This window comes from Streptomyces xantholiticus, from assembly GCF_014651015.1.
GTDB lineage: Bacteria > Actinomycetota > Actinomycetes > Streptomycetales > Streptomycetaceae > Streptomyces > Streptomyces xantholiticus.
The window spans coordinates 411,184-463,289 of sequence record NZ_BMWB01000003.1 but is presented as its reverse complement, the minus strand read 5'-3'; the positions used below and the strand labels follow the sequence as shown (position 1 = coordinate 463,289).

Below are 52,106 nucleotides of genomic sequence, written 5' to 3'. Positions count from 1 at the left end.
ACAAGGAACGCGGCTTCTGCTGCGGCGCCGGCGGCGCCCGGATGTGGATGGAGGAGCGGATCGGCAAACGCATCAACACCGAGCGCGTCGACGAAGCCCTCTCCCTCAACCCGGACATCGTCTCCACCGCCTGCCCGTTCTGCCTCGTGATGCTCACCGACTCCGTCAACGGCAAGAAGAACGACGGCAAGGCCAAGGAGTCCCTCCAGGTCGTCGACGTCGCCCAGCTGCTGCTCGACTCGGTCAAGACCCCACCGGCCGACCCCGCGCCCGAGACGCAGCCCGAGGGCGCGCCGGAACCGGAACCGGTGAAGTAACCGTCCCCACAGAAGAACAACTCCACGGGAGAGACGCGCCTCCACGGGAGAACAGCGAGCGGCCGGACCTGCCTCGGGGGCAGGACCGGCCACTCGCGCATACGGCGCGGCGAGTCAGCGGCCGCGCAGCGTGCGGTACTTGCCGGCCAGGGTCGCCGTCGAGCTGTCGAGCTGCTCGCTGCCCTTCCCCTCGGTCAGCACCGGTTCGATCCTCTTCGCGAGGACCTTGCCGAGCTCGACCCCCCACTGGTCGAAGGAGTCGATGTTCCAGACGGCGCCCTGGACGAAGACCTTGTGCTCGTACAGGGCGATCAACTGGCCCAGGACGGACGGTGTGAGCTCCTCGGCGAGGATCGTCGTCGTCGGGTGGTTCCCCTTGAACGTCTTGTGCGCCACGAGCTCCTCCGCGACACCTTCGGCCCGCACGTCCTCCGGCGTCTTGCCGAAGGCGAGGGCCTGCGTCTGTGCGAAGAAGTTGGCCATCAGCAGGTCGTGCTGCGGGACGAGACCGGCGAGCAGGTCGGGCACCGGCTTGGCGAAGCCGATGAAGTCGGCGGGGATGACCTTGGTGCCCTGGTGGATCAGCTGGTAGTAGGCGTGCTGCCCGTTGGTTCCGGGGGTGCCCCATACCACCGGCCCGGTCTGCCAGTCGACCGGATTGCCGTCGCGGTCCACGGACTTGCCGTTGGACTCCATGTCGAGCTGCTGGAGGTAGGCGGTGAACTTGGACAGGTAGTGCGAGTACGGCAGCACCGCATGCGACTGGGCGTCGAAGAACGCCCCGTACCAGACGCCCAGCAGGCCCAGCAGCAGCGGCGCGTTGGCCTCGGCGGGTGCGGTGCGGAAGTGCTCGTCGACGAGGTGGAAACCGTCGAGCATCTCCCGGAACCGGTCCGGTCCGATCGCGATCATCAGGGAGAGACCGATCGCGGAGTCGTACGAGTAGCGGCCGCCGACCCAGTCCCAGAACTCGAACATGTTGGCCGTGTCGATACCGAATTCCGAGACTTTCTCCGCATTTGTCGACAGGGCGACGAAGTGCTTGGCGACGGCGTCGGGCCCGACCCGGAGGTTGCTGAGCAGCCAGTCGCGCGCCGAGGTGGCGTTGGTGATGGTCTCGATCGTGGTGAAGGTCTTCGAGGCGATGATGAACAGGGTCTCCGCCGGGTCGAGGTCCCGTACGGCCTCGTGCAGGTCGGCCCCGTCGACGTTGGAGACGAAACGGACCGTCAGGTCCCGCTGGGTGTAGGAGCGGAGCACCTCGTACGCCATCGCGGGCCCGAGGTCGGAGCCGCCGATGCCGACGTTGACGATGTTCTTGATGCGCTTGCCGGTGTGGCCGGTCCACTCGCCGGAGCGGATCTTCTCGGAGAAGGCGGCCATCTTGTCGAGCACCGCGTGGACGCCCGGCACCACGTTCTGACCGTCGACCTCGATGACGGCGTCCCGTGGGGCACGCAGCGCCGTGTGCAGGACGGCGCGGTCCTCGGTGGTGTTGATCTTCTCGCCGCGGAACATTGCGTCCCGCAGCCCGGCGACCTCGGTCGCGGCGGCCAGCTCCCGCAGCAGCGCAAGTGTCTCGTCGGTCACCAGGTGCTTGGAGTAGTCGAGATACAGATCGCCGACCTGGAGCGTGTACCTGTTGCCGCGCTCCGCATCCGCCGCAAACAGCCCCCGCAGATGCGTATGGCCCAACTGCTCGCGGTGCTTGCCGAGAGCGGTCCATTCGGGCGTCTGGTTGAGCCTGGTCTTGCCTGCGTTCATCTCGGACATCAGCCCACTTCTTCTCGTACCTGCCTGCATGCCCCGCTGCGGTTCCAACCTAATTGATCAGACCGGTCGACGGGACCTCGGCAGGGCGGCAGACGAGAAGCGGCCCAGGGACGAGAAAGTCCGGCCGGCACCCGATGAATGGTGCCGGCCGGACCCAGGAACTAGATCTCGCCCCGCAGTTTGGCGAGCGCCTCAGCGAGAATCGCCTCGCCGTCCGCGTCGCTGCGCCGCTCTCGTACGTACGCGAGGTGCGTCTTGTACGGCTCGGTGCGCGGCGGGTCCGGCGGATTGTCCCGGTCCTGACCGGCCGGGAACCCGCACCGCGGGCAGTCCCAGGTGTCGGGGACCTGTGCGTCACTGGCGAAGCTCGGCTGCGTCTCGTGCCCGTTCGAGCACCAGAAGGAGATGCGGAGGCGCGGCGCGGACTCGCCTCGCTCCGCCTCGCCCATCGGCCCCGCTCCGACCCGGCTTCCCCGGATCGCGTTGCCACTTGCCACGGTCGTAACTCCCTGCGTGATGGTGCTGCACAGCGTTCACAGCGGCTGCGCCGCGAGTGCCCCAGTCTACGTAAGGCCCAACGCTCGTCCAGTGATTGGAGTTACACACCGGATCCGGACGCGGAATCGGTGGGTCAGCTGTCCAGCTTCATCAGCAGGCCGAGCACGACAATGCATGCGAACCACAGCAGCCCGACGACGACGGTGATGCGGTCGAGGTTGCGCTCGGCCACCGAGGAGCCGCCGACGGAGGACTGCATTCCGCCACCGAACATGTCGGAAAGACCGCCGCCCTTCCCCTTGTGCATCAGCACGAGCAACATCAGCAGCCCGCTGAAAATGATCAGGGCGATCGAGAATCCCATAACCACGGCTGGACCCTACTTCCTGGCAATTCTCTTGGACTCAATACGGACGACGGGGGCCCGGGCTCCGTCTGTGAGCCACAGGCCCCCGCAAGGGTACGCCGGATCGGCGCTAGCGCATACTCACCGGTTACTCACTGGTCGCGGAACCGGACGATCTTGACGAACTCGTCCGCGTCCAGCGCCGCACCGCCCACCAGGGCGCCGTCCACGTCGGGCTGCGCCATGATCGCGGCGACGTTGCCCGCCTTCACCGAGCCGCCGTACTGGATGCGGACCTTGTCGGCCAGCTCCTGGGAGTACAGCTCGGCGAGGCGGCCGCGGATCGCACCGCAGACCTGCTGCGCGTCCTCGGGCGTGGCGACCTCGCCGGTGCCGATGGCCCACACCGGCTCGTAGGCGATCACGACGGACTCGGCCTGTTCGGCCGGGACGTCCTTCAGACCACCGTCGAGCTGGGCCAGCGTGTACTCGACCTGGTTGCCGGCCTTGCGGATGTCCAGGCCCTCGCCGACGCACAGGATCGGGGTCAGGCCGTGCTTGTAGGCAGCCTTCACCTTGGCGTTGCAGACCTCGTCGGTCTCGGCGTGGTACTGGCGGCGCTCGGAGTGGCCCACGGCGACGTAGGTGCACTTCAGCTTGGCCAGCATGGGGCCCGAGATCTCACCGGTGTAGGCGCCGGAGTCGTGCGCCGAGATGTCCTGGGCGCCGTACTTGATCTTCAGCTTGTCGCCGTCGACCAGGGTCTGGACGGACCGCAGGTCGGTGAAGGGCGCCAGCACGGCGACCTCCACGGCGTCGTAGTCCTTGTCGGCCAGCGCGAAGGCGAGCTTCTGGACGTGGGCGATGGCCTCGAGGTGGTTGAGGTTCATCTTCCAGTTGCCCGCCATCAGCGGAATACGCGTGGTCAAGGTGTTCAGTCCTCCAGTGCGGCAAGGCCGGGGAGCGTCTTGTCCTCGAGGTATTCGAGGCTCGCGCCGCCACCGGTCGAGATGTGGCCGAATGCCTTCTCGTCGAAGCCCAGGATCCGCACGGCCGCGGCGGAGTCCCCGCCGCCGACGACGGAGAAGGCCGGGGAATCGACGAGCGCCTGGGCCACGGCCTTGGTGCCCTCGGCGTAGTCGGGGTGCTCGAAGACGCCCATCGGCCCGTTCCAGAAGACGGTGGCCGCGTCGGCGAGCTTCGAGGCGTACAGCTTGCGGGTCTCGGGACCGATGTCCAGACCCTCCTGGTCGGCGGGGATCGCATCCGCGGCGACGGCGGTCGGGTTGGCCGGGGCCTTGGTCTTCAGGTCCGGGAACTCGTGGGAGACCAGCACGTCGACGGGGAGCACGAACTCCACGCCCTTGGCCTTGGCGCGCTCCAGGTACTCGAGCACCGCCGGGACCTGGTCCTCCTGGAGGAGGGACATGCCCACCTCGTGGCCCTGGGCCTTGAGGAAGGTGTAGGCCATGCCGCCGCCGATGAGGATGCGGTCGGCCTTCTCCAGCAGGTGGTCGATCACGCCGAGCTTGTCGGAGACCTTCGCGCCGCCGAGCACGACGGCGTAAGGGCGCCGGACGTCGTCGGTGAGCTTCCTGAGGACGCCGACTTCGGTCTCGATCAGGAAACCGGCCGCGTGCGGCAGCCTGGCCGGGAGGTCGTACACCGAGGCGTGCTTGCGGTGCACGGCGCCGAAACCGTCACCGACGTAGACGTCCGCGAGGGCGGCGAGCTGGTCCGCGAAGACGCCGCGCTCGGCGTCGTCCTTGGAGGTCTCCCCGGCGTTGAAGCGGAGGTTCTCGAGGACGGCGACCTGGCCGTCCTCGAGGTTCGCGACGGCGACGGTGGCGGACTCGCCGACCGTGTCGGTCGCGAACTCGACGTGGGCACCGAGCAGTTCACCGAGCCGCTTGGCGGCGGGGGCCAGCGAGAACGCCGGGTCCGGGGCGCCCTTGGGGCGGCCCAGGTGCGAGGCGACGACGACACGCGCCCCGGCCTCTGCGAGCTTGGCGATGGTCGGCTGGACCGCCCGGATGCGGCCGTCGTCGGTGATGGTGGTGCCGTCGAGCGGCACATTGAGGTCGGCGCGGACGAATACCCGCTTGCCGGCGACCCCGTCGGCCAGCAGCTGGTCGATGGTCTTCATATTTTGCGGCTCCTCGGAGGGCTGGACGCACGGCAGGGCCCGAACAGCGCCGCATTGCGCTGCCCGAGCCCTGCCGCTCACATCGTGGTGCTCTCGTGGTGGATCAGGCGGTGCAGGTCAGAGCTGGTTACCAACGAAGACCGTGAGGTCGACGAGGCGGTTGGAGTAACCCCACTCATTGTCGTACCAGCCGAGGATCTTCACCGACTTGCCCTCCTGGACCATGGTCAGCGAAGAGTCGAAGGTGCAGGACGCCGGGTCGCTGACGATGTCCGAGGACACGATCGGGTCCTCGGTGTAGAAGAGGATGCCCTTGAGGTCGCCGTCGTCGGCGGCCTTCTTGAACGCGGCGTTGACCTCGTCCTTCGTCACCTCGCGCTCCAGCTCCACGACCAGGTCGGTGGCCGAACCGGTCGGCACCGGGACGCGCATGGCGATGCCGTCCAGCTTGCCCTTCAGCTTCGGCAGGACCAGGGCGGTGGCCTTGGCGGCACCGGTGGTCGTCGGGATGATGTTCTCCGCGGCGGCGCGGGCACGACGCAGGTCGGAGTGCGGGAAGTCCAGGATCCGCTGGTCGTTGGTGTACGCGTGGACCGTCGTCATCAGACCCTTGACGATGCCGAAGTTCTCGTCCAGAACCTTGGCCATCGGCGCCACACAGTTGGTGGTGCAGGAGGCGTTGGAGATGACGTGATGGTTGGCGGCGTCGTACTTGTCCTGGTTGACGCCCATCACGATGGTGATGTCCTCACCCTTGGCCGGAGCCGAGATGAGGACCTTCTTGGCGCCGCCGGCGATGTGCTTCTCGGCGTCCGCCTTCTTGGTGAAGATGCCGGTCGACTCGATGACGATGTCGACGCCCAGCTCGCCCCACGGGATGTCGGCGGGGTTGCGCTCGGAGAGCACCTTGATGGTGTGACCGTCGACGGTGATCGTGTCGGCGGTGTGGCTCACCTCGGCCTTCAGACGGCCGAGGATGGTGTCGTACTTCAGCAGGTGGGCCGTGGTCGCAGTGTCACCCAGGTCGTTGACAGCCACGATCTCGATGTCTGCACCCTGCTCCAGCAGCGCGCGGAAGTAGTTACGACCGATGCGGCCAAAGCCGTTGATGCCTACGCGGATCGTCACGAAACCGATCTCCTCGTTGGTACGCCGGTTTTCGACGCCGGCGAGTTTTATGGGATGTCCCCGACCGCCTACGACCCTACCCCTCTGAAGCCCCAGCAGTGACATCCAGATGCCCGGTTCGCGAGACGGTGGCCCGTACTCGCCAGTAGGAAAACGGCCACCGTTTTCGCCTGTCGGGGCGCGGAGCGAGCGTGCCGCCGCCCCGCGCCCCGGAGACCTCGGTCGTCAGCTCCGCAGAGCCCTCAGCGCCGCCGCGACGATCCGTTCACGCGCGGACGCGGTCCGAACGTGCTCGAGGCCGAAACCGAGCAGCACACTGTTGCGGGCTGTCACCGCGGACGCGGACGGGAACAGGTCCTGACTGCGCTCCCAGTTCCCCCGCAGGGCCGGGCTGCCCTGCGGGGGCCCGGTGGCCTGCCAGGGCCCCAGAGACGACTCGAAGCCCTCCACGGACTGCTCGGCCCCACCGGTGACGACGCCCGCCCGGTCGACGAAGACTCCGCGGCCGCCGGCGCTCGGGTCGGTGACGTAGGAGACGGAGACCTCGATCTGTCTGCCCGCGTAGGCACTCAGGTCGAAGGACGCCGTCCGCCAGCCGTCGGAGGCTCCGGTGAAGGAGTTCCAGCTGCCGGTGGTGCCACTCGCCGTGCAGCCGTCCTGCCCGGGCGTGAGGTAGTGCCGCAGGAACGGGTGCTGGTCGATGTAGAAGCCGCCGCCGCACTCTGCGGGCACGGTGGTGGACGTGCCGCCGCCCGCGTCCGGGAGCGTCGTCCAGTCGTCCTGGCCGACGGTGTGCACCTCCACCACGGCGTTGTCGTAGCCGGGCTCGGTGTTGAAGCTGAGCCGCATGTCGAGCGTGGGCCGGTCGTCTGCGGCCGTGCCGGTCAGGTCGACGGTGCGGGACAGCCGCATCCATGACGAGTTGTGGTGGGCGGCTGCCGCGTACCACTCGCCCTCGTACGGTGAGAACGGCATCCGCGCGCCCGGGTAGTCTCCGGCGGCGGCGCTGCGGAACTGCGGGAACTCGCCGGACGGCAGCGTGTCGGAGGTGATCGTGTACGCGCCGGCCGCGTCCAGGGGGTTGCCCGGGGCGTCGCCGAGGGCGCCGGAGGCACCCGAGAGGCGTCCGGTGCCGAGGAAGCCGTTCACCCCGGCGAGTGAGGCACGCCCGAAGGCCCCGAGGTAGTACTGCGAGAAGTCGTCGCTCAGCGCCCCGCCGAGGTCGGCGTCGCCGCCGGCGCGTTCGCCGGTGGTGACGAGCTTTCCGCCCTCGTTGAGGTAGGCGCGCACGGCCTGCGTGGTGGACCAGGAGGGTTCCGCCGCCCCCGAGTACCACAGGACGGTGCCGAAGTGGCTCAGCACACCGAGCGGGTGCGGGGTGCCCTGCGTGGCGACGTCCCAGACGGCGCTGCGCCTGCCGTTCGCCGCGAGGGCGCGGGTGTACGCGGCGGTGTGCCGGGCGGCAGCCGTGCCGCCCTCCTCGGCGATCACCAGCGTGTCACCGCGCGGGCGCTCCGCGACGGTGTAGGTGAAGTGCTCGCTGGAGGTGCGGCCGTCCTCGGTGCGTCCGCTGAACCACACCTCGACCCGGTCGCCCGGATCGGCGTCCTCGATCGTTGCGCGGTACTCGTCGAAGTGGAGGTTGTCCTCGCCGCCGTAGCGCTCGCCGCCCTTCCAGGCGCGCAGCTTCTCGTCGTGCGCAGCTCCCCCGTTGATCCGGTAGTTGAGCTCCTTGTCGCGCACCGATCTGCGGGCGGTGACGGAAACTTCCTGGTCGCCGCCGCGGGCGTAGGAGGTGGTGAAGGTGTCCGGGGTGAAGTCCGAGGCCTTCAGACCGATCGACGACGACGGCCGGTCGGGGCGGGCGGCGCTCTCTGCCACGGACAGCGCGAACGGGATGTTCTTGGCGAACTCCTGCTGGATGAGTTCCTCGTCGTCGGGGAAGGTGAAGATGGACGCGCAGTCCGCTGCGTTCCACTCGTCGTCGGGGTCGACGCGGGAGGCGGTGCCGCAGGTCGACATCTCGGGGGTGAACATCATCATCCCGTTGACGTTGGCCGCGTGGCCGTCGGCCTCGCCGTTGGTGGTGTAGAGCTCGGACGAGATCTGCGGCCGGTATCCGGGGATCGCGGAGTGGTCGGGCGTGCCTGCCAGAGCCTCGTAGAGCACGTCGTCCGGCGTCGGAGTGGCCACCTGCCAGCCCACCCCGTAGAGCAGCAGCTGGGCGGCGGAGTGGTAGTTGATGCCGTACTGGAAGCCGATGCGCTTCTGGAAGCCGTCGAGGGCCCGGGTCTCCGGTTCGGAGCCGGGACCGGGTCCGCGGTAGGTCTCGTCGAACGGGTCGGGCGAGGAACCTTCGTTGTCGTAGCCCCACTTGTACGCGAAGTTGCGGTTGAGGTCGACGCCGTCACCGGCGGTGGTCTTCCCGTCGCCGTTGTTGTCACGGAGGTTCTTGCGCCACTGGCGCTCTGCGGTGCCGGTGAAGGTGTAGTCGTAACCGTCGGGGTTGGCGGAGAGCACGAACCACAGCTCGGTGGCGTCCACGACCTCGGTGATCCGCGGGTCCTTGCCGTAGTTGTCCAGGTAGTGGTGCATCAGCCGCCGGGTCATCTCCGGGGTGATCCACTCGCGGGCGTGCTGGTTGGACAGGTACAGGGTGGCCGGCTTGGAGCCGTCGCGGTGCCGGTCGGCGCCCTTGGAGACCTTGAGGGCGAGGATGTCCTGGCCCTTGACGGTCTTTCCGATGCTCACGACCTTGGTGAGGTCCGGATGGGCCTTCGCGGTGTCGAGGATCTCGCTCTTGAGGCCGCCTTCGCCGCTGTACGGGCGGAAGACCCCGTCCCCGGCGGCGGCCACGCGCCGCTCGGTCCGTTCGGGGACGGTGTACTCGGTGATGCCGACGCCCTGCTCGCGCAGTTCGGCGGCCTGTCGCTGGGTGAGGTGGAGCTCGATCGTGGCGGTGCCCTTGTCGGGGATCTGCTCGCCGAGCTCATGTCCGTCGGTGCCCGCCGCGAGAATCAGCGGCACCTGTTCCCTGCCGACCTCCGCGTGCCATACGGCGAGTTCCTCGCCGTTCCCGCCCCCGGAGTCGGCCTGCGCGATCGGCGCTGCCGACACTCCTGCGATCAGGAGTGAGGCCGCCGCGAGGATCGATCTCGCTCTGCGTCTCATAAGCCCCCCTTGCCGTTGTCTGCCAGGAAAGTGCTCGTGTCCGCCGTGAAGACGGGCATGCGACAGGCTCATGACTCTCCATGATCATGTCAATAGGGCCACATCGGCCCAAGCGGGCTGGGAAACGACACTGCCGACGCCTCAAGAGGCGTCGGCAGTAAAGCTGTTGAGCTACATGCCAGAAGGTGGTGTCAGCCGATCGGGTCGTCGGCCCAGGTCAGCCGACCAGGCCGTCGGCCATCTCCTCCGTCAGGTTCGACTCCGTACCCGGGATGCCCAGGTCCTGCGCACGCTTGTCCGCCATCGCCAGCAGCCGGCGGATACGGCCGGCGACCGCGTCCTTGGTCAGCGGCGGGTCGGCGAGCGCGCCCAGCTCCTCAAGGGAGGCCTGCTTGTGCTCCATGCGCAGCCTGCCCGCGGCGGCGAGGTGCTCGGGCACCTCCTCGCCGAGGATCTCCAGGGCCCGCTGCACCCGCGCCCCGGCCGCCACCGCGGCTCGTGCGGAGCGGCGCAGATTGGCGTCGTCGAAGTTGGCCAGCCGGTTGGCGGTGGCGCGCACCTCGCGCCGCATCCGCCGCTCCTCCCAGGCCAGCACCGACTCGTGCGCGCCGAGACGGGTCAACAGCGCGCCGATCGCGTCACCGTCACGGACGACCACCCGGTCGACGCCGCGCACTTCGCGCGCCTTCGCCGCGATGGAGAGCCGACGGGCCGCCCCGACGAGGGCGAGGGCCGCCTCCGGTCCCGGGCAGGTCACCTCCAGCGAGGAGGACCGGCCCGGCTCGGTCAGCGAACCGTGCGCCAGGAACGCGCCCCGCCAGGCTGCCTCCGCGTCGCACGTCGCGCCGGAGACGACCTGCGGCGGCAAGCCGCGGATCGGACGGCCCCGGCCGTCGACGAGGCCCGTCTGGCGCGCCAGCTGGTCGCCGCCCGCCACCACCCGTACGACGAAGCGGGAACCACGGCGCAGTCCGCCGGGAGCCATGACCATCAGCTCCGAGCTGTGACCGAAGATCTCCAGGATGTCGCGCTTGAGCCGGCGCGCGGCGATGCCGGTATCCAGCTCCGCCTCGATCACGATGCGGCCGCTCACCAGGTGCAGACCGCCCGCGAACCGCAGGATGGCCGAGACCTCCGCTTTTCTGCAGCAGGTCCGGGTGACGGGAAGCCGGGAGATCTCGTCCTTCACCGCTGCCGTCATCGCCATGGGCCGATCCTTCCATGCATCCGAAAAATACGGTCGTACGCGGCGGCCAACAGTTCCGGATCATGCTTCGAAACGCTGTCAGGAGAGGCCACCGGAGCCAGCTCGACCGCGGCCCCCAGCCGCTCGGCGGCGTCGGCGAGGGACTCGCGGTCGGGCACTGCGGCCTCGTCGGCCAGCACCACGTCCAGGGTGAGTTTAGGCGCGTGTCGTCCCAAAACCTCCAAATGACGCTGCGGGGAGAAGCCTTCTGTTTCACCGGGCTGCGGCGCGAGGTTGAGCGAGAGCACCCGCCGCGCCTTGGTCTCCACCAGGGCTTCCAGCAACTCGGGCACCAGCAGGTGCGGAATGACGGAGGAGAACCAGGAGCCGGGACCCAGGACCACCCAGTCGGCGTCCAGTACGGCAGCCACGGCCTCCGGGACGGCCGGCGGGTCGTTCGGTACGAGATGCACCGACTGGACCTCACCGGGGGTGAGCGCCACAGTCGCCTGACCGCGCACCGTGTCCACCTCGTCCGGGCGCGCCGGGTCGTGCCCTCGTACCAGCGCCTGGAGCTCGAGCGGGACGGCCGACATGGGCAGCACCCGGCCGTGCGCGCCGAGCAGCTTGCCCACCAGGTCCAGGGCCTGCACGTGATCGCCGAACTGCTCCCACAGCGCCACGATCAGCAGATTCCCGACCGCGTGTTCGTGGAGGTCGCCCTTGGACTGGAAGCGGTGCTGGATGACGCGCGCCCAGGTCTGGCCCCAGTCGTCGTCGCCGCACAGCGCCGCCAGGGCTTTGCGCAGGTCACCGGGCGGCAGGACACCGAGCTCCTCGCGGAGCCGGCCGCTGGAGCCGCCGTCGTCGGCGACCGTGACGACCGCGGTGAGGTCGCCGGTGATACGGCGCAGGGCCGCGAGCGACGCCGACAGACCCATGCCGCCACCGAGGGCGACGACCTTGGGCTGTGCGCCGCGTTTTCGCGGCGACAGTGAGTGCGCGGACCTGCGCAGCCGCCGCAGACGGAGGTTGCGTCCGGTCACTCGCGCCCCAGGTCCCGGTGGACGACGACGGTCTCCACACCGGCGGAGGTCAGACGGGCGGCCAGCTTCTCGGAGGTGGCGACGGAACGGTGCTTTCCGCCGGTGCAACCCACCGCGACGGTCACGTACCGCTTGCCCTCGCGGCGGTATCCGGCGGCGATCAGTTGGAGCAGCTCGGTGTAGCGGTCGAGGAACTCCTTGGCACCGGGCTGGTTGAAGACGTAGTTGGACACCTCTTCGTTCAGACCGGTGAAGGGGCGCAGCTCCGGCACCCAGTGCGGGTTCGGCAGGAAACGCATGTCGACGACGAGGTCCGCGTCGACGGGCAGGCCGTACTTGAAGCCGAACGACATCACCGTGGCCCGCAGCTCCGGCTTCTCATCGCCCGCGAACTGGGCGTCCATCTTGGCGCGCAGCTCGTGGACGTTGAGACCGGAGGTGTCGATCACCAGGTCGGCGTCGCCGCGCAGCTCGCGCAGCAGGTCGCGCTCGGCGGCGATGCCGTCGACGATCCGGCCGTCGCCCTGCAGCGGGTGCGGGCGGCGGACCGACTCGAAGCGGCGCACCAGCGCGTCGTCCGACGACTCGAGGAACACGATCCGGCGGGTGACCTGCTTGACGTCGAGGTCTGCCAGGGACTCGCGGAGGTTGTCGAAGAAGCGCCGGCCGCGCACGTCGACGACGACGGCGATGCGCGCGACGTTGCCCTGCGAGCGGGCGCCGAGCTCAACCATCGTGGGGATCAGCGCGGGCGGCAGGTTGTCGACCACGAACCAGCCGAGGTCCTCCAGACACTTGGCCGCCGTGCTGCGGCCGGCGCCGGACATGCCGGAGATGATCACCAGCTCGGGGGTGGCCACGTCCCCCGTGGCCTCGCCGCCGGGCTCGGTGCCGTTGCCCGTACTCACGTCTGCTGCTCCGTCTCCGTCGTGCTCAGTCATGCCGTGCTGCCCCCGTCGGTCTCTTCAATGATCTCTCCTGTCGCGGTGTTCACGGCAGGTGCGGACGGCGCCGTCCGCGCCAGGGCCACGACGACGGACTCGGCCGTCTTGCGCCCCATCCCGGGAACCTCGCAGATCTGCTCGATTGTCGCCTGCCGCAGACGCTTGACCGAGCCGAAATGCTTGATCAGGGCCTGCTTTCTGGTCTCGCCGAGACCCGGGACGGCGTCCAGTGGGCTGGTCCTGATGCGCTTGGAACGCTTGGAACGCTGATAGCGGATGGCGAAGTCGTGAGCCGTGTCACGCACCCGCTGGAGGAGATACAGGCCCTCGCTCGAACGCGGCAGCACCACAGGGTCGTCCTCGTGGGGCAGCCAGACCTCCTCGAGGCGCTTGGCCAGGCCGCAGACCGCGACGTCGTCGATGCCGAGTTCGTCGAGGGCCCGCTTGGCCGCGGCTACCTGGGGCTGCCCGCCGTCGACGACGACGAGCTGCGGCGGGTAGGCGAACTTCCTCGGGCGGCCTTCCTCGTCCTTTGCCTCGTGCCCGGGGTCGTCGCCGCCGATCCACTCCCCCGTACGATCCTTCTCCGCGAGGTAGCGCTTGAAGCGGCGGGTGATCACCTCATGCATGGAGCGGACGTCGTCCTGCCCCTCGAAGCCCTTGATCTGGAAGCGGCGGTACTCGCTCTTGCGGGCGAGTCCGTCCTCGAAGACGACCATGGAGGCCACCACGTCCTCGCCCTGCAGGTGCGAGATGTCGAAGCACTCGACGCGCAGCGGCGCCGAGTCCAGCCCGAGGGCCTCCGCGATCTCCTCAAGGGCGCGGGAGCGGGTGGTCAGATCGCTGGCGCGCTTGGTCTTGTGCAGCCCGAGGGCCTGCAGCGCGTTGCGCTCGACCGTCTCCATCAGCGCCTTCTTGTCGCCCCGCTGCGGAACCCGCAGGGAGACGGCGGATCCGCGGCGGCTGCTCAGCCACTGGGTGACCGCGTCCGTGTCCTCCGGCAGGGCGGGGACGAGGACCTCCTTGGGAACGGCGTCGCCGCTCTCCTCTCCGTACAGCTGCTGGAGCGCGTGCTCGACCAGGCCGGCCGTGTCGACGTTCTCCACCTTGTCGGTGACCCAGCCGCGCTGACCGCGGACGCGGCCGCCGCGGACGTGGAAGATCTGCACCGCGGCCTCCAGCTCGTCCTGCGCCACGGCGATCAGGTCGGCGTCGGTCGCGTCGGCCAGCACCACCGCGTTCTTCTCGAGGGCGCGCCGCAGGGCCTCTATGTCGTCGCGGAGGCGGGCCGCCTTCTCGTACTCCATCTCCTCGGCGGCGGCCATCATCTGCTTCTCGAGGCGGCGGATGTAGGTGCCGGTCCGGCCGGCCATGAAGTCGCAGAACTCCTCGGCCAGTTCGCGGTGCTCCTCCGGGGTGACCCGGCCCACGCAGGGCGCGGAGCACTTTCCGATGTAACCGAGCAGACAGGGGCGGCCCTTCTGCACATGGTTGCGGAAGACGCCGGCGGAGCAGGTGCGCACGGGGAAGACCCGCAGCATCAGATCGACGGTCTCGCGAATGGCCCAGGCGTGCCCGTACGGACCGAAGTAGCGCACGCCCTTGCGCTTGGCGCCGCGCATGACCTGGACCCTCGGGAACTCCTCGTTGAGCGTCACCGCGAGATAGGGATAGCTCTTGTCGTCGCGGTACTTGACGTTGAACCGGGGGTCGAACTCCTTGATCCAGGAGTACTCCAGCTGAAGCGCCTCCACCTCGGTCGAGACGACCGTCCACTCCACGGAGGCCGCGGTGGTGACCATGGTCCGGGTGCGCGGGTGCAGGTTCGCCAGGTCCTGGAAGTAGCTGGCGAGGCGCTGGCGCAGGCTCTTCGCCTTGCCGACGTAGATCACCCGGCGGTGCTCGTCGCGGAACCGGTAGACCCCCGGCGAGTCGGGGATCTGTCCCGGCTTGGGGCGGTAGCTGGAGGGGTCGGCCATGCCGTCCACCCTACTGGCGGCCGGTGACAGCGCGAGTACTTCCCGCCAGGTACATGACCACTCGACCCGGTACGGGGCCGGCGCGGGACGCGGAGGCTGTCCGAGCCTTGTCGAGGGCAGGCCGACCCGCTTCAATTCGGGGACACGCGGCGCTGTGCACGGCCCCTGACGGACTCCTTCCGTCCGTCCCGGCGTCCCCTCGTTCCCCGGAGGAATCCATGGGCCACGCCGAGGCCGACCTGGCACAGGTGCTGGACACCGGCCCCTTCCACCTGGCGCTGCGCACCGCCCTCGCCGTACGCGGCCTGCCGCTGCAGCGCGTCCAGCACCATCTCGCCCACCGCGGGATCAAAGTGGGAGTCACCAGCCTCAGTTACTGGCAGCAGGGCGCCCGTCGCCCCCAGCGCCCCGAGTCGCTGCGGGCGGTCCGCGCCCTGGAGGACGTCCTCTGCCTGCCGGGGAACTCGCTGGTCCGGCTGCTTCGCACGGACGACGTGGGCGACGGCTGCGCGCAGAGGGAGCGCTCCTCCGGACGAGCGCACCGGTCCAGGGCGGTGGAACGGCTCGTCGCCGGCCTCGGGTACCCGGCGGACGGCGGTCTGCACACCGTCGGCCACCACGAACGGGTCCGTGTCGGGGCGCAACGGCAGTTGCTGGGACGTGACTCGCATCATGTCGTACGCGCCCACGGCAACGGCGTCGACCGTTACCTCGCCGTCCACCACGGCGCCCCGGGTTGCGACCCGGCGGCCGTGCAGGTGAACGCCCTGGAGGACTGCCGCACCGGGCGGGTACGACGGGACCGGGCGAGCGGCATCGTCGTCGCCGAGATGCTCTTCGACAGACGGCTCGGGGCAGGCGAGACCTACGTCTTCGGCTACGGCTTCGAGGACGGGACCGGTGGCCCGAGCACCGAGTACGTCCAAGCCTTCGACTTCGCCGGCGGTCAGTACACGCTGCAGGTGCGCTTCGACGACGGGACACCGCTGCCGGTGCGCTGCCACAGCTTCTCCGAGGGGACGACGGGAGCGCCGCGGGGTCCCCGCACGGCGCTCACGCTCAGCCGGCGGCACCGCACGGTGCATATCGTCGAGCAGCGGGTGCGGCCGGGGGTCCTGGGAATCGGATGGGACTGGGGCTGACGCCGCGAGCGGCTTGCCCTATGCCTGCGGACCGGCCACCAGCTTGCCGCCCTCGGCCTTGATCGGAACCTCCGGCAGCGGCACGGTGGCCGGCCCCTGCAGCGCCTTGCCGGTCGTCACATCGAAGCGGCTGCCGTGGCAGGGGCAGTTGCCCTCGGTGCCCTCCACCTTGTCCAGGACGCAGCCGGCGTGGGTGCACTGGGCGCTGAACGCCTTGTACTCGCCCTGCGCCGGACAGTGCACGACCAGGCGCTGTTCCCGGTACAGCTTGGCCCCGCCGACGGGCACGGCGTCCGCGGCGCCGAGGTGTACGGGTGCGGTGGGGGTCGGCACCTCCGCATGGCCGAGCTTGGACTCGGTGGAACACGCGGCGACCCCCAGCCCGGCTGCCCCGGCGAGGGCCGCGCCCTTCAGGACGGTACGGCGGGCGGTCGGGGCCATCGGAACTCCCTGGTTCGGGTCGTCGCGGGTGCGGCGTGTCTCCTGTACTGACAGAAGCGACGATACCGGCGGAGATCCCCCCGCCCCCGCGCGGGTCCGCGGGGCGACGTCGGCGCCTGCGGGCCCGTCCCCCACCCGCCCCTTCCCGGACCGGGGCAAGCCCCGGACTCCGGTCCTCGGGCTTGCGGCAGGGAGACCCGTGGAACGAGGCCCGAGGCGGAGCCCGCCACACCGGAGCCGCACATCGGGACAGCGGAAAGGGACGGGCAGGAGGAAACGGCTCCGCGCAGCGGCCACGCCGGCCACCCCGCGGAGCCGCTCGTCACACCTTCCGCGCCCGCGCCGACCGCACCACCCCTGCCTTCTTGGCCGGCTTCGCCGGCTTCCGCGCCGCCGGCACCGGAGCCGCGGCCGCTGCCGCATCGCTGATCCGGTCCGCGTCGAGGATGTCCCGCAGGAACTTGCCGGTGTGGCTGGCCGGCACACTCGCGACCTGCTCCGGCGTGCCCTCTGCGATCACCAGACCACCGCCGCTGCCTCCCTCGGGGCCCATGTCGACGACCCAGTCCGCCGTCTTGACGACGTCGAGGTTGTGCTCGATGACGATCACCGAGTTCCCCTTGTCGACCAGTCCCGACAGCACCTTGATCAGCTTGCTGATGTCCTCGAAGTGCAGACCGGTGGTCGGCTCGTCCAGGACGTAGACCGTCCGGCCCGTCGAGCGCTTCTGCAGCTCCGACGCCAGCTTCACGCGCTGGGCCTCACCGCCCGACAGCGTCGGCGCGGGCTGGCCCAGCCTGACGTACCCGAGGCCGACCTCGTTGAGGGTGCGCAGATGGCGGGAGATGGACGGGACGGCCTCGAAGAAGTGCAGCGCCTCCTCGATCGGCATGTCCAGCACTTCGGCGATGGACTTGCCCTTGTAGTGGACCTCCAGGGTCTCGCGGTTGTACCGCGCTCCGTGGCAGACCTCGCACGGGACGTACACGTCCGGCAGGAAGTTCATCTCGATCTTGATCGTGCCGTCGCCGGAGCAGTTCTCGCAGCGGCCGCCCTTGACGTTGAAGGAGAACCGGCCGGGCAGATAGCCGCGGACCTTGGCCTCCATCGTCTCCGCGAAGAGCTTGCGGACGTGGTCGAAGACCCCGGTGTACGTCGCCGGGTTGGACCGCGGGGTGCGGCCGATGGGCGACTGGTCGACGTGGACCACCTTGTCGACGAGGTCGTCGCCATCGACCCGGGTGTGACGGCCCGGCACCGACTTGGCGCCGTTCAGCTCCCGGGCGAGGTGGGTGTAGAGGATGTCGTTGACCAGCGTCGACTTTCCGGAGCCGGAGACCCCGGTGACCGCTGTCAGGACCCCGAGCGGGAACGCGACGTCGATGTCCTGGAGATTGTTCTCCCGGGCGCCGTGCACGGTCAGCCTGCGCGTGGGGTCCACGGGGCGGCGCAGCTCCGGTGTCGCGATGGACCGCTTCCCGGACAGGTACTGCCCGGTCATCGACTCCTTGTTGACGAGCAGTTGCTTCAACGGGCCGGAGTGCACGACCTTGCCGCCGTGCTCGCCGGCTCCGGGGCCGATGTCGACGACCCAGTCGGCGACCTTGATGGTGTCCTCGTCGTGCTCGACGACGATGAGGGTGTTGCCCATGTCGCGGAGCCGGACAAGGGTCTCGATCAGCCGGTGGTTGTCGCGCTGGTGCAGGCCGATGGACGGCTCGTCGAGGACGTAGAGCACGCCGACCAGTCCGGAGCCGATCTGGGTGGCGAGCCGGATGCGCTGGGCCTCGCCGCCGGAGAGCGTGCCGGCGGCCCGGTTGAGCGACAGGTAGTCCAGGCCGACGTCGACGAGGAAGCGCAGTCGCTCGTTGACCTCTTTGAGGACCCGCTCGGCGATCCTCTTGTCCCGGGCGTTCAGCTTGAGGCGGCCGAGGAACTCCGCGCACTCGCTGATGGACATCCCGGAGACCTCGGCGATGGACTTCTCCATCACGGTGACCGCGAGGACGATCGGCTTGAGCCGGGTGCCCTCACAGGTGGGGCAGGGCACCTCGCGCATATAGCCCTCGAAGCGCTCCCTGCTGGAGTCGCTCTCGGCCTCGGAGTGGCGCCGCTTGACGAACTGCACGGCCCCTTCGAAAGCGGGAGTGGTCCAGGCGCGCTCGCGTCCGTAGCGGTTGCGGTAGCGGACCTCGAGCTGGGTCTTGTGGCCGTGGAGCAGGGCCTTCTTGGCGCGGGCGGGCAGCCCGGCCCAGGGCATGTCCGTCGAGAAGCCGAGGGCCTGGGCGAGCCCGTCGATGAGGCGGCCGAAGTACTCCTTGGTGTGGCCGTGCGACCAGGGATGGATCGCACCCTCGTCGAGGGACTTCTCCTCATCGGGGACGATCAGCTCGGGGTCGACCTCCATGCGGGTACCGATGCCGGTGCAGTCGTGGCAGGCACCGAAGGGCGAGTTGAAGGAGAAGGAGCGGGGCTCGAGCTCCTCGAACGACAGGTCGTCGTACGGGCAGTACAGATGCTCCGAGTACATCCGCTCGCGCTCGGGGTCGTCCTCCGGGAGGTCGACGAAGTCGAGCACGATCATGCCCCCGGAGAGTCCGAGCGCGGTCTCCACGGAGTCGGTCAGCCGGCGCTTGGCGGAGTCCTTCACGGTGAGGCGGTCGACGACCACCTCGATGGTGTGCTTCTCCTGCTTCTTCAGCGTGGGCGGCTCGGCGAGCTGGATGGTCCTCCCGTCGACCCGCGCCCGGCTGTAGCCCTTGGTCTGCAGGTCGGAGAAGAGGTCGACGAATTCACCCTTGCGCTCACGCACCAGCGGCGAGAGCACCTGGAACCGGCTGCCCTCGGGAAGCTCGAGCACCTTGTCGACGATGGCCTGCGGCGACTGCCGGGAGATGGGCCTGCGGCACTCGGGACAGTGCGGCTTGCCGATCCGCGCGAACAGCAGGCGCAGATAGTCGTACACCTCGGTGATCGTGCCGACCGTGGAGCGCGGGTTGCGCGAGGTCGACTTCTGGTCGATCGAGACGGCCGGGGAGAGGCCCTCGATGAAGTCGACGTCCGGCTTGTCCATCTGTCCGAGGAACTGCCGGGCGTAGGAGGAGAGCGACTCGACGTACCGGCGCTGCCCCTCGGCGAAGATCGTGTCGAACGCGAGGGACGACTTGCCCGACCCCGAGAGCCCGGTGAACACGATGAGGGAGTCACGCGGGAGATCGAGCGAGACGTTTTTCAGGTTGTGCTCGCGAGCGCCACGAACGATGAGACGGTCGGCCACGCCGGTCCGCACCTTTCTGAGTAGAAGCGGAGGCACAGCCCCCGTCCCGGACTGGGACCCAGCCCTGGGGGGCGGCCAGAAGATGAATGCCTGACTTTCAAGGATGCCTCCACCGAGCGTATAGCACGCGCATTCGATTTCAGGACGCGTGCCGATACCTTCACCCGATCGAGTGGGCGGCGCTAGGGTCGCCACATGATCGATCCCGTGAGCGACCTGCGCTCTGTACGTGAAGCGACGGACCGGCTCCTCACCGCAGCCGCCGGATGGGACAACGCTGCCGTCGCCGAGCCCTCACGGCTGCCGGCCTGGACCCGCGGCCATGTGCTTGCCCACATCTCCCGTAACGCCGACGCGCTCGTAAATGTTCTCGAGGGCCGCCCGATGTACGTCACAGGCGAGGCCCGCGACGCCGACATCGAGCGTGATGCACCGCGCCCGCTCTCGGAGCAGCTCGACGACCTGCGGGCCACGGCGGCGCGCTTCCAGGAGGCGGGCGGCGCACCGGGCGACTGGGAGCGCACCGTCGAACTGCGCAACGGTGTGACCGACCGCGCGGCCCGCGTGCCCTTCCGCCGCCTCGTCGAGGTCGAACTGCACCACGTCGACCTCGGCGTCGGCTACGAGCTGGAGGACCTGCCCCGGGAGTTCACCGAGCGTGAGACCGCGTTCCTGGCGGAGCGCTGGAGCGGCCGCGCGGACGTCCCGCCGACCCGTGTCCTCGCCGGCGACGGCGAGTGGCGGACCGGCGGCACGGAGGGCGCTCCCGTCACCGTCTCCGGCTCCCCCGCCGATGTACTGGGCTGGCTCTCGGGCCGCCGCGACGGGTCGGCCCTGGAGTGCGCCGGGGGCCCGCTTCCCGTCCTGCCCGCGCTGTAGGCCGCTATAGGCTGAGACACATGACATACAGCGGAGCTGTGAAGGTCGGCGGCCCGGCGGACGTGCACGAGCTCGCCGACCTGATGATCTCCAAGGTCGCGGTCGGGCCGATGGACAACAACGCCTACCTGCTGCGCTGCCGGGCCACCGGTGAGCAGCTGCTGATCGACGCGGCGGCCGAGCCGGACACGCTGCTGCAGCTGATCGGCGACGACTCCATCGCCTCCGTCGTCACGACGCACCGGCACGGCGACCACTGGCAGGCGCTGGACGACGTGGTCAGGGCGACCGGTGCCCGCACCTACGCCGGCCGTCACGACGCGGAGGGCATCCCCGTCCCGACCGACGTACCGGTCGACGACGGCGACACGATCCGGGTGGGACGCGTGGAGCTGACCGCCCGTCATCTGGTGGGCCACACCCCGGGATCGATCGTTCTCGTCTACGACGACCCCCACGGGCACCCGCACGTCTTCACCGGCGACTGCCTGTTCCCGGGCGGTGTGGGCAACACCCGTAAGGACCCGCAGGCGTTCACCAGCCTGCTGGACGGCGTGGAGGAGAAGCTCTTCGCCGCGCTTCCCGACGAGACATGGGTCTACCCGGGGCACGGCAAGGACACCACCCTGGGCGAGGAGCGGCCCCACCTGGCGGAGTGGCGCGAGCGCGGCTGGTAGGTGCTCCGCCCCGCGGTCCTCAGCGCTCCACGGGCACGAAGGTGCCCGCACGGCGCGGCGGGAACTCCCCCAGGCCCAGCAGGCCCATGACCGTCTCGGTGGTCAGCGTGTGCCAGTCGGCGGCGCCACGCAGCATCGCGTGGTCGCCGCCGGGCATCGAGAGCGCGCGGACCTCCGCCCCTGCGGCGCGGGCGCGGGCGGCGAAGGCCCAGCTCTCACGGGGATCGGTGACCCGGTCGCGGTCGCCGTGCAACAGCACGATCCGTTTGCCGGTCAGATGTTCCACCGGCTCTCCGGCAGGGCACCAGGGGGCTAGCCCGACCACGGCCGACACCAGGGAGTGACCGGCGGCATGCAGTGCGGCGCGGCCGCCCATCGAGTGGCCGACCAGGACGGTGGGCACGGGCCCGGTGACAGCGGCCAGTTCGTCGAGCGCCCGCAGCGCGTCGCGGCCCGCGTCGGCGCGTGGGCCGTTCCACCCCCGGTATGCATAGCGGACCCTGCCGAGCGCGATTCCCTGCTCGGCGGTGGCGCGGGAGAGGGACCGGGCGAAGGGCCGCATCCGTGCGCCGGGCAGGTTCAGCGCCGGCGGCGGCTCCAGGGCGTCGGCGCGGCCGCCGTGCAGCAGCAGGACGGCGGCCTTGGGCGGCGCCACAAACCGGTCGAGGCGCAGCGCGGGCTCGGTCGTGGCGTCGGTGTCCTTCACGCCTCTGCGGATGAGGATGGCCATCACTTCCTCGGGTCTGCGGGATGCGGGCTTCGGGTACTGCTTGTGCTTCGAGCTTCCGGTGCTGCTGGTTTTCCAGGCGTACGTCCGGCTGCCGCCGATGGTGGTACGCCACGGTATTCGAAGCCGGTGCCGTCGAGGACCGGTGCTCGCCGTGGCATGAAGTACCGGCGGGTGCGGACGTCCTGCCGTCCGCACCCGCCGGTGGAGTGCTGTTCACGCATCGCGCGGCCGCCGGCCGCCCGGCCCGTCAGACCTTGACGCTGTCCTTCTCCGCGGCGTCCGCAGCTTCCCGCTCCGCCTGCTTCTTGGAGGCGATCAGGCTGGTGATCGTCGTGATGACGAGGACACCGCAGATGACGGCCAGCGAGACCGGGATGGAGATCTCGGGGACGTGCACCCCGCTCTCGTGCAGAGCGTGCAGCACCAGCTTCACACCGATGAAGCCGAGGATCACCGACAGGCCGTAGCTCAGGTGGACCAGCTTCCTCAGCAGTCCGCCGATGAGGAAGTACAGCTGCCGCAGCCCCATGAGGGCGAACGCGTTGGCGGTGAAGACGATGTACGGGTCATGGGTGAGGCCGAAGATCGCGGGGATGGAGTCCAGCGCGAAGAGCACATCGGTGGTGCCGATGGCGAGCATGACCACCATCAGCGGCGTCAGGACGCGCTTGCCGTTGTTGCGGATGAAGAGCTTGGTGCCGTGGTACTTGTCGGCGACGCCGAAGCGGTGCTCGATCGACTTGAGGAGCCTGTTCTCCTCGAACTCGTCCTCCTCCTCGTCGGAGCGCGCCTCCTGGATGAGCTTCCAGGCGGTGTAGATCAGGAACGCGCCGAAGATGTAGAAGACCCAGGAGAAGCTGGCGATGATGGCCGCACCGGCGGCGATGAAGATGGCACGCAGCACCAGAGCGATCAGCACGCCGATGAGCAACACCCGCTGCTGGAGATGCGACGGCACCGCGAACTTGGCCATGATCAGGACGAAGACGAAGAGGTTGTCGACACTCAGCGACTTCTCCGTGATGAAGCCCGCGAAGAACTCGCCCGACGCCTGGCTCTCGCCGGCGAACAGCAGGCCGAGGCCGAAGAGTGCCGCCAGCACGATCCAGACCACGGTCCAGATGCCGGCTTCCTTGATCGACACGTCGTGGGGCTTGCGCCCGATGAAGAAGTCGACCGCGATGAGGGCGCCGAGACCGAGAATGGTCAGCACCCAGAGGGTCATTGAAACGTCCACTGCGCCTCCGGCGTCGTACGGCTACTGATCAGCGTCGTCGCTGCCGGAGGTCTCCTCCACCCGGGCGGTCTCCACCGCGGGCCGGCGCCCCGGGACTTGTCTGTCTGTCCGTACTGACGGGCACGCCGCGAATCGGGAGTACTCCCCTCCGCGTAAAGAACGGTACATGAAAGACCAAGTAAAGGTAAAGGAAAAGGTAAAGCGGTGCTCAAATCACCTGGTCAACCGTGTTCGAAGGAAGTGATGCCGGGATCAGCGGCGCCAGGACCGTCGGGCTTCCGTCACCCGGGTCAGCACCTGGCGCAGCACATCGCTGCCGGGCGGCACCGCGAGCGGCTCGTACGTCCACGCATGACGCACCCAAGGGTCGGCCAGGTGGTCGTCGGGGACCGGTGTGACACGCAGCAAAGAGCGCCACAGCGGGTCGAGCACCGGGCCGTACGCGGTGGCGTCCTCACGGTCCGCCACCATCAGCAGGTGGACGCCTACGGCCGGGCCCTCGTCCGCCAGGTAGCGCAGCTGGTTGACCGCGCGGTCGTCGAAGCCGTGCGGGAAGTCGTTGACGATCAGCAGCTGTTCGCCGGTGTCGAGGTCGGACGGGAGGGCGTCGGCGGCGCCGCCGCGCACCGCCATAGTCACCAGGTCGACCCGCTCGGTGAGCTTGGCGAGCACGGCGCTCACGCCCTGCGCACCGGCGGCCGGCGGGCCGGTCAGGGCCCCTGAATCGACCAGCGGCGCCAGTGAAGCGGCGGCCGTGCCCGCCGGGTCGATCGCATGGACGCTGAACTCCCCGGGTGGATACACCGCGAGAAGGCGGGCGGCGAGCGCGACCGCCGAGTCGGTGGCGAGCCGGCGCAACTGCGCCTCGTCCACCGCCAGCGCGGCATCCGAGCTGGAGCGTCCGCTGTCCACCCACAGACCGCGCTCGAGCGGCAGCCGCACCAGGCACGGGATGCGCAGCTCGGGGCTCTCCGGGAGATGGAGGTCACCGAGGCGCAGTGCCATGGGGACCTCCATGGGGACCCGGTAGGCATGCCAGCAGGGGTTGTCCCAGCGGGCGAAGGCTGGCGGCAGTGCCGGCTCGACGACCTCCGACTCCGCGGTCAGCTGGGCCAGATCACGGTCGAGGGCCTGGCGTGCCTGGTCGGTCAGCTGCTCGCACTTCGCGCGTGCCGCGGCCCTGGCGGCGTCCCCGGTGCTGCCGATTCGGCTGCGCGGGTCGGACAGGACGTGGTCCAGCTCCTTGTCCATCCGGGACTCGGCGAACTCGACGGCGCTGCGGTAGGCGGCGACGGTCCGGGCAAGGTCCTCGAACATGCCCCAGACCTGGTTGTAGAGGCGCTCCTCCATGGACCAGCCGCTGGCGTCGCCGGCAACCGGGGCGGCCGGACGGCCGGGCTCCGCCGGTGCGGCGGCCGGAGCCGGCGGGGGCGGCGCCGACTGCCTGCGCGGGTGCGCGTAGTTGATGGGGCCGGCAGGCATCTGCGGGGCCTCGTCGGGAGTGGGCGTCTGCTGCGCGGGAGTGCCTGTCGCGGCGGCCTCGGGTCCGGTGAGGCCGCCGGAGAGGGCACAGTCCGCCGGGGACGGCTGATCCGGGCCGAACGCCGCGCCCGCGGCATCGGCGGCAGTGGTCAGCCGGGCGGGCTCCGCGCGGTGCGTGCGCGGCACGGCCGCCTGTTGGATGACCGCCGCCGTCCCTGCGGCCCCTGCCATGCCCTGGTCGGACAGGAGCTGGGCGAGCCCTCCCGCATAGCCCTGCCCCACCGCCCGCACCTTCCATGCGCCCTGGCGGCGGTACAGCTCGACCGCGACGAGCGCGGTCTCGCTGTCCAGGCCGGTGATGGTGAAGCTGGCGACCTCGGAACCGTCCTGGCCGCTGACCGCGAGGAACGGGGCCGCGGTGGCCCCGAAGCGGTCGGGGCCACCGGTTCCCTCCGGTAGCGCGAGCAGCACGTTGACCTGCTGCACCTCCGCCGGCACCGCGGCCAGGTCGACGGCGAAGCGGGGCGACTGCTCGGCCCGCCCCGGCACCTCGACGCCGGGGACGGCCGGCACTCCGGGGTGGGCCACCCACTCCTCGCGCACGGTTCCCTGCTCGCCGGAGCAAGTGACGCAGGCGACGACCGGATGACCGGCCGACACCCGGATCTCGAGTCGGGTGTCGGGCAGGGGGTGGTTCTGCCCCCGGACCAGCTCGGCCGTCATCGCTCTGTCCCCTCGTGCTCTGCTGTGTGCGGTTGGTACGCGGGCAGCTCCCGGCGGCTGTGCCTCCGGGAGCTGCGGTGCGACTGGGTCTGCCGCCGTGCCTACAGGTGCGGCAGGATGGCCGGCATCAGGTCCTGGAACGTACGGCCGTTGGCCGGGTTGCCGAGGGCGGTCATCTGCCAGCCGCCGCCTGCGCGGTGCACCTTCGCCATGATCTGCGCGGTGTACTGGCCACCGCCGTCGAGGGTGTAGCGGGCGAGCTCCTGGCCGTTGGTCTCGTCGACGATGCGGCAGAAGGCGTTCTGCACCTCCTGGAACGTCTGGCCGGTGAACGAGTTCACCGTGAAGACGATCTGGTCGATGTGGACCGGCACCCGCTGAAGGTCGACGAGGATCGCCTCGTCGTCGCCGCCGGAACCGGCGCCGCCGACCAGGTTGTCGCCGGTGTGCTTGACCGAGCCGTCGTCGCTGACGAGGTGGCGGAAGAAGACCACGTCCACCGGCTGCTTGTCGGCGAACAGCACCGCGGAGGCATCCAGGTCGACCTCACGGGTGCGCGAGCCGAACAGACCGCGGCGGGGCGCCGCTTGCCAGCCGAGGCCCATCCGCACGGCCGTGAGAGTACCCCCGTCACTCTTCTGCAGGCTGATGGCCTGGCCCTTGGTCATGTTGACCGTCACGCGCTGTCCCCTTCTCGCGAATTGCCACCGCCCATGTGTGCGGTTCTCCAGCACCCTACGCAGTCGCACCGACAGCGCGGCGCGGTCGCCCGTTTTTGTGTCGGTCTTGCAACACACCCGATGTGCGCGGCCGTCACGCCCCGCACAACCGCCTCACGAGAGCCCTGCCTCCTTCATCTGACGCAGTTCCTTCTTCAACTCGCTCACCTCGTCACGCAGACGGGCCGCCACCTCGAACTGGAGCTCCGCGGCGGCCGCACGCATCCGGTCGGTCATCTCCTCGATGATTCCGGCCAGTTCGGCCGCCGGACGGTCGCTGAGCACCTCGCCCTTGCGGCCCGCTGCCGCAGCGGGGCCGAGCGACGGGACCGGCGCCTTGGCGCCCTTGCCGGGCTTCTCCGCTTTGGCCTGGCGGTAGCCGGTGCCGAGCAGCTGCTCGGTGTCGACCTCCTCGCGCGCGATGGTCGCCACGATGTCGTTGATCTTCTTACGGAGCGGCTGCGGGTCGATGCCGTTCTCCGTGTTGTACGCGATCTGCTTCTCCCGGCGGCGGTTGGTCTCCTCGATGGCCTTCTCCATCGCCGGCGTGATCTTGTCCGCGTACATATGGACCTGGCCGGACACATTGCGCGCCGCTCGGCCGATGGTCTGGATGAGAGAGGTGCCGGAGCGCAGGAAGCCCTCCTTGTCGGCGTCGAGGATCGCGACCAGCGACACCTCGGGCAGGTCGAGTCCCTCACGCAGGAGGTTGATGCCGACCAGGACGTCGTACTCACCGGCGCGCAGCTCCCGCAGCAGCTCGACGCGGCGCAGGGTGTCGACGTCGCTGTGCAGATAGCGGACCTGGATGCCGAGCTCGAGGAAGTACTCCGTCAGGTCCTCTGCCATCTTCTTGGTCAGCGTCGTGACCAGGACGCGCTCGTCCTTCTCGGTGCGCTCGCGGATCTCGTGCACCAGATCGTCGATCTGGCCCTCGGTGGGCTTGACGACGACCTGCGGGTCGACGAGGCCGGTGGGCCGGATGATCTGCTCCACGAAGCCGTCGCCGCGGGAGAGTTCGTACGTCCCCGGGGTGGCCGACAGATAGACGGTCTGGCCGATGCGCTCCTTGAACTCCTCCCATTTCAGCGGGCGGTTGTCCAGGGCGGACGGCAGGCGGAAGCCGTGGTCGACGAGCGTGCGCTTGCGGGACGCGTCGCCCTCGTACATCGCGCCGATCTGCGGGACCGTGACGTGCGACTCGTCGATGACGAGCAGGAAGTCCTCCGGGAAGTAGTCGAGGAGGGTGTTCGGCGGGGAACCGGGCTCGCGGTCGTCGAAGTGCATCGAGTAGTTCTCGATGCCGGAGCAGGAGCCGATCTGGCGCATCATCTCGATGTCGTACGTGGTGCGCATGCGCAGGCGCTGCGACTCCAGCAGTTTGCCCTGCCTGTCCAGCTCGGCGAGGCGCTGTTCCAGCTCCGCCTCGATGCCGTTGACCGCCTTCTCCATGCGCTCTGGACCCGCCACGTAGTGGCTGGCGGGGAACACGTACAGCGACTGGTCCTCGCTGAGGATCTCGCCGGTGAGCGGGTGGAGAGTGGACAGGGCCTCGATCTCGTCGCCGAACATCTCGATGCGGACGGCGAGCTCCTCGTAGACCGGGAAGATCTCGATGGTGTCACCGCGGACCCGGAAGGTGCCGCGCTGGAACGCCACGTCGTTGCGGGTGTACTGGATGTCGACGAAGCGGCGCAGCAACTGGTCGCGGTCGATCTCGTCACCGATCTTGAGCTGGACCATCCGGTCCACGTACTCCTGCGGGGTGCCGAGGCCGTAGATGCAGGAGACGGAGGCGACCACGACGACGTCGCGCCGGGTGAGGAGCGAATTCGTCGCGGAGTGGCGCAGCCGCTCGACCTCCTCGTTGATCGAGGAGTCCTTCTCGATGTAGGTGTCCGACTGCGGGACGTACGCCTCGGGCTGGTAGTAGTCGTAGTACGAGACGAAGTACTCCACCGCGTTGTTCGGCAGGAGCTCGCGGAACTCGTTCGCCAGCTGGGCGGCCAGGGTCTTGTTGGGAGCCATGACCAGGGTGGGGCGCTGGAGCTTCTCGATCATCCAGGCAGTGGTCGCGGACTTGCCCGTACCGGTCGCGCCGAGCAGGACGACATCCCTCTCACCTGCACGGATTCGTCGGTCCAGCTCGGCGATGGCCGTCGGCTGGTCACCGCTGGGCCGGAATTGGCTGAGGACCTCGAAAGGTGCCACCGTACGTTCGATCTTGGAAACGGGCCGCATGCAACAACCGTACGACCCACCACTGACAGACGGGTCCCGAACGGCTGCGGACGGGCCGGCTCAGGAGCGGTCCGTCCCGAAGTGACTGCGGCGCGCGCTCCGGCCCGCGGCCCGGGCGGCCGTCGCCACCGGCCCGCCGCGCCGCGGAGCTCTGGCGCGATACGCATGCCCGTGCCGCTCTCCGCCCGTCAGCACGAGCGGGTCGAACATCACCACGACACCGGCGAGCAGCAGGAACGCCGCGGGCCCGACCAGCATGGGAGCGAGGAGGGCTGTGGGCGGGTCCCCGCCGACCGCGACGTCGACCACGTCATGGACGTGGACCCGCACGGCGGCCATCCCGGTGTAGTGCATACCGCTCACCGCGAGGCCCATCACGAGGCCGGCGCCCAGGCTCGCCAGGAATCCGTGCACCGACACCGCCGCCCACAGGGCCGTGGTCGCCGCGACCACGGCGATCACCACGGAGAGGGCGACGGTGAGGGTCTCGTACTCGAGGCTGCCCCGGAGCCGCATCCCGGCCATGCCGAGGTAGTGCATGGACGCCACTCCGAGTCCGGTGATCGTCCCGCCGGTGACCAGGGACATCCTGGTGGCGCCGCGGTGACCGACGATGAAGATCCCGATGCCGACCATCAGGATTCCGACGGCCAGGCTGGCGAAGGTCGTCGCCTTGTCGTAGCCGATGGGCGTCTCCTCGACGGTGAAGCCCATCATGGCGATGAAGTGCATGCTCCATATGCCCGAGCCGATGGCGGTCGCGCCGAGCACGAGCCAGCCCGGACGGAACGAGCCGGCGCCGCGCAGGGACCTGGTGGTGCAGCGCAGCCCGAGGGCGCCACCGAGGCACGCCATCAAGTACGCCGCCACCGGGGTGACCAGCCCGTAGCCGAATCCCTCGACCGTGCCCTGCATCCGCTGCACCCTTCGTCCCGTGCGGTCCCCCGCCGCCCTGCGATCCCCACGATCTCTGATGGAACGTCTGGTTCTGGGCGAGGGTACGGCTCGCGGAAGTGTATGCAAATGTCGCGGCGGAGATTTGTCGACCCGAGGGCGTGGTGTCCGTTCCAGCGGCCACGAGCAGGCCCGTCCCGGAGGGGTCCGAGGGCACGTCCGTTCACGCTGTGGCCATACTTCGCCTGTGCCTCGTTGGCCGGAGGCTGTCACTCTCGGCCCGTCCGTGATCCGACGACGTGAGGAAGAACCCGTGCACGTTCGCTCCGTCGCTGCATTGGCCGCCACAACCGTGGGAGTCACCGCGCTGGTCCTGCCCGGTTCCGCGGCAGGCATCGAACAGACCGCCGCAGGCCGTGAGGACGCGCCGCAGGTGATCGCACACCGCGGCGCGTCCGCCTACGCGCCGGAGAACACCCTCGGCGCCGTCGACCTCGCCGACGAGATGGGCTTCGCCTGGGTGGAGAACGACGTCCAGCGCACCGGGGACGGCGAGCTCGTCGTCGTCCACGACGACTCACTCGCCCGGACCACCGACGTGGAGCAGAAGTTCCCCGACCGCGCGCCGTGGAAGGTGAAGGACTTCACCGCCGCGGAGATCGCCACCCTGGACGCGGGCAGCTGGCGCGGCTCGGAATGGGCCGGCGCGCGCGTGCCGACGCTGAAGCAGTACCTGAACCGCGTGGACGACAACAACCAGAAGCTGCTGCTGGAGATCAAGAAGCCGGAACTCTACCCGGGCATCGAGAAGGACACCCTGCGGGTGCTGGGCGAGGAGGGCTGGCTCGACCGGAGCCATGTGTGCAGCAGGCTCGTCATCCAGAGCTTCGGCGCGGACACCGTCAGGGCCGTGCACCACCAGCGCCCCGACGTCACCACCGGCTTCCTCGGCACGCCCGCGGTGGCGGACCTGCCGCTGTACGCGGCGTTCACCGACCAGATCAACCCCTCGCACACATCCCTCACCGCCGAGTACGTCGCCGCTGTGCATTCGATCAAGGGCGCGCACGGCAAGCCGCTGCGGGTCAGCACATGGACCGTGAACGACACCGCGGCCGCCCGGCGGGTGGCCGGCTTCGGCGTGGACGGGATCATCACCAACCACCCGGACGTCGTGCGGGACGCGGTGGGCTGAGCCGCGTCGGGCCGGGCTGTCGGTGGCCCGCCGTACCGTGGACCGCATGAAGACGTTCGAGTGGACCGTGATCGGCACGGACATCGGGCCGTTGTTCCTCGCAGCGACCGGCGAGGGGCTGGTCAGCGTGGTCTTCCACGCCTCACCGGCCGTGCGGGACCGGGCTGTGGGACTCCTGGCGGGCCGTCTCGGAGCCGAGCCCGTCGAGGACGCGACGAGCCGGCTCGCCGAGCCGATACGCCAGCTCCAGGCCTACTTCGCGGGCACGCTGCACGACTTCGCCCTGCCGCTGGACTGGTCGCTCTCGGCCGGCTTCAACCGCCAGGTGCTGCGGGAACTGCTGGCCTGCGTGGAGTACGGGACGGTCGTCGGCTACGGGGATCTCGCGGCCCGCGTCGGGCAGCCGGGCGCGGCGCAGGCGGTGGGCGCCGCCATGGGATCCAATCCCCTGCCGGTCGTGGTGCCGTGCCACCGGGTGGTCGAGACGGACGGCGGACTCGGGGGCTTCGGGGGAGGTCTGGAGACCAAGCGGCAACTCCTGGCGCTGGAGGGGGTGCTGCCGCAGCCGCTGTTCTGAGGCTCCTGTTGCCGGGCGTCCGTTCTGGCACACTGCGTCAGTGACCACGATGCCCGACGCTGCTGACATACCCGACGCGCCCAAGGCCGCCGTGGCGGCCGCCGAGCTGCCCGCGATACGCCGGCGGATCAACGCCGTGCTGATCGCGAGCCAGGTCCTCGGCGGTCTCGGCGTCGCCACGGGTATCGCCCTGGCCTCCGTACTCGCACAGGAGGTCAGCGGCACAGAGGCGCTGTCGGGGCTCGCCCCGACCGCCACCGTGGCCGGGACCGCGCTGCTGTCCGTGCCGCTGGCCGCGCTGATGACCGCCCGGGGCCGCCGCCCCGGTCTGGTCCTCGCCTACTTCATCGGGGCACTGGGCGCGGGCGTGGTCGTCGTGGCCGCCGTCATCGGCAACTTCCCCCTGCTGCTGATCGGCATGGCGGGCTTCGGGGCTGCGTCGTCCGCGAATCTGCAGGCCCGGTTCGCCGCTGCCGACCTCGCGGAACCCGAGCGGCGCGCGCGGTCGATCTCCACCGTCGTGTGGGCGACGACCATCGGCGCGGTGCTCGGCCCCAACATCGCCTACCCGGCCGGTCGGAGCGTGTCCGGGCTCGGCGTACCGGCTGCCGCGGGCCCGTTCCTCTGGGCGGCCGGAGTGTTCCTCGTCTCCGCGGCGCTCGTCCACATCCTGCTGCGGCCCGATCCGCTGCTCACCGCCAGGGCCATGTCGCCGGCAGACAGCTCTGCCGCAGGCCGGTCGCTGAAGGCCGGACTGCTCGCCGTACAAGAGTCGCCCATGGCCCGTCTTGCGCTGGTGACGGTGGCCGTCTCGCACACCGCAATGGTGTCGATCATGTCGATGACCCCGGTCGCCCTCAGCCACCACGGCGCAGGGATCGAACTGATCGGCTTGGTGATCAGCGGTCATATCGCGGGCATGTACGCCTTCTCGCCGCTGATGGGCAGGCTCACGGACCGCGTCGGGCGGCTCGCGGTGATCGGGCTCGCCGCGGGGCTGCTCTGCATGGCCGCGCTGCTGGCCGGTACGGCGGGCGCGAGTCACGGGCGGACCGCGGCAGGGCTGTTCCTGCTCGGGCTCGGCTGGTCCGCGGGGCTGGTCTCCGGTTCCACGCTGCTCACCGAGTCCGTCCCGCAGCCCACCAGGGCGGCGGTGCAGGGCCTGTCCGACCTGACGATGAACGCGGCGGCCGGGGTGGGCGGCGCGGCGGCCGGACTGGTGGTGGCGCAGGCGGGTTACGGGTGGCTGAACGTGGTCGGCGCCCTGCTGCTGGTGCCGATGGCGGGGTTGGCCGTGCGGCGGGCCCTCGCCGCGCAGTAGCGGCCGGGACCTGACCGTCCGCCCTTGCCCCGATGTTTGCGGCCGACTCCGTCGCGCCAGGGATGGGACATGCCGAAGACCGCAGTCATGGTGTCCGAAGAAGTGCGGGAGGCGCTCGACACCGGCGCTCCCGTGGTGGCCCTGGAGTCGACGATCATCGCGCACGGACTGCCGCGTCCGCGCAATCTGGCCGTCGCGGAGGAACTGGAGGCCCTCGTCCGCTCGGGCGGCGCCGTCCCCGCGACCATCGCCGTACTCGACGGAAGAGCCCACGTCGGCCTCACCAAGGCCGATCTGGAGCGGGTCGCCGGTGACCCGGACATGCGCAAGCTGGGCCACCGTGACCTCGCCCCGGCCCTCGCGACGGGCGCGAGCGGCGCGACGACCGTCTCCGCCACGGCGTTCCTCGCGGACCAGGCCGGCATCCGGGTCTTCGCGACCGGTGGGCTCGGCGGTGTTCACCGGGGGTGGGCGCAGACACAGGACGAGTCGGCGGACCTGCGGCTCCTCGCCCAGGTGGGCGTGACCGTGGTCTGCGCGGGCGTCAAGTCGATCCTGGACGTCCCGGCCACGCTCCAGCGGTTGGAGACGCTCGGGGTGACGGTGATCGGATACGGCACGGGACGGTTCCCCGGCTTCTATCTGACCTCCTCCGGGGAACCGGTCGACTGGACCGTCGGTTCCCCCGACGAGGTCGCCGCCGTGATGCGCGCCCAGGACGCCGTGGGCGGACCGTGCTCCGCACTGATCGTGGCCAATCCCGTCCCGGTGCAGGAGCAGCTGGACCCCGAGCTGCACGACCGGGTTCTGGCGAAGTCCCTCGAGGAGGCGCGGGAGAAGGGCGTCACGGGGCAGGCCGTCACACCGTTCCTCCTCGAGCGGCTGATGCGGTACACCGACGGCGCGTCCCTCGAGGCCAATCTGGCGGCGGTGCGCGGCAATGTGCGGCTGGCGGCGCTGATCGCAGCGGCGTACGCATGACGGGTCTCCTCGTCGTGGGTGACGTCGTCACCGATGTCGTCGCCCGGCACAGCACACCCCTCGTCCATGGCACGGACACCGCCGCGAGGATCCGTATCCTCCCCGGCGGCGCAGGGGCCAACGTGGCCTGCTGGGCTGCGCATCGGGGCTGCCGCGATGTGCGGCTGCTCGCCCGGGCGGGCGTCGCCGACCTGGAGTGGCACGCGACGCGGCTGCGTGCGGCTGGTGTGGTGCCGCTGCTCGTGCCCGACGACGAGGTCCCGACCGCGACGGTCGTCGCGCTCGTCGACTCCACCGCGGAGCGGACGTTCCTCACCGACGGTGCCGCGGTGCTGCGGCTGTGTCCGGCGGACTGGGCTTCGTCGCTGCTGGACGGCGTCGGCCATCTGCACGTGTCCGGCTATCTACTCTTCTCCGACGTCAGCCGGGCCGCCGCGCTGAGGGCGATGGCCGCGGCTCGCGGCAGGGGCGTGACGGTGAGCGTGGACCCTGCCTCCGCGGGGTTCATGGCGGAACTGGGCGTCGAGCGGATGCTGTCGGTCCTCGACGACGTGGACGTACTCCTGCCGAACGCGGACGAGGCACGTCTCCTGACCGGTCTGCCCGATCCTGTCGACGCCGCCGCGAAACTCAGCCACCTCGTGCCGCTGACGGTGGTGACGCTGGGCGCTGGCGGCGCGGTGGTCGCCGAAGCCGGCAGGGTCACGGCCCGCCTGCCGCCGTGCCCCGCCGATGCGTTGGACACGACGGGTGCGGGCGACGCCTTCACCGGGGCGTTCCTGGCGGCACGGCTGGCGGGTGCTGATGCCCGTACGGCGGCGGCGGAGGGCTGCCGGGCCGGTGCCGAGGCGGTGACACGCATCGGCGGCCGCCCCTGAGCAGCGTCAGCCGATGCCGGACCAGGCGGGGTGCCGCGGGTCGTCCGCACGTACCAGCACGTCCGCAGCGTCGCCCGGCCCGACCTCCTCCTCGTACCGTGCGTACGCCGGGAGGGTCCAGCGTTCGCTCTCGTCCGTGCGGCGCTCCAGCGCGCCCGGCGAAAGCCGCAGGTGGACGGTCAGATCGAACGGGAACCAGTGCCCCAGCAGGAACGGCCCGTGCAGCAACAGCACGCCTCCGGGAGGGAGTTCCACGCGCGGGCTGCGGGTGGCCCGGTCGGTCACGGGGTCCCACAGATCGGGCAGGACCCTTCCGCTTCCGCCCGCCTCCAGCGGTCCGAAGACCTCCCGCCACAGGGCGCCGGTGTCGAACCAGTCGCTGTAGTACGTGTCGGGGTCCTCGCGCCCGTACTCGAACCGCAGGGAGGCAGGGCGGAGAAAGCCACCGGTCCCCACCACGACGACGCCTCGGCCCCGCACCCGCAGCGCTTCGGCGACCCGGCCGGCGAGCTCCCCGGGCCGCGCAGCGGGAGCGCCGTCGACGCCGATGCGCAGCCGGCCGCCGCCGTCACCGGCGGTGGTCCGCAGGGCCTGCTCGGCCAGGTGCTCGGTCAGCCGCTCCCAGGTGATCGCTTCGAGTCGCACGGGCCCATCATCGCTCTGCCGGCGCGGCCGAAGGGAGTTCGCGGATTCCAAGAAGCGAGGCGTCGCCCTCCGCCTTGATCCGCCCGGCGTCCACACCGCCCGCGAGGTCGAGCTCGCCGGCCGCCAGCGCGGTACAGGTCTCCCCGTCGAGCGTGAGACGGACGTCGGGAGCCTCAGCGGGGCCGTCGCCGTACGGCAGTGCGGTGTCGTCGCCGAGCCGCAGATGAAAGACGCCTTCGTCCAGCCGGACCTCGACCACGGCGGCGCGGCCCGGGGACGACAGCGCCCGTCGCAGCGGGATGGCGAACCAGTGCGCCCGCACGGCATCGGTGGGCCGGCGCTCCGCCAGGGCGGTGCCGCCCCATTCGGCCAGGGCGGCCAGCACGGGCAGCAGCCGCCGGCCCTGCTCGGTCAGTTCGTAGACGTACGCCGCGGACGGAGGCGGCAGCCGGCGGCGGGTCGCGAGTCCGTCCCGTTCCATGTCCTTCAGCCGCGAGGCGAGGACGTCGGTGCTCACCCCGGGCAGATCGGCGTGCAGATCGGTGTAACGGCGCGGCCCGGCCAGCAGCTCCCGGACGACGAGCAGGGTCCACCGGTCGCCGACGGCGTCCAGGGCACGGGCGGCCGCGCAGTACTGGTCATAGCTCCGACGGCGGGTCTGACGAGGTGGCATACGACGCAGTCTAGACGTGTTGTTGGACTTTCCAAGCTCCAACTTGGTAAAACCAAGTAAGACATTCAGTCCTGGGAGGGCCACGGCATGGAGTTCCGGCAGTCGAGCAAGCTCAGCGAGGTCTGCTACGAGATCCGCGGTCCGGTGATCGAGCACGCCAACGCCCTGGAGGAGGCCGGGCACAGCGTCCTGCGCCTCAACACGGGCAACCCCGCACTCTTCGGGTTCGAGGCGCCGGAGGAGATCGTCCAGGACATGATCCGGATGCTTCCGCAGGCCCACGGCTACACCGACTCGCGCGGCATCCTCTCGGCACGCCGCGCCGTGGCCCAGCGCTACCAGGCCCTGGGCCTCTCCGACGTCGGCGTCGACGACGTCTTCCTGGGCAACGGCGTGTCCGAGCTCGTCTCCATGGCGGTCCAGGCGCTGCTCGAGGACGGCGACGAAGTGCTCATTCCCGCCCCGGACTTCCCGTTGTGGACCGCGGTGACCACGCTCGCCGGCGGCAGGGCCGTGCACTATCTGTGCGACGAGGAGTCCGACTGGTACCCGGACCTCGACGACATGGCCTCGAAGATCACCGACCGCACCAGGGCGGTCGTCGTCATCAACCCCAACAACCCCACGGGTGCGGTTTATCCGCGCGAGATCGTCGAGGGCATCCTGGACCTCGCCCGCCGTCACCAGCTGATGGTGTTCGCCGACGAGATCTACGACCAGATCGTGTATGACGACGCCGTCCACCACACCGCCGCCGCACTCGCCCCCGACCTGGTGGTCCTCACCTTCAGCGGCCTGTCCAAGACGTACCGCGTCGCCGGCTTCCGCTCGGGCTGGCTCGTCGTCAGCGGCCCCAGGCAGCACGCCCGCAACTATCTGGAGGGCCTGACCATGCTCGCCTCCATGCGGCTGTGCCCCAACGCCCCCGCCCAGTACGCGATCCAAGCCGCGCTCGGCGGCCGGCAGTCCATCCGGGAGCTGGTCGCACCTGGCGGCAGGCTCCATGAGCAGCGCGTGCGGGCCTGGGAGAAGCTGAACGAGATCCCCGGCGTCTCATGCGTGAAGCCGAAGGGTGCGCTCTACGCCTTCCCCCGCCTCGATCCCAAGGTGCACCCGATCCACGACGACGAGAAGTTCGTGCTGGACCTGCTGCTGCGCGAGAAGATCCAGGTGGTGCAGGGGACGGGGTTCAACTGGCCGCGCCCCGACCACTTCCGCATCCTCACGCTGCCGCACGCCGACGACCTCGACGCAGCGATCAGCCGCATCGGCCGCTTCCTCGGCGGCTACCGGCAATAGAGGTGCGGCCGGGCCGTCGTCAGCGCGTGTCTGGGGTGCGCTCGGCCGGCGTCACGAGGGTACGGACCGGCCTGCCTGCCAGATACGCCGTGATGTCCTCGACCGCCTCGCCGAAGTACCCCTCGTAGTTGCGGCGGGTGACATGACCGGGGTGCGGCAGCCCGAGGAAGTTGGGAGCCGTGCGCAGCGGATGCCCGCCGGCAGCGGCTCCTGCTCGAAGACATCGGCGCCCGCTCCGGCGAGCCAGCCTTCGCGCAGCGCCTGGACCAGTGCCTCCTGGTCGACGATCGCCGCCCGCGATGTGTTGACGAGGTACGCCGTGCGGCGCATCCGCTTCAGTTCGCCGGCGCCGATCGGGCCCCGGGTGCGCTCGCCGAGCTGCAGATGCACCGAGACGAAGTCCCCGGCCTCGAGGAGTTCCGCGAGCGACCCGGCCCTCGCCACGCCGTGCTCGGCCGCACTTTCATCCGTGAGATTCCGGCTCCACGCCATCACGTCCATGCCGAAGGCCCGGCCGACCGCGGGCGACCTTCGCGCCGATCCTCCCCAGCCCGACGAGTGCGAGCGTGCGGCCGTGCAGATCGCTTCCGATCGTGGACTGCCACGGCCCGCCGTCGCGCAGGGCGCCGGCTTCCTGGACGACGTGGCGTGCCAGGCCGAGGATCAGCGCCCAGGTCAGCTCGGCAGGCGGCTCGGAGTTGCTGGCGGTGCCGCAGACGGTCACGTTGTTACGGGCGGCCGCCTCGAGGTCGATCGACGCGTTGCGCATGCCCGAGGTGACGAGCAGCCGCAGCCGTGGCAGCCGGTCGAGAAGGGACGCGGGAAACGGCGTCCGCTCGCGCATCACCACCAGGATCTCGCAGTCACCGACCGCGGCGACCACCTCGTCCGGTGAACCGAGACGATCCCGCAGCCCCCGTACTTCGACGACATCCGCGAGCGGGGACCAGTCCGCCATGGACCGGGCGGCGCCCTGATAGTCGTCGAGCACGGCGCAGTTGAGCGTCATGGGAGCGGAGCGTACCCGCCGGGTACTTACCCGGCATGGACCTGGTGGTGATCCGACCGCTCAAGGGAAGGCACTGCTCGGAGTGCCGCAGAGGCCCGCTCCCGATGCATCTCCTCGAGTCCGGCGCACCGGTCTGCCTGGACTGCGCGGACCTCGGTCACCTGGTGTACCTGCCGAGGGGGGACGCCGCCCTCACCCGGCGGGCGCGGGAGGCGAGTGCCCTGTGGGCGGTGGTGGTCCGCCTCAACCGCCGGCGCGGCCGCTACGAGCGCCAAGGACTGCTCGTCGAGGAACCGGCGCTCGCCCGCGCGGAGTCGGCGTGCCTCGCCGACGCGGACTCCCGGGCCCGCCGCCGTGCGCGGGACGCGGCGCGGCGGGCATCCGAGGACAGCCGGTTCACCGCCGAACTGACCGCGGTGATACGGCGGCTGTTCCCGGGCTGCCCCAAGGAGCGTGCCGCCCGGACGGCCGCGCACGCCTCGGTGCGCGGCAGCGGACGCGTGGGCCGCACCGCGGCGGGCCGCTCACTGGAGGAGGGAGCGGTCACCGCCGCGGTCCGCGCGTCCGTACGGCACCTCGACACCGACTACGACGCCCTGTTGATGGCAGGCGTGCCCCGCCACCAGGCGCGCGCCCGTGTCTCGCAGCAGATCGATGCCGTGCTGGCGTCCTGGCGGCGGCCCGTGGACCCGTCCTAGACCTGCCGGGAAGGACGGAACCGGCGGTACAGCACCAGGCCGCCCAGGATCATCGTCACCCCGGCGGGAACAGCGAAGGCGAGTTCGTCGGACCCCGTTTGGGCCAGCGATCCCCCGGCGGCCTTCGGGGCCTCCTCGCCCTGCGCGGCCGGCTGCTCGGGCTCACCGACCTCCGGCGGGGTGGCCGGCTCCTCCTCGACGGGCGGCTTGCCCCCGTGCACCGAGGTGTTGCCGGTGGCAGGGTTGCCGATGCCGACGACATTCACGGAGTTGCCGCTCACATTGACCGGCACGTCGACGGGGAGTTGCACGGCGTTGCCGGAGAGCACGCCGGGCGAATGGGCCGCACTGCCGTCCGCGTGGGCACCGCCGCCCGCACCGTTGCCGCCGTTGCCCTGCGACATGTTGGCGCAGGTGTTGCCCACCGCCGGATTGAGCAGTCCGACGACGTTGGCCGTGTTGCCGCACACGTTCACCGGAACGTGCACGGGAAGCTGGACGGCGTTGCCGGAGAGCACGCCGGGCGATCCGGCGGCCGAACCGTGGGCGCCGGAGTCCGCCTGGGCGTAACCCGTCGCCATCGCCAGTGCGCCACCCGTGAGCATCACGGTCGCCAGGCCCTTTCGGTGAACCTGCCTCATGGGTTGCCTGCCTTCAGAAGAAATTCCACGGGACACTTGCCCGCACCGGACTTAACGCCCCAGGGGCACATCGGTTCTGCCGAACGAAGCATTCACCCCTTCGGGTGTGTCATGTTTCGACGGTCTTCGCACGCCTGTTGCCCGAACCAGGGTCCGTTCTACGCGTCGTAGTCCTGGATATCGTCGCGGGGGCATCTCGTTGCGGGGGCGTCCCACCCCGGCGTCATCCCGTTGCGGCTCACCTCCCGAGAAGCGCTGTCAGCGCCCCGACCGGGTCACTGTCGGGGGTGCCGCGCGGCCACCAGTCCTCGCGGTCGGGGTCCGACTCGTACCCGTACCAGAGGCCGTCGCGGCCGAGCCGGAGCTGGAGCGAGCGGGAGGAGAGGTGGTTGCGCCAGGGACGGAAACCGGGGAAGTCCGCGGCGGCCAGGGCCGGGCGTGCCCGGTCGAAAGGGCCGGCGGGCGGATCCCACGGCTCCTCCAGCACGGACAGGGCCGCCGGTCCGCCCTGTCGCCAGGCGGCGACGGCGCGGGCCAGATCGGTTGGCGTACGGTCGGCTCCGGCGGCGAGGTCGCGATACAGGGCGCGGGTGGCTGCGGTGAGGCCGGAGCCGGGGTGGGCGGCGGCAAGTCGGACGGCGTCCTGCCAGCGGGTGAGGGAGGCGACGGGGTCACGGCCCGTGCTGAGCAGAACATGAGCGCGGCCGGCGGCCTCACCGGCCAGCAGGTCCAGGGCGAGCGGGTCGGGAGCGCCGGGTACATGCGGGTAGGCCGGGGGGCGGCCCGGTCGCTGCGGGGCGGGGAAAGGCGGCGGCAGCGGGGGCAACGGGGTGTCCGTGGCGAGGGCCTCGATCGCGGACACCGTCGCCAGGGGAGCTGCGGACGCGGCCGCGGTGTGCTCGGCCGCGGAACGGGTCGCGTTACGTCGGGAGAGCGCGGAGAGGATCTCCCGTTCGCCCCGGCCGCGCATCAGGAACAGCACGAACGGGTCCTCGTCGAGCAGCCTGGCGGTCTGGTAACTGAGCGCCGCAGCGTGCTTGCAGGGGTAACCGTCGTCCGGGCAGGAGCAGTCGGGGATCAGGTCGCCCGGTGTCGGCAGCAACTCGGCGGCGTCGGCCAGCGCCTGTGGGACGTCCTTGTCGAGGAGGGCCGCGATGTGGTCGGGGCGGGCCGCCGCCGCGGCCAGGAAGTCGTCCCAGTCGTCGTCGCTGAGGGTGCGGAGGCGGATCTCCGTGCGGTACGGACGGGCGCGGCTGCCCTGCACGTACGCCATGACCCGGCCGGGCGTCACCGTGATGGAGGCGACATTGCCCTGGGCGGCGTAGACGCGGCCGCGCGCCAGGCGCGCCGGATCGAGGGCGGTGTCCTCGAGCGCCTCCACCCAGGCCTTGCCCCACCAGGTCGTGGCCGTCTCGTCTCCGGCGAGCGGCCCGAGCGCGGGGAAGGTGCGGCGCTGGTCGTCGAGGTGTGGCCCGCTCGGCCGGCCGGGCCGGAAGCCGGGGTACACGCGGGGGGTCATGCGGGCCTCCGCAGAGAGACGAGGTCGGCCAGCTCCCGGTCGGTGAGCTCGGTCAGCGCCGCCTCGCCGGACCCCAGCACCGCGTCCGCCAGAGCGCGCTTGGAGGCGAGCATCTCGGCGATCCGGTCCTCCACCGTGCCCTCGGTGACCAGTCGGTGGACCTGCACGGGCTGGGTCTGGCCGATGCGGTAGGCGCGGTCGGTCGCCTGCTCCTCGACCGCAGGGTTCCACCAGCGGTCGTAGTGGACGACATGGCCCGCCCTGGTGAGGTTGAGCCCGGTGCCCGCCGCCTTGAGCGAGAGGATGAACACCGGCACCTCGCCCGACTGGAAGCGGTCGACCATCCGTTCGCGCTCCGCCACCGGCGTCCCTCCGTGCAGCAGCTGGCTGGGGACCGCACGGGACGACAGGTGGGCGGAGAGCAGGCGAGCCATGGAGACGTACTGGGTGAAGACGAGGACGGAGCCGTCCTCCGAGAGGATCGTCTCGAGCAGTTCGTCGAGCAGCGCAAGCTTTCCCGAGCGACCCGCCAGCCGGGCGGATGCGCCGCTCCCGTGGTCGGTACCGCGCGCCGCGCCGTACTCCTTGAGGAACTGGGCGGGGTGGTTGCAGATCTGTTTGAGGGAGGTGAGCAGCTTCATCACCAGGCCGCGGCGCGCGATGCCGTCCGCGGCCTCGATCGCCGCCATGGTCTCCCGCACCACGGCTTCGTAGAGGGACGCCTGCTCCCGCGTGAGTGGCACGGGGTGGTCGGACTCCGTCTTCGGCGGCAGCTCGGGCACGATGCCAGGATCGGACTTCTTGCGGCGCAGCAGGAAAGGGCGGACGAGCCGCGCGAGCCGCGCGACGGCGTCGTCGTCCTCGCCGTTCTCCACGAGGCGGGCGTGGCGGGAGCGGAATGCCTTGAGCGGGCCGAGCAGCCCTGGAGTCGTCCAGTCCAGCAGCGCCCAGAGTTCGGAGAGGTTGTTCTCCACCGGGGTGCCGGTGAGGGCCACACGGGCGGTGGTGGGGATGGTGCGCAGTGCCTTCGCGGTGGCGGAGAAGGGGTTCTTCACATGCTGGGCCTCGTCGGCGACAACCATCCCCCAGGTGTGCGCCGCCAGTTCGTCCGCGCTGCTGCGCATGGTGCCGTATGTGGTCAGCACGAAGCCGCCGTCCGGAGTGTCGAGGGTGCGGCCCGCACCGTGGAACCGCCGCACGGGGACGCCCGGGGCGAACCGGGCGATCTCCCGCTGCCAGTTGCCCAGCAGCGACGCCGGGCAGACGACCAGCGTCGGGGCGGTACGCGCCCGGCGCAGGTGCAGAGCGATCACGGTGACGGTCTTGCCGAGGCCCATGTCGTCGGCCAGGCAGCCGCCGAGGCCGAGCGACGTCATGAGGTCCAGCCAGGCCAGGCCCCGCAGTTGATAGTCCCGCAGCGTGGCGTGCAGGCCCTCGGGCGCCTCGGCGGGGGCGGTGACGGCGGTGAGGCGGTCGCGCAGGGCGGCCAGCGCGCCCGTCGGCACGGCCTCCACGCTCTCGCCGTCGATCTCCGCCGTGCCGGTCAGGGCCACGGCCAGGGCGTCGACCGGCTCCAGCAGGCCCAGCTCCCTCTTGCGCGCCTTGCGCACGAGGTCTGGGTCGACGACGACCCAGCGGTCACGAAGCCGCACGATGGGGCGGTGCGACTCGGCGAGCGCGTCCATCTCGCGCTCCGTCAGCGGATCGCCGTCGAGCGCCAGCTGCCAGTCGAACCTGAGCAGTTCTGCGCTGTCGAAGAAGGGCGTGCCGTCGGTGGCGGACCCGGGCGCGGAGCGCACGACGGCAGCGGCCGTCAGCGTACGCGCGAGCTCTTTCGGCCAGTGCACGCTCACTCCGGCCGCGTCCAGGCGGGCGGTGCCCGGTCCCAGCAGCTCGTACAGTTCGTCCTCCGTCAACGGCAGCACGTCCGGAACGTCTCGCTCCAGCAGCCGCGCGAGCGGCTGCCAGGCGCGGGCGGCACGGCGCAGCGCGAGCACGGCGTCGATGCGGGCTCGCGGCCCGAAGTGCTCGTCGCCGGCCCCTGCCCACAGCCGCGCGGCGTCCATGACAAGGGTCGGGTCGGCAAGGCTGTGCACCTGGACGACGGCGGCGCCCGCGTTGCGCTCCGCGCCGCTGTCCGCGGAGATGTCGAAGAGGTCGTACGCGGACAGGTCCAGGCGCAGGGAGACCCGTACGCCCGCGTCCATCCCGGCCGCGGCCTCGGCAGCCCACCCACGGGCTCCGGGAAGATGCTGCGGCTCGGCCGCCGCGAACGGCGCGCCCGCGGCGTACGCGGCGGCAGGGGTGCGCGGCAGGCTGTCCGCCACGGCGTCGAAGAACGCCCGCACGAGGGCTTCGGGCTCCGGCAGCCGCGTGCCGTCAACGGGGGCGGCATGCGCCTCGTACGGCATGGCGGCGGCGATGGCCCGCAACTGCGCGACGTCATCGGCGTCGAGCGGTCCGGCGCGCCATGCGTCGTGGTCGCAGGAGGTCAGTCCGGGCAGCAGTCTTCCACGGGCGACGAGATGCAGCGCATGCAGCACGGCCGCGCCCCAGCACGCTGCGGCGGGATGTGCAGCCGGGTCCCGCCGGGCCGCGATCAGCAGCGGCGCCGCATCCACGACGGACATGACTACGGCGGGAACGGTCACATGGCGGACGCCCGGCGCGTCCGCGTCCTCATAGGGGCGGAGGACCGTGATCTCGCCGCTCGCACCGGCAACCGGCCGCCCCTCCGGGCCCCAGAACGCGACCCGGCCCTCCCGCGGCAGAGCGGCGGGCAGGAAGACGGCAGCGGCGGCACGGACGGCGGTCGTGTCCGGGTCCGAGGTCATCGCGTCATCTCCTCTCCCGCGAGTGGGTGCGTGCCTGGTGTGGCACTACGTAGGAACGACCTTACGGGCGAGGTCTGACACTGACGGCGGTACAGCCGTGACCTGGCCTTCTCCCACGGGGTGGCCTGACCGCCGAGGGGCACCGCAACGGACGCCGACCGCCGCCGCGCTGGTCCCCCTCCGTGGCGAACCGCCGCCACGCCCTGAGGACCGGGACTCCGCCGGGCGTGGCCGTTCCCCGTCCCGCCCCTCCCCGTCGGGCCCCGCCCGGACCGTTCACGGGGCAGCCCCCGGACCCGCCACAATGCCGAAGGGAGTGGATTTCGCTGCCCGAAATCAGCCTGCCCGGTAACCCTTCCGCGGCCGCCCGAGCGTGGAGGGAGTCCGAAGGACACCGCGCAAAAGCTCGGTGGAGCCCGAACCCGGCACGAAGGGCGTTTCAAGGGACGCCCGCGGTGCGGCGCCCGGGGCGAAGCCCCGAGCCCCGAAGAGCGTTTCCGTACTCCGGGGCGCCCGCGGTACGCAAGCCCGAGCCCGCCCGAAGGGCGCTCCCGGTCAGGGGCGCAGACATGGTTACGGGAAGGGGCGGGGTCAGGGAAAGCCCCCCGCGCAGCCCGTCACTCCGGCGGCGGCTCGCCCGGGCCCGCATCGAGGGGCGGAACGTCCTCTCGGGGCAACGCCCCCGCCGCCGACATCGTCGCCCCGCCGAGCGCGGGCGACGCGCCCGAGTCGGCCACCTCGGCCGCCTCGACCTCCCGGCCGCCCGATCCGTCCTGACGGCTCAGCTCGTCCTCCCGGTCCGGGCCCACCATCCGTTCGTAGCCGGCCTGCCGGTCGGGTTCGCCCGCCGCGGCCGGCTGCTGTGCCGCCCGTTCCAGGAAACGCAGCAGCTCCACGGGGAACGGCAGCACCAGCGTCGAATTCTTCTCCGCCGCCACCGCGACCACCGTCTGCAGCAGCCGCAGTTGCAACGCCGCGGGCTGCTCGGACATCACACCGGCCGCCTGTGCCAGCTTCTTCGACGCCTGGAGCTCCGCGTCCGCGTTGATGACCCGCGCCCGCCGCTCCCGGTCCGCCTCCGCCTGGCGGGCCATCGAGCGCTTCATGGCCTCCGGCAGTGACACGTCCTTGATCTCGACCCGGTCGATCTGGACGCCCCAACCGACCGCCGGGCTGTCGATCATCAGCTCAAGGCCCTGGTTGAGCTTCTCGCGGTTGGAGAGCAGATCGTCCAGGTCGCTCTTGCCGATGATGGAACGCAGTGAGGTCTGGGCCATCTGGCTGACGGCGAAGCGGTAGTCCTCGACCTCGATGACCGCATTGGCCGCGTCGATCACACGGAAGTAGACGACCGCGTCGACCCGTACCGTGACGTTGTCCCGGGTGATGCCTTCCTGAGCCGGTACGGGCATGGTCACGATCTGCATGTTGACCTTGCGCAGCCGGTCGATGCCCGGAACGATCATCGTGAACCCCGGCCGCCGCGCGTCTCCGCGCAGACGCCCCAGCCGGAAGACCACCCCCCGTTCGTACTGCTTGACGACTTTCGCAGCCGCCATCACATAGGCCACGCAGCCGCTCACCACCGCAACGCCGACCACAGCCAGCTCTTCGACCATCAGGGCACCCCCTCACGTCCGGGGCGGTCATCAGATACCACGGTATGACCGTTATGCCCTTCTGGGCGACAGTCACCCTTCGACCGGCCCTCACGGCAGGGGCACCGTCGTCCCATCACGGCGGCCCTCCCCGGGAACGGGGCGATGCCCGTGACGTCGGTGCCCGGACGAAGCGATCCGCAGCAGTTCGCAGCTTCAGGCCGGCAGCTCCAGGGTGCATCCTGGAGAAGGAGATGCGATGCCATGCGTACTGGGAGTGAACCGATCACCGCGCGCAGTCCCCTGCGGATGCGATTCTGGCTGGGCGTGTGGGGCCTTGCCTGGACAGGGGCAGGCACGATCGCCTTCGCACTCGCCGAGCGGCTCGGCTGGGCACTCGTCTGCGGGGCGCTCTTCCTCGTCGTGGCCGTGGATCTGGTGATGGTCCTGCGCCACATCCGGCAGGGCCCGCACTTTCAGCCGGGCCGGGACGTCCCACCGTACGAACCACCCGACAACGGCTGATCCGGAGCGCCTTCCCTTGCGGGATGTCACTCCGAGTCGAAACGGGCGGCCTTCAAGTACTCCGGGTTCGGGTCCAGGGCCGCCGCCAGACGGAAGTGGCGCTTGGCCTGTTCCGGCCTGCCTGCCCTCTCGAAGGTACGGGCAAGGGCGAAGTGGGCGAACGCATTGGCGGGTTCACGCTCGAGGACCAGCTCGAACTCGAGCTCTGCGGGACGCAATTGGGCCGCCGCGAAGAATGCGCGTGCGCGCAGCAGCCGGGCCGCCGTGTTCTCGGGGTGGGCCGCGATCACGGAGTCCAGCAGCTTGACGGCCCCGCGCGGATCCCGCGCGGCCAGCAGTTGCTCGGCCGCGCGGTAATCGATGACGTGGGTCTCCGGATTGCTGTTCGACACGCTCGCATCCTTCCCCTGACTGCCCCGTTCCAACACAGGACTGCCCAGCGCTATTCCGTCGTTCACTTGCCCCGGGAGGCGCGGCGGGTCAGCTCGTTCCAGACGTCGCGGACCTGTGGCTCCAGCTTCTCCAAAGGCCCGTCGTTGTCGATGACGATGTCGGCGACGGCCCGCCGCTGCTCACGCGTGGCCTGTGCCGCCATCCGCGAGCGCGCCTCGCTCTCCGTCATCCCGCGCAGTCCCACAAGCCGGTCCAGTTGGGTCTCGGGCGACGCGTCCACCACGATCACCAGGTCGTAGAGGGACCGGAGGTTGTTCTCCGTGAGCAGTGGTACGTCGTGGACGACCACGTCGTCCGGGCCCGCTGCCTGCTCCAGCTCGCGGGACCGTTGGCCGACCAGGGGATGCACGATGCCGTTCAGGGTCGCGAGACGCTCGGGATCGGCGAAGACGATCGAGCCCAGCTTCGGTCGGTCCAGGGTGCCGTCGGCGGTCAGGATGCCCGGGCCGAAGGCGTCGACGACAGCCGCGAGCCCCGGGGTGCCGGGCTCGACGACCTCGCGGGCGATCCTGTCGGCGTCGACGAGGACCGCCCCGTAGGAGACGAGCAGCCGGGACACTTCGCTCTTGCCGGCACCGATACCGCCTGTCAGGCCCACTGTCAGCATGGACGGCAGCCTACGCGAGCACCCGCCGGGCCCATCGGCCCGGCCCGTCCGCTTCTAGGCGTCGCCTTCGCGTTCCGCGAGGAAGCGCTCGAACTCCCGGCCGAGCTCGTCCGCCGACGGCAGGTCCACGGCCTCTGCGACGAGGCTGCCGCGGCTCTGCGCACCCGCCATCGCGTCGTACTGATGCTCCAGGCCCTTCACGAGGGCCACCAGCTCTTCGTCACCCTCGCCGATCTGCCGTTCGATCTCGGTCTGGGTGCGGTGCGCCTCCGTACGGAGCGAATGCGCCACTCCCGGCAGCACGAGTCCCGTGGCGGCGGTGATGGCTTCCAAGGTGGTCAGTGCCGCATCCGGGTAGGAGGAGCGGGCCACGTAGTGCGGCACGTGGGCGGCGACGCCGAGCACATCATGGCCGGCTTCCATCAGGCGGTACTCGACGAGCGCCTCGGCGCTGCCCGGCACCTGCGCCTCGTCGAAGGGGCTGCGGTGGGCCGGTACGAGGTCCGTGCGGTTGCCATGGGGCGAGAGACCGACGGGTCGGGTGTGCGGAACCCCCATGGGGATCCCGTGGAAGTTCACCGCGAGTCGCACGCCGAGCCGCTCGACGATCTGGCGGACGGCTGCCGAGAAGCGCTCCCACTCGACGTCCGGCTCCGGCCCACAGAGCAGCAGGAAGGGTGCGCCGGTGGCGTCCTGGACGAGCCGGACCTCCAGCAAAGGGGTGTCGTATCCGGCCCAGCGGTCACGCCGGAAGGTCAGCAGCGGGCGACGCGCGCGGTAGTCCACGAGCCTGTCGTGGTCGAAGCGCGCCACCACCTGGTGGGGAAGCATCTCCAGCAGGTTGTCGACGATCTGCTCGCCGGTCTCTCCCGCATCGATGTAGCCGTCGAAGTGGTACAGCATGACCAGGCCGGCCGACTCCTGCGCGAGCGCCGTGTCGACGACCGCGAGGCCCTTCGGATCCCACTCGTACAAACCCTGCGGATCAAGCACGATTACCGCTCCTCCTCGTGTTCGGAGACAAGAACGCGCGGTGGTGCCTGTGCATTCCCGTTCCCTCTTGTGCCCCTGCCGCCTCCGCATCGAACATCCGGGTGCGCCCGGGGAGTTCGCACGGATACGGCGGCAGCGGCCCCTTGGGGCGAGGCGGGGAGCGTCGCTGTCCGCCCAGAAGGCGGGTGAGGCGCCCTGAACGCGGTAAGGCCCGCCCCCCAGGGGGAGCGGGCCTTACTTCGGCTGTTCAGCCACCAGGGCAGAGCGTCAGCTCTGGCCGCCGGCCAGCTTCTCGCGCAGGGCGGCGAGCGCCTCGTCCGACGCCAGGGCGCCGGAGTTGTCGTCCGACTCCGAGGAGTAGGAACCGCCGGTCGCACCCGCGGGGGCACCGGCCGGAGCAGCGGCGCCACCCTCGGCAGCGGCGGCCTCGTCGGCCTCGCGGGACTTGATGACCTGGGCCTGGTGCTGCTCGAAGCGCTGCTGCGCCTCGGCGTACTGGGTCTCCCACGCCTCGCGCTGGGTCTCGAAGCCCGGCAGCCAGTCGTTGGTCTCCGGGTCGAAGCCCTCGGGGTAGATGTAGTTGCCCTGGTCGTCGTAGGACGCGGCCATGCCGTACAGGGTCGGGTCGAACTCGACCGAGGCCGGGTCGGCACCGAAGGACTCGTTGGCCTGCTTCAGCGAGAGGCTGATGCGGCGGCGCTCGAGGTCGATGTCGATGACCTTGACGAAGATCTCGTCGTTGACCTGGACGACCTGCTCCGGGATCTCCACGTGGCGCTCGGCCAGCTCGGAGATGTGGACCAGACCCTCGATGCCCTCGTCGACGCGGACGAACGCACCGAACGGAACGAGCTTGGTGACCTTACCCGGGACGACCTGACCGATCTGGTGGGTCCGGGCGAACTGCTGCCACGGGTCCTCCTGCGTCGCCTTCAGCGACAGGGAGACCCGCTCGCGGTCCATGTCGACGTCGAGAACCTCGACCGTGACCTCCTGGCCGACCTCGACGACCTCGGACGGGTGGTCGATGTGCTTCCAGGACAGCTCGGAGACGTGCACAAGACCGTCGACGCCGCCCAGGTCCACGAACGCACCGAAGTTGACGATCGAGGAGACGACGCCGGAGCGGACCTGACCCTTCTGCAGGGTGGTGAGGAACGTCTGACGCACCTCGGACTGGGTCTGCTCGAGCCAGGCGCGGCGGGACAGGACCACGTTGTTGCGGTTCTTGTCCAGCTCGATGATCTTCGCCTCGAGCTCCTTGCCCACGTAGGGCTGGAGGTCGCGGACACGGCGCATCTCGACGAGGGAGGCCGGCAGGAAGCCACGGAGGCCGATGTCGAGGATGAGACCACCCTTGACGACCTCGATGACGGTGCCGGTGACGATCCCGTCCTCTTCCTTGATCTTCTCGATGGTGCCCCAGGCCCGCTCGTACTGGGCACGCTTCTTCGAGAGGATCAGGCGGCCTTCCTTGTCCTCCTTCTGAAGGACCAGGGCCTCGATCTCGTCGCCGACCTTGACGACCTCGTTCGGGTCGACGTCGTGCTTGATCGAGAGCTCGCGGCTCGGGATGACACCTTCGGTCTTGTAACCGATGTCGAGCAGGACCTCGTCCCGGTCGACCTTCACGATGACGCCGTCGACGATGTCGCCGTCGTTGAAGTACTTGATCGTCTCGTCGATCGCGGCGAGGAAGGCTTCCTCGTTACCGATGTCGTTGACCGCAACCTGCGGGGTGGTGGCGGTGGTCTCGGTGCTGCTCGTCATGTGGGAAAGGGCTCCGGTACGGACATTGAAGTCGTAGGTACTGCTACGCCGAGAGCCTTGTATCGCAGCTGCAGAAGCCGGACAGCCTTGGAAGCGCCGACCAAGGGATCCGATGGATCCTGGAGGCGCCTCGAGAACCGAGGGACACATACAGATGCGAGCGCGGCCTGCTCGGTCTGAGGCGCGCAGGCCCGCAGCGCAACTTGTAGCATACGGGGGCAGCCGGACACGGTCAATGCGCGAAGGCGCACACCGGGGGCGGAAGGCCACATTTCCGGCACAACTCTTGTTCGCCGAGGCCAGGATGGCCCATTCAGGAGCCCGGCGTCGGCGCGCTGGGACGCAAACTACAACGACGGTGACGATGAGCCAAGATTTCGAACCGGAAGCGACCCGCCGTGACGCAGGTGATGCGGAGAGCAGCCGGGCCAGCCGCGGCTGGTGGGACGGGAACGCCGACGAATACCAGACCGAGCACGGCGCGTTCCTCGGCGACGACCGGTTCGTATGGGGGCCCGAGGGGCTCGACGAGGCCGATGCTGCGCTGCTCGGCCCAGCCGGGTCGCTGAAGGGACTGGACGTCCTGGAGATCGGCGCGGGCGCCGCCCAGTGTTCGCGCTGGCTCGCGGCTCAGGGCGCCAGGCCCGTGGCTCTGGACCTCTCCCACCGCCAGCTCCAGCACGCGCGGCGGATCGGCGGGGACGTACCGCTCGTGGAGGCGGACGCGGGCGTGCTGCCGTTCAGGGACGGTTCCTTCGACCTGGCGTGCTCGGCCTACGGAGCGGTCCCGTTCGTCGCGGACCCGGTCAAGGTGTTCCGGGAGGTCAGGCGGGTGCTGCGGCCCGGCGGCCGGTGGGTCTTCTCCGTGACGCACCCGATCCGCTGGGCCTTCCCCGACGAGCCCGGGCCCGAAGGGCTGTCGGTGGCCGCCTCGTACTTCGACCGCACGCCGTACGTGGAGCAGGACGAGGAGGGACGCGCGGTCTACGTGGAGCACCACAGGACCATCGGTGACCGGGTACGGGACGTGGTGGCCGGCGGTTTCCGGCTGGTCGACCTGATCGAGCCGGAGTGGCCCGCGTGGAACAGCCAGGAGTGGGGCGGCTGGTCCCCGCTACGGGGCAACCTGATCCCGGGCACGGCGATCTTCGTCTGCGAGCGGAGCGAGATCGAAACTTCTTTGGCCCGAGGCCGAGGGAAGGACCGACCCACGGGGCGGTGAGGGGCGTCAGGGCGACACGTCGGGCGAGCACGACTGTTCATACGAGCCCACCGGCCCTGTGGACAGTCGTGCCCGCCGTTCGCCGGGACGTACGAGACTGAGCCCGTGATCCGAAACGACGCAATCGACCGTCTTCCCGTCCGTCACGCCGTCGACGAGCTGCTGACCGCACTCGACGCACGCGGCACGGCGGTGCTGTGCGCACCGCCCGGGACCGGCAAGACCACGCTGGTGCCGCTCGTGCTGGCCGAGGCCAGCGCCCGGGTCGTGGTCGCTGAACCGCGGCGGATAGCGGCGCGCGCGGCGGCGCGACGCATGGCGTGGCTGCTGGGCGAAAAGGTGGGCGGCCGCGTCGGCTTCACCGTCCGCGGTGAGCGCGTCGTCGGCCGCGAGACCGTCGTGGAGGTCGTCACCACGGGTGTGCTGCTGCAGCGGCTGCAGCGCGATCAGGAGCTGGCGGGCGCCGACGTGGTGATGCTCGACGAGTGCCACGAACGTCATCTGGACGCCGACACGGTCGCCGCCTTCCTGCTGGACGTGCGGGCCACCCTGCGGCCGGAGCTGCGGCTCCTGGCGGCATCGGCGACGACGGACGCCGAGGGATGGGCGCGGCTGCTCGGGGACGCGCCGGTGGTGCGGGCCGAGGGCGTCGCACACCCGGTCGAGGTGGTCTGGGCCCCGCCGGCCCGTCCTATAAGGCCGCCGCACGGGATGCGCGTCGACCCGGCGCTGCTGACGCATGTGGCGTCGCTGGTGCGCCGGGCGCTCGCGGAGGGTGAGGGTGATGTGCTCTGCTTCCTGCCCGGTGTGGGCGAGATCGGCCGGGTCGCGGGCCAGTTGTCCGGGGTGGACGCGGAGGTCCTGCAGGTGCACGGCCGGGCGCCCTCGGCGGTCCAGGACGCCGTGCTCGCCGGCGGTGACACCCGCCGGGTGATCCTGACGACCTCTGTCGCGGAGTCGTCGCTGACCGTGCCGGGCGTGCGGATCGTCGTGGACTCGGGTCTGGCGCGCGAGCCACGCACCGACCACGCTCGCGGCCTGAGCGCCCTGACCACGGTACGGGCCTCACAAGCCGCCGGCCGGCAGCGGGCGGGCCGGGCCGGCCGCGAGGCGCCCGGGACTGTGTACCGCTGCTGGACGGAGGCGGAGGACGTCCGGCTGGCGCGTTTCCCCGCACCGGAGATCAAGGTCGCGGACCTGACGTCGTTCGCTCTCCACACCGCGTGCTGGGGCGACCCCTCGGCGACCGGTCTCGCGCTGCTGGACGCTCCCCCGCCCGGCGCGATGGCCGCCGGGCGCTCCGTACTGACCGCGATCGGCGCCGTCGACGAGGCGGGCCGCGCCACCGACCGGGGAATCCGGATGTCGCGCCTGGGCGTGCATCCCCGGCTGGCCCGCGCACTGCTGGACGGCGCCCGGCAGGTGGGTGCGCGGCGTGCGGCCGAGGTGGTCGCACTGCTGAGCGAGGAGCCGCCGCGGGAGTACGGGGACGATCTGGCCGGAGCGTGGCGCGCGGCCCGCCGCGGCGGTGACGCCTACGGGGCTCGGTGGCTCGCCGAGGTGCGCCGGCTGGAGTCGTCACTACGCGGCGTGGGACCCGAGCAGGGGCCGGCCAAGGACAAGACGCCGTACGGCGACGATGCCGTCGCCGGGCTCGTCACCGCCCTTGCCTTCCCCGAGCGGGTGGCCCGA

At 70.5% G+C, this 52,106-nt stretch carries 43 protein-coding genes and 1 pseudogene (1 of these 44 running past the window's edge); 14 read left to right on the top strand and 30 right to left on the bottom strand.

Annotation, left to right across the window (positions count from 1 at the left end):
- Positions 1-317 (top strand): heterodisulfide reductase-related iron-sulfur binding cluster (locus IE198_RS08570; protein ID WP_268246465.1); only part of this gene is annotated, 317 nt, incomplete at its 5' end.
- Positions 318-431: 114 nt separating this feature from the next.
- On the opposite strand, the gene pgi is transcribed toward IE198_RS08570, so the two are convergent.
- The 11 genes from pgi to uvrC form a co-directional block, all read right to left on the bottom strand.
- On the bottom strand, positions 432-2,081 hold the full coding sequence (pgi, locus tag IE198_RS08565) for a glucose-6-phosphate isomerase (protein ID WP_189884413.1): 1,650 nt from the start codon (positions 2,079-2,081) through the stop codon (positions 432-434).
- A 170-nt stretch (positions 2,082-2,251) separates the two neighbouring features.
- Positions 2,252-2,587 (bottom strand): RNA polymerase-binding protein RbpA, encoded by a 336-nt coding sequence (locus IE198_RS08560; RefSeq protein WP_003957010.1) that lies wholly within the window; start codon positions 2,585-2,587, stop codon positions 2,252-2,254.
- A 134-nt stretch (positions 2,588-2,721) separates the two neighbouring features.
- The gene (gene secG, locus IE198_RS08555; RefSeq protein ID WP_005318972.1) at positions 2,722-2,952 is read right to left on the bottom strand and encodes a preprotein translocase subunit SecG; all 231 of its coding nucleotides are present in this window, start codon (positions 2,950-2,952) and stop codon (positions 2,722-2,724) included.
- 134 nt (positions 2,953-3,086) lie between these two features.
- Positions 3,087-3,863, bottom strand: a complete 777-nt coding sequence (tpiA, locus tag IE198_RS08550) for a triose-phosphate isomerase (protein ID WP_189884377.1) — start codon at positions 3,861-3,863, stop codon at positions 3,087-3,089.
- 5 nt (positions 3,864-3,868) lie between these two features.
- Complete coding sequence (locus IE198_RS08545) at positions 3,869-5,080, bottom strand: phosphoglycerate kinase (RefSeq protein ID WP_189884375.1); 1,212 nt, start codon at positions 5,078-5,080, stop codon at positions 3,869-3,871.
- A gap of 117 nt (positions 5,081-5,197) precedes the next feature.
- Positions 5,198-6,208 (bottom strand): type I glyceraldehyde-3-phosphate dehydrogenase, encoded by a 1,011-nt coding sequence (gene gap / locus IE198_RS08540; RefSeq protein ID WP_189884373.1) that lies wholly within the window; start codon positions 6,206-6,208, stop codon positions 5,198-5,200.
- A gap of 225 nt (positions 6,209-6,433) precedes the next feature.
- Complete coding sequence (locus IE198_RS08535) at positions 6,434-9,379, bottom strand: M14 family metallopeptidase (RefSeq protein WP_189884371.1); 2,946 nt, start codon at positions 9,377-9,379, stop codon at positions 6,434-6,436.
- 217 nt (positions 9,380-9,596) lie between these two features.
- Positions 9,597-10,586 (bottom strand): DNA-binding protein WhiA, encoded by a 990-nt coding sequence (gene whiA / locus IE198_RS08530; RefSeq protein WP_005318962.1) that lies wholly within the window; start codon positions 10,584-10,586, stop codon positions 9,597-9,599.
- The gene (locus tag IE198_RS08525) at positions 10,577-11,611 is read right to left on the bottom strand and encodes a gluconeogenesis factor YvcK family protein (protein ID WP_189884369.1); all 1,035 of its coding nucleotides are present in this window, start codon (positions 11,609-11,611) and stop codon (positions 10,577-10,579) included. Before IE198_RS08525 ends, whiA begins: the two co-directional genes overlap by 10 nt.
- Complete coding sequence (gene rapZ / locus IE198_RS08520; RefSeq protein ID WP_189884367.1) at positions 11,608-12,552, bottom strand: RNase adapter RapZ; 945 nt, start codon at positions 12,550-12,552, stop codon at positions 11,608-11,610. Before rapZ ends, IE198_RS08525 begins: the two co-directional genes overlap by 4 nt.
- Entirely contained in the window at positions 12,549-14,534 is a 1,986-nt protein-coding gene (gene uvrC / locus IE198_RS08515; protein ID WP_189884365.1) for an excinuclease ABC subunit UvrC, read from the bottom strand. The genes rapZ and uvrC overlap by 4 nt, the downstream gene beginning before the upstream one ends.
- 218 nt (positions 14,535-14,752) lie before the next feature.
- Here uvrC and IE198_RS08510 point away from each other — a divergent pair, with 218 nt between their 5' ends.
- Positions 14,753-15,676, top strand: coding sequence for a hypothetical protein (locus tag IE198_RS08510; protein WP_189884363.1), 924 nt, complete (start codon positions 14,753-14,755; stop codon positions 15,674-15,676).
- An 18-nt stretch (positions 15,677-15,694) separates the two neighbouring features.
- Here the strand turns inward: IE198_RS08510 and IE198_RS08505 are convergent, their stop codons facing one another.
- Both IE198_RS08505 and uvrA read right to left on the bottom strand, forming a co-directional pair.
- On the bottom strand, positions 15,695-16,117 hold the full coding sequence (locus IE198_RS08505) for a Rieske (2Fe-2S) protein (RefSeq protein ID WP_189884361.1): 423 nt from the start codon (positions 16,115-16,117) through the stop codon (positions 15,695-15,697).
- A gap of 322 nt (positions 16,118-16,439) precedes the next feature.
- Positions 16,440-19,394 carry an excinuclease ABC subunit UvrA gene (uvrA, locus tag IE198_RS08500; protein WP_229833792.1) on the bottom strand — a complete coding sequence of 985 codons (2,955 nt, stop codon included), beginning with the start codon at positions 19,392-19,394 and terminating at the stop codon, positions 16,440-16,442.
- A gap of 195 nt (positions 19,395-19,589) precedes the next feature.
- On the opposite strand from uvrA, the gene IE198_RS08495 reads away from it, so the two are divergent.
- Positions 19,590-20,273 (top strand): maleylpyruvate isomerase family mycothiol-dependent enzyme, encoded by a 684-nt coding sequence (locus tag IE198_RS08495; RefSeq protein WP_189884357.1) that lies wholly within the window; start codon positions 19,590-19,592, stop codon positions 20,271-20,273.
- A gap of 20 nt (positions 20,274-20,293) precedes the next feature.
- Positions 20,294-20,950 (top strand): MBL fold metallo-hydrolase, encoded by a 657-nt coding sequence (locus IE198_RS08490; protein ID WP_189884356.1) that lies wholly within the window; start codon positions 20,294-20,296, stop codon positions 20,948-20,950.
- Between the two features lie 19 nt (positions 20,951-20,969).
- On the opposite strand, the gene IE198_RS08485 is transcribed toward IE198_RS08490, so the two are convergent.
- The 6 genes from IE198_RS08485 to IE198_RS08460 form a co-directional block, all read right to left on the bottom strand.
- Complete coding sequence (locus IE198_RS08485; protein ID WP_189884354.1) at positions 20,970-21,680, bottom strand: alpha/beta fold hydrolase; 711 nt, start codon at positions 21,678-21,680, stop codon at positions 20,970-20,972.
- A 247-nt stretch (positions 21,681-21,927) separates the two neighbouring features.
- Entirely contained in the window at positions 21,928-22,917 is a 990-nt protein-coding gene (locus tag IE198_RS08480; RefSeq protein ID WP_189884352.1) for a TerC/Alx family metal homeostasis membrane protein, read from the bottom strand.
- A 252-nt stretch (positions 22,918-23,169) separates the two neighbouring features.
- Positions 23,170-25,122, bottom strand: coding sequence for a TerD family protein (locus tag IE198_RS08475; protein WP_189884342.1), 1,953 nt, complete (start codon positions 25,120-25,122; stop codon positions 23,170-23,172).
- Positions 25,123-25,223: 101 nt separating this feature from the next.
- Positions 25,224-25,802, bottom strand: coding sequence for a TerD family protein (locus IE198_RS08470; RefSeq protein ID WP_100106600.1), 579 nt, complete (start codon positions 25,800-25,802; stop codon positions 25,224-25,226).
- A gap of 153 nt (positions 25,803-25,955) precedes the next feature.
- Positions 25,956-28,082, bottom strand: coding sequence for an excinuclease ABC subunit UvrB (uvrB, locus tag IE198_RS08465; protein ID WP_189884341.1), 2,127 nt, complete (start codon positions 28,080-28,082; stop codon positions 25,956-25,958).
- Between the two features lie 60 nt (positions 28,083-28,142).
- Positions 28,143-28,997: an MHYT domain-containing protein gene (locus IE198_RS08460; RefSeq protein WP_189884339.1), complete on the bottom strand. Its 855-nt coding sequence runs from the start codon at positions 28,995-28,997 to the stop codon at positions 28,143-28,145.
- A gap of 292 nt (positions 28,998-29,289) precedes the next feature.
- On the opposite strand from IE198_RS08460, the gene IE198_RS08455 reads away from it, so the two are divergent.
- The 5 genes from IE198_RS08455 (at position 29,290) to IE198_RS08435 (ending at position 33,928) form a co-directional block, all read left to right on the top strand.
- A complete protein-coding gene (locus IE198_RS08455; protein WP_189884337.1) occupies positions 29,290-30,171 on the top strand; it encodes a glycerophosphodiester phosphodiesterase in 882 nt (293 codons plus the stop codon).
- A 46-nt stretch (positions 30,172-30,217) separates the two neighbouring features.
- Entirely contained in the window at positions 30,218-30,748 is a 531-nt protein-coding gene (locus tag IE198_RS08450; protein WP_189884335.1) for a methylated-DNA--[protein]-cysteine S-methyltransferase, read from the top strand.
- A gap of 49 nt (positions 30,749-30,797) precedes the next feature.
- Complete coding sequence (locus tag IE198_RS08445) at positions 30,798-32,069, top strand: MFS transporter (RefSeq protein ID WP_189884411.1); 1,272 nt, start codon at positions 30,798-30,800, stop codon at positions 32,067-32,069.
- 69 nt (positions 32,070-32,138) lie between these two features.
- The gene (locus IE198_RS08440) at positions 32,139-33,050 is read left to right on the top strand and encodes a pseudouridine-5'-phosphate glycosidase (protein ID WP_189884333.1); all 912 of its coding nucleotides are present in this window, start codon (positions 32,139-32,141) and stop codon (positions 33,048-33,050) included.
- Positions 33,047-33,928 (top strand): carbohydrate kinase family protein, encoded by an 882-nt coding sequence (locus IE198_RS08435; protein ID WP_189884330.1) that lies wholly within the window; start codon positions 33,047-33,049, stop codon positions 33,926-33,928. Before IE198_RS08440 ends, IE198_RS08435 begins: the two co-directional genes overlap by 4 nt.
- 6 nt (positions 33,929-33,934) lie before the next feature.
- On the opposite strand, the gene IE198_RS08430 is transcribed toward IE198_RS08435, so the two are convergent.
- Entirely contained in the window at positions 33,935-34,573 is a 639-nt protein-coding gene (locus IE198_RS08430; protein WP_189884329.1) for a nucleoside/nucleotide kinase family protein, read from the bottom strand.
- Positions 34,574-34,580: 7 nt separating this feature from the next.
- The gene (locus IE198_RS08425; RefSeq protein WP_189884327.1) at positions 34,581-35,246 is read right to left on the bottom strand and encodes a winged helix-turn-helix transcriptional regulator; all 666 of its coding nucleotides are present in this window, start codon (positions 35,244-35,246) and stop codon (positions 34,581-34,583) included.
- Between the two features lie 87 nt (positions 35,247-35,333).
- Between IE198_RS08425 and IE198_RS08420 the strand changes: the two genes are divergently transcribed.
- Positions 35,334-36,545: a pyridoxal phosphate-dependent aminotransferase gene (locus IE198_RS08420; protein ID WP_189884325.1), complete on the top strand. Its 1,212-nt coding sequence runs from the start codon at positions 35,334-35,336 to the stop codon at positions 36,543-36,545.
- 19 nt (positions 36,546-36,564) lie between these two features.
- On the opposite strand, the pseudogene IE198_RS08415 reads toward IE198_RS08420, so the two are convergent.
- Positions 36,565-37,554 (bottom strand): annotated as a pseudogene (locus tag IE198_RS08415) (D-2-hydroxyacid dehydrogenase family protein).
- Between the two features lie 35 nt (positions 37,555-37,589).
- Here IE198_RS08415 and IE198_RS08410 point away from each other — a divergent pair.
- Entirely contained in the window at positions 37,590-38,252 is a 663-nt protein-coding gene (locus tag IE198_RS08410) for a DUF2293 domain-containing protein (protein WP_189884323.1), read from the top strand.
- Here IE198_RS08410 and IE198_RS36315 read toward each other — a convergent pair.
- The 4 genes from IE198_RS36315 to IE198_RS08390 form a co-directional block, all read right to left on the bottom strand.
- A complete protein-coding gene (locus IE198_RS36315) occupies positions 38,249-38,893 on the bottom strand; it encodes a chaplin (protein ID WP_189884321.1) in 645 nt (214 codons plus the stop codon). The two genes, IE198_RS08410 and IE198_RS36315, sit on opposite strands and share 4 nt — an antisense overlap.
- Before the next feature lie 238 nt (positions 38,894-39,131).
- Positions 39,132-40,412: an SWIM zinc finger family protein gene (locus tag IE198_RS08400; protein ID WP_189884319.1), complete on the bottom strand. Its 1,281-nt coding sequence runs from the start codon at positions 40,410-40,412 to the stop codon at positions 39,132-39,134.
- Positions 40,409-43,246: an SCO1167/SCO6262 family helicase gene (locus tag IE198_RS08395; protein ID WP_189884318.1), complete on the bottom strand. Its 2,838-nt coding sequence runs from the start codon at positions 43,244-43,246 to the stop codon at positions 40,409-40,411. Before IE198_RS08395 ends, IE198_RS08400 begins: the two co-directional genes overlap by 4 nt.
- A 617-nt stretch (positions 43,247-43,863) precedes the next feature.
- Positions 43,864-44,865, bottom strand: coding sequence for a slipin family protein (locus IE198_RS08390; RefSeq protein WP_189884316.1), 1,002 nt, complete (start codon positions 44,863-44,865; stop codon positions 43,864-43,866).
- 243 nt (positions 44,866-45,108) lie between these two features.
- On the opposite strand from IE198_RS08390, the gene IE198_RS08385 reads away from it, so the two are divergent.
- Positions 45,109-45,369, top strand: a complete 261-nt coding sequence (locus tag IE198_RS08385) for a DUF6343 family protein (protein WP_189884314.1) — start codon at positions 45,109-45,111, stop codon at positions 45,367-45,369.
- Positions 45,370-45,395: 26 nt separating this feature from the next.
- Here IE198_RS08385 and IE198_RS08380 read toward each other — a convergent pair whose 3' ends face one another.
- The 4 genes from IE198_RS08380 to rpsA all read right to left on the bottom strand — a co-directional run bounded on the left by IE198_RS08380 (position 45,396) and on the right by rpsA (position 49,192).
- A complete protein-coding gene (locus tag IE198_RS08380) occupies positions 45,396-45,761 on the bottom strand; it encodes a tetratricopeptide repeat protein (protein ID WP_100106614.1) in 366 nt (121 codons plus the stop codon).
- Positions 45,762-45,823: 62 nt separating this feature from the next.
- Complete coding sequence (coaE, locus tag IE198_RS08375) at positions 45,824-46,429, bottom strand: dephospho-CoA kinase (protein WP_189884312.1); 606 nt, start codon at positions 46,427-46,429, stop codon at positions 45,824-45,826.
- Positions 46,430-46,483: 54 nt separating this feature from the next.
- Positions 46,484-47,422, bottom strand: a complete 939-nt coding sequence (locus IE198_RS08370) for a PAC2 family protein (RefSeq protein ID WP_189884310.1) — start codon at positions 47,420-47,422, stop codon at positions 46,484-46,486.
- A gap of 267 nt (positions 47,423-47,689) precedes the next feature.
- Positions 47,690-49,192 carry a 30S ribosomal protein S1 gene (rpsA, locus tag IE198_RS08365; protein WP_189884308.1) on the bottom strand — a complete coding sequence of 501 codons (1,503 nt, stop codon included), beginning with the start codon at positions 49,190-49,192 and terminating at the stop codon, positions 47,690-47,692.
- A 364-nt stretch (positions 49,193-49,556) separates the two neighbouring features.
- Between rpsA and IE198_RS08360 the strand changes: the two genes are divergently transcribed.
- Positions 49,557-50,414 carry a class I SAM-dependent methyltransferase gene (locus IE198_RS08360; RefSeq protein ID WP_189884306.1) on the top strand — a complete coding sequence of 286 codons (858 nt, stop codon included), beginning with the start codon at positions 49,557-49,559 and terminating at the stop codon, positions 50,412-50,414.
- A 105-nt stretch (positions 50,415-50,519) separates the two neighbouring features.
- On the top strand, positions 50,520-52,106 hold the 5' portion of the coding sequence (gene hrpB / locus IE198_RS08355; RefSeq protein ID WP_189884304.1) for an ATP-dependent helicase HrpB. Its footprint extends 915 nt past the window's final position; only the first 1,587 of its 2,502 coding nucleotides appear in the window; the start codon lies at positions 50,520-50,522; its stop codon lies beyond the right edge, outside the window.

Coding starts and splice junctions, on each gene's coding strand:
- IE198_RS08545 (WP_189884375.1), bottom strand. CDS start 5,080: ATGAAGACCATCGACCAGCTGCTGGCCGACGGGGTCGCCGGCAAGCGG.
- secG (WP_005318972.1), bottom strand. CDS start 2,952: ATGGGATTCTCGATCGCCCTGATCATTTTCAGCGGGCTGCTGATGTTG.
- uvrC (WP_189884365.1), bottom strand. CDS start 14,534: ATGGCCGACCCCTCCAGCTACCGCCCCAAGCCGGGACAGATCCCCGAC.
- rapZ (WP_189884367.1), bottom strand. CDS start 12,552: ATGACTGAGCACGACGGAGACGGAGCAGCAGACGTGAGTACGGGCAAC.
- IE198_RS08495 (WP_189884357.1), top strand. CDS start 19,590: ATGATCGATCCCGTGAGCGACCTGCGCTCTGTACGTGAAGCGACGGAC.
- IE198_RS08485 (WP_189884354.1), bottom strand. CDS start 21,680: ATGGCCATCCTCATCCGCAGAGGCGTGAAGGACACCGACGCCACGACC.
- IE198_RS08390 (WP_189884316.1), bottom strand. CDS start 44,865: ATGGTCGAAGAGCTGGCTGTGGTCGGCGTTGCGGTGGTGAGCGGCTGC.
- coaE (WP_189884312.1), bottom strand. CDS start 46,429: ATGCTGACAGTGGGCCTGACAGGCGGTATCGGTGCCGGCAAGAGCGAA.
- IE198_RS08445 (WP_189884411.1), top strand. CDS start 30,798: ATGCCCGACGCTGCTGACATACCCGACGCGCCCAAGGCCGCCGTGGCG.
- IE198_RS08440 (WP_189884333.1), top strand. CDS start 32,139: ATGCCGAAGACCGCAGTCATGGTGTCCGAAGAAGTGCGGGAGGCGCTC.
- whiA (WP_005318962.1), bottom strand. CDS start 10,586: ATGGCGATGACGGCAGCGGTGAAGGACGAGATCTCCCGGCTTCCCGTC.
- IE198_RS08460 (WP_189884339.1), bottom strand. CDS start 28,997: ATGCAGGGCACGGTCGAGGGATTCGGCTACGGGCTGGTCACCCCGGTG.
- IE198_RS08450 (WP_189884335.1), top strand. CDS start 30,218: ATGAAGACGTTCGAGTGGACCGTGATCGGCACGGACATCGGGCCGTTG.
- IE198_RS08395 (WP_189884318.1), bottom strand. CDS start 43,246: ATGACCTCGGACCCGGACACGACCGCCGTCCGTGCCGCCGCTGCCGTC.
- IE198_RS08425 (WP_189884327.1), bottom strand. CDS start 35,246: ATGCCACCTCGTCAGACCCGCCGTCGGAGCTATGACCAGTACTGCGCG.
- IE198_RS08435 (WP_189884330.1), top strand. CDS start 33,047: ATGACGGGTCTCCTCGTCGTGGGTGACGTCGTCACCGATGTCGTCGCC.
- pgi (WP_189884413.1), bottom strand. CDS start 2,081: ATGAACGCAGGCAAGACCAGGCTCAACCAGACGCCCGAATGGACCGCT.
- uvrB (WP_189884341.1), bottom strand. CDS start 28,082: ATGCGGCCCGTTTCCAAGATCGAACGTACGGTGGCACCTTTCGAGGTC.
- IE198_RS08360 (WP_189884306.1), top strand. CDS start 49,557: ATGAGCCAAGATTTCGAACCGGAAGCGACCCGCCGTGACGCAGGTGAT.
- IE198_RS08505 (WP_189884361.1), bottom strand. CDS start 16,117: ATGGCCCCGACCGCCCGCCGTACCGTCCTGAAGGGCGCGGCCCTCGCC.
- IE198_RS08420 (WP_189884325.1), top strand. CDS start 35,334: ATGGAGTTCCGGCAGTCGAGCAAGCTCAGCGAGGTCTGCTACGAGATC.
- IE198_RS08535 (WP_189884371.1), bottom strand. CDS start 9,379: ATGAGACGCAGAGCGAGATCGATCCTCGCGGCGGCCTCACTCCTGATC.
- IE198_RS08490 (WP_189884356.1), top strand. CDS start 20,294: ATGACATACAGCGGAGCTGTGAAGGTCGGCGGCCCGGCGGACGTGCAC.
- IE198_RS08475 (WP_189884342.1), bottom strand. CDS start 25,122: ATGACGGCCGAGCTGGTCCGGGGGCAGAACCACCCCCTGCCCGACACC.
- IE198_RS08510 (WP_189884363.1), top strand. CDS start 14,753: ATGGGCCACGCCGAGGCCGACCTGGCACAGGTGCTGGACACCGGCCCC.
- IE198_RS08400 (WP_189884319.1), bottom strand. CDS start 40,412: ATGACCCCCCGCGTGTACCCCGGCTTCCGGCCCGGCCGGCCGAGCGGG.
- IE198_RS08410 (WP_189884323.1), top strand. CDS start 37,590: ATGGACCTGGTGGTGATCCGACCGCTCAAGGGAAGGCACTGCTCGGAG.
- rpsA (WP_189884308.1), bottom strand. CDS start 49,192: ATGACGAGCAGCACCGAGACCACCGCCACCACCCCGCAGGTTGCGGTC.
- IE198_RS36315 (WP_189884321.1), bottom strand. CDS start 38,893: ATGAGGCAGGTTCACCGAAAGGGCCTGGCGACCGTGATGCTCACGGGT.
- IE198_RS08385 (WP_189884314.1), top strand. CDS start 45,109: ATGCGTACTGGGAGTGAACCGATCACCGCGCGCAGTCCCCTGCGGATG.